The sequence below is a fragment of the Aquaspirillum sp. genome, from assembly GCF_055136605.1.
This window is the reverse complement of record NZ_JBSQVP010000012.1, coordinates 1-46,893: the sequence shown is the minus strand read 5'-3', so window position 1 is coordinate 46,893 and position 46,893 is coordinate 1. Positions and strand designations below refer to the sequence as shown.

At 49.9% G+C, this 46,893-nt stretch carries 47 protein-coding genes, 2 tRNA genes, 1 pseudogene and 1 riboswitch; of the genes and pseudogenes, 31 read left to right on the top strand and 19 right to left on the bottom strand.

Features of this window, described 5'->3' with window-relative positions; genetic code table 11:
* Window positions 1–7 precede the first annotated feature (7 nt).
* Together ACTBZS_RS03680 and ACTBZS_RS03675 are read left to right on the top strand one after the other, a co-directional pair.
* Window positions 8–226, top strand: a pseudogene (locus ACTBZS_RS03680) (IS200/IS605 family accessory protein TnpB-related protein); the annotation flags it as partial.
* Window positions 227–252: 26 nt separating this feature from the next.
* The gene (locus ACTBZS_RS03675; RefSeq protein WP_463043300.1) at window positions 253–885 is read left to right on the top strand and encodes a M48 family metallopeptidase; all 633 of its coding nucleotides are present in this window, start codon (window positions 253–255) and stop codon (window positions 883–885) included.
* Window positions 886–968: 83 nt separating this feature from the next.
* Here the strand turns inward: ACTBZS_RS03675 and ACTBZS_RS03670 are convergent, their stop codons facing one another.
* The 8 genes from ACTBZS_RS03670 to ACTBZS_RS03635 all read right to left on the bottom strand — a co-directional run bounded on the left by ACTBZS_RS03670 (window position 969) and on the right by ACTBZS_RS03635 (window position 8,265).
* Entirely contained in the window at window positions 969–2,654 is a 1,686-nt protein-coding gene (locus tag ACTBZS_RS03670) for a diguanylate cyclase (RefSeq protein ID WP_463043299.1), read from the bottom strand.
* Between the two features lie 222 nt (window positions 2,655–2,876).
* Complete coding sequence (gene murA / locus ACTBZS_RS03665; protein WP_460429307.1) at window positions 2,877–4,130, bottom strand: UDP-N-acetylglucosamine 1-carboxyvinyltransferase; 1,254 nt, start codon at window positions 4,128–4,130, stop codon at window positions 2,877–2,879.
* 1 nt (window position 4,131) lies between these two features.
* Window positions 4,132–4,368: a BolA family protein gene (locus tag ACTBZS_RS03660; protein WP_022652650.1), complete on the bottom strand. Its 237-nt coding sequence runs from the start codon at window positions 4,366–4,368 to the stop codon at window positions 4,132–4,134.
* Between the two features lie 32 nt (window positions 4,369–4,400).
* Window positions 4,401–5,156 carry an ABC transporter permease gene (locus tag ACTBZS_RS03655; protein ID WP_022652649.1) on the bottom strand — a complete coding sequence of 252 codons (756 nt, stop codon included), beginning with the start codon at window positions 5,154–5,156 and terminating at the stop codon, window positions 4,401–4,403.
* On the bottom strand, window positions 5,156–6,064 hold the full coding sequence (locus ACTBZS_RS03650; protein ID WP_460429308.1) for an ABC transporter ATP-binding protein: 909 nt from the start codon (window positions 6,062–6,064) through the stop codon (window positions 5,156–5,158). The genes ACTBZS_RS03655 and ACTBZS_RS03650 overlap by 1 nt, the downstream gene beginning before the upstream one ends.
* A 107-nt stretch (window positions 6,065–6,171) precedes the next feature.
* Complete coding sequence (locus ACTBZS_RS03645; protein WP_460429309.1) at window positions 6,172–6,636, bottom strand: SixA phosphatase family protein; 465 nt, start codon at window positions 6,634–6,636, stop codon at window positions 6,172–6,174.
* Between the two features lie 89 nt (window positions 6,637–6,725).
* Window positions 6,726–7,625: a cysteine synthase CysM gene (cysM, locus tag ACTBZS_RS03640; RefSeq protein WP_463043298.1), complete on the bottom strand. Its 900-nt coding sequence runs from the start codon at window positions 7,623–7,625 to the stop codon at window positions 6,726–6,728.
* Window positions 7,626–7,776: 151 nt separating this feature from the next.
* Entirely contained in the window at window positions 7,777–8,265 is a 489-nt protein-coding gene (locus tag ACTBZS_RS03635) for a winged helix-turn-helix transcriptional regulator (protein ID WP_022652644.1), read from the bottom strand.
* A 172-nt stretch (window positions 8,266–8,437) separates the two neighbouring features.
* On the opposite strand from ACTBZS_RS03635, the gene ACTBZS_RS03630 reads away from it, so the two are divergent.
* Together ACTBZS_RS03630 and alr are read left to right on the top strand one after the other, a co-directional pair.
* Window positions 8,438–9,742 carry a D-amino acid dehydrogenase gene (locus ACTBZS_RS03630; protein WP_463043297.1) on the top strand — a complete coding sequence of 435 codons (1,305 nt, stop codon included), beginning with the start codon at window positions 8,438–8,440 and terminating at the stop codon, window positions 9,740–9,742.
* Between the two features lie 24 nt (window positions 9,743–9,766).
* Window positions 9,767–10,840, top strand: coding sequence for an alanine racemase (alr, locus tag ACTBZS_RS03625; RefSeq protein ID WP_463043296.1), 1,074 nt, complete (start codon window positions 9,767–9,769; stop codon window positions 10,838–10,840).
* 85 nt (window positions 10,841–10,925) lie between these two features.
* Here alr and pth read toward each other — a convergent pair whose 3' ends face one another.
* The 7 genes from pth to ACTBZS_RS03590 form a co-directional block, all read right to left on the bottom strand.
* Window positions 10,926–11,498, bottom strand: a complete 573-nt coding sequence (gene pth, locus ACTBZS_RS03620; protein ID WP_460429313.1) for an aminoacyl-tRNA hydrolase — start codon at window positions 11,496–11,498, stop codon at window positions 10,926–10,928.
* 78 nt (window positions 11,499–11,576) lie between these two features.
* Window positions 11,577–12,155, bottom strand: a complete 579-nt coding sequence (locus ACTBZS_RS03615; RefSeq protein WP_463043295.1) for a 50S ribosomal protein L25/general stress protein Ctc — start codon at window positions 12,153–12,155, stop codon at window positions 11,577–11,579.
* Window positions 12,156–12,231: 76 nt separating this feature from the next.
* Window positions 12,232–13,185, bottom strand: a complete 954-nt coding sequence (locus ACTBZS_RS03610; protein WP_460429315.1) for a ribose-phosphate pyrophosphokinase — start codon at window positions 13,183–13,185, stop codon at window positions 12,232–12,234.
* 90 nt (window positions 13,186–13,275) lie between these two features.
* Window positions 13,276–13,350, bottom strand: a tRNA-Gln gene (locus ACTBZS_RS03605).
* A gap of 7 nt (window positions 13,351–13,357) precedes the next feature.
* Window positions 13,358–14,230, bottom strand: a complete 873-nt coding sequence (gene ispE, locus ACTBZS_RS03600) for a 4-(cytidine 5'-diphospho)-2-C-methyl-D-erythritol kinase (RefSeq protein WP_463043294.1) — start codon at window positions 14,228–14,230, stop codon at window positions 13,358–13,360.
* An 8-nt stretch (window positions 14,231–14,238) separates the two neighbouring features.
* Window positions 14,239–14,781, bottom strand: coding sequence for a lipoprotein insertase outer membrane protein LolB (gene lolB, locus ACTBZS_RS03595; RefSeq protein WP_463043293.1), 543 nt, complete (start codon window positions 14,779–14,781; stop codon window positions 14,239–14,241).
* On the bottom strand, window positions 14,778–16,490 hold the full coding sequence (locus ACTBZS_RS03590) for a tetratricopeptide repeat protein (RefSeq protein WP_463043292.1): 1,713 nt from the start codon (window positions 16,488–16,490) through the stop codon (window positions 14,778–14,780). Before ACTBZS_RS03590 ends, lolB begins: the two co-directional genes overlap by 4 nt.
* Window positions 16,491–16,579: 89 nt before the next feature.
* Between ACTBZS_RS03590 and mutM the strand changes: the two genes are divergently transcribed.
* Window positions 16,580–17,392 (top strand): bifunctional DNA-formamidopyrimidine glycosylase/DNA-(apurinic or apyrimidinic site) lyase, encoded by an 813-nt coding sequence (gene mutM, locus ACTBZS_RS03585; protein WP_460429319.1) that lies wholly within the window; start codon window positions 16,580–16,582, stop codon window positions 17,390–17,392.
* Window positions 17,393–17,410: 18 nt separating this feature from the next.
* A complete protein-coding gene (locus ACTBZS_RS03580) occupies window positions 17,411–18,241 on the top strand; it encodes a lysophospholipid acyltransferase family protein (protein ID WP_463043291.1) in 831 nt (276 codons plus the stop codon).
* Here ACTBZS_RS03580 and ACTBZS_RS03575 read toward each other — a convergent pair.
* A complete protein-coding gene (locus ACTBZS_RS03575) occupies window positions 18,171–18,989 on the bottom strand; it encodes a symmetrical bis(5'-nucleosyl)-tetraphosphatase (protein ID WP_460429321.1) in 819 nt (272 codons plus the stop codon). The genes ACTBZS_RS03580 and ACTBZS_RS03575 overlap by 71 nt on opposite strands.
* A gap of 98 nt (window positions 18,990–19,087) precedes the next feature.
* Here ACTBZS_RS03575 and ACTBZS_RS03570 point away from each other — a divergent pair, with 98 nt between their 5' ends.
* Window positions 19,088–21,085: a UvrD-helicase domain-containing protein gene (locus tag ACTBZS_RS03570; RefSeq protein WP_463043290.1), complete on the top strand. Its 1,998-nt coding sequence runs from the start codon at window positions 19,088–19,090 to the stop codon at window positions 21,083–21,085.
* A 66-nt stretch (window positions 21,086–21,151) separates the two neighbouring features.
* On the opposite strand, the gene ACTBZS_RS03565 is transcribed toward ACTBZS_RS03570, so the two are convergent.
* Window positions 21,152–21,907: a c-type cytochrome gene (locus ACTBZS_RS03565; RefSeq protein ID WP_463043289.1), complete on the bottom strand. Its 756-nt coding sequence runs from the start codon at window positions 21,905–21,907 to the stop codon at window positions 21,152–21,154.
* A 288-nt stretch (window positions 21,908–22,195) separates the two neighbouring features.
* On the opposite strand from ACTBZS_RS03565, the gene tpiA reads away from it, so the two are divergent.
* The 18 genes from tpiA to ACTBZS_RS03475 all read left to right on the top strand — a co-directional run bounded on the left by tpiA (window position 22,196) and on the right by ACTBZS_RS03475 (window position 38,257).
* Window positions 22,196–22,966: a triose-phosphate isomerase gene (gene tpiA / locus ACTBZS_RS03560; protein WP_463043288.1), complete on the top strand. Its 771-nt coding sequence runs from the start codon at window positions 22,196–22,198 to the stop codon at window positions 22,964–22,966.
* A 3-nt stretch (window positions 22,967–22,969) separates the two neighbouring features.
* Complete coding sequence (secG, locus tag ACTBZS_RS03555) at window positions 22,970–23,308, top strand: preprotein translocase subunit SecG (protein ID WP_022652629.1); 339 nt, start codon at window positions 22,970–22,972, stop codon at window positions 23,306–23,308.
* Window positions 23,309–23,319: 11 nt separating this feature from the next.
* Window positions 23,320–23,405, top strand: a tRNA-Leu gene (locus tag ACTBZS_RS03550).
* Between the two features lie 77 nt (window positions 23,406–23,482).
* Complete coding sequence (locus ACTBZS_RS03545; protein ID WP_022652628.1) at window positions 23,483–23,839, top strand: NADH-quinone oxidoreductase subunit A; 357 nt, start codon at window positions 23,483–23,485, stop codon at window positions 23,837–23,839.
* Window positions 23,830–24,306: a NuoB/complex I 20 kDa subunit family protein gene (locus tag ACTBZS_RS03540; protein WP_022652627.1), complete on the top strand. Its 477-nt coding sequence runs from the start codon at window positions 23,830–23,832 to the stop codon at window positions 24,304–24,306. Before ACTBZS_RS03545 ends, ACTBZS_RS03540 begins: the two co-directional genes overlap by 10 nt.
* Before the next feature lie 11 nt (window positions 24,307–24,317).
* Window positions 24,318–24,905, top strand: coding sequence for an NADH-quinone oxidoreductase subunit C (locus ACTBZS_RS03535; protein WP_460429325.1), 588 nt, complete (start codon window positions 24,318–24,320; stop codon window positions 24,903–24,905).
* Window positions 24,898–26,151, top strand: a complete 1,254-nt coding sequence (locus ACTBZS_RS03530) for an NADH-quinone oxidoreductase subunit D (RefSeq protein ID WP_022652625.1) — start codon at window positions 24,898–24,900, stop codon at window positions 26,149–26,151. Before ACTBZS_RS03535 ends, ACTBZS_RS03530 begins: the two co-directional genes overlap by 8 nt.
* On the top strand, window positions 26,151–26,624 hold the full coding sequence (gene nuoE / locus ACTBZS_RS03525) for an NADH-quinone oxidoreductase subunit NuoE (protein WP_460429326.1): 474 nt from the start codon (window positions 26,151–26,153) through the stop codon (window positions 26,622–26,624). The genes ACTBZS_RS03530 and nuoE overlap by 1 nt, the downstream gene beginning before the upstream one ends.
* Window positions 26,625–27,920: an NADH-quinone oxidoreductase subunit NuoF gene (gene nuoF / locus ACTBZS_RS03520; RefSeq protein ID WP_022652623.1), complete on the top strand. Its 1,296-nt coding sequence runs from the start codon at window positions 26,625–26,627 to the stop codon at window positions 27,918–27,920.
* 35 nt (window positions 27,921–27,955) lie between these two features.
* The gene (gene nuoG / locus ACTBZS_RS03515; protein ID WP_463043287.1) at window positions 27,956–30,304 is read left to right on the top strand and encodes an NADH-quinone oxidoreductase subunit NuoG; all 2,349 of its coding nucleotides are present in this window, start codon (window positions 27,956–27,958) and stop codon (window positions 30,302–30,304) included.
* Window positions 30,301–31,350, top strand: coding sequence for an NADH-quinone oxidoreductase subunit NuoH (gene nuoH, locus ACTBZS_RS03510; protein ID WP_460429537.1), 1,050 nt, complete (start codon window positions 30,301–30,303; stop codon window positions 31,348–31,350). The genes nuoG and nuoH overlap by 4 nt, the downstream gene beginning before the upstream one ends.
* Before the next feature lie 24 nt (window positions 31,351–31,374).
* Entirely contained in the window at window positions 31,375–31,854 is a 480-nt protein-coding gene (gene nuoI / locus ACTBZS_RS03505; protein ID WP_211213653.1) for an NADH-quinone oxidoreductase subunit NuoI, read from the top strand.
* 9 nt (window positions 31,855–31,863) lie between these two features.
* Window positions 31,864–32,502: an NADH-quinone oxidoreductase subunit J gene (locus ACTBZS_RS03500; RefSeq protein WP_460429328.1), complete on the top strand. Its 639-nt coding sequence runs from the start codon at window positions 31,864–31,866 to the stop codon at window positions 32,500–32,502.
* A 27-nt stretch (window positions 32,503–32,529) separates the two neighbouring features.
* Entirely contained in the window at window positions 32,530–32,835 is a 306-nt protein-coding gene (nuoK, locus tag ACTBZS_RS03495) for an NADH-quinone oxidoreductase subunit NuoK (protein ID WP_022652618.1), read from the top strand.
* Window positions 32,836–32,867: 32 nt separating this feature from the next.
* Window positions 32,868–34,901, top strand: coding sequence for an NADH-quinone oxidoreductase subunit L (gene nuoL / locus ACTBZS_RS03490; protein WP_460429329.1), 2,034 nt, complete (start codon window positions 32,868–32,870; stop codon window positions 34,899–34,901).
* Window positions 34,902–34,941: 40 nt separating this feature from the next.
* Window positions 34,942–36,435, top strand: coding sequence for an NADH-quinone oxidoreductase subunit M (locus ACTBZS_RS03485; protein WP_460429330.1), 1,494 nt, complete (start codon window positions 34,942–34,944; stop codon window positions 36,433–36,435).
* Between the two features lie 29 nt (window positions 36,436–36,464).
* Window positions 36,465–37,928 (top strand): NADH-quinone oxidoreductase subunit NuoN, encoded by a 1,464-nt coding sequence (gene nuoN, locus ACTBZS_RS03480; RefSeq protein WP_460429331.1) that lies wholly within the window; start codon window positions 36,465–36,467, stop codon window positions 37,926–37,928.
* An 11-nt stretch (window positions 37,929–37,939) separates the two neighbouring features.
* Window positions 37,940–38,257 carry a DUF2818 family protein gene (locus ACTBZS_RS03475; RefSeq protein ID WP_460429332.1) on the top strand — a complete coding sequence of 106 codons (318 nt, stop codon included), beginning with the start codon at window positions 37,940–37,942 and terminating at the stop codon, window positions 38,255–38,257.
* A 41-nt stretch (window positions 38,258–38,298) separates the two neighbouring features.
* On the opposite strand, the gene ACTBZS_RS03470 is transcribed toward ACTBZS_RS03475, so the two are convergent.
* Together ACTBZS_RS03470 and ACTBZS_RS03465 are read right to left on the bottom strand one after the other, a co-directional pair.
* Window positions 38,299–39,159 (bottom strand): lipid A biosynthesis lauroyl acyltransferase, encoded by an 861-nt coding sequence (locus ACTBZS_RS03470; RefSeq protein ID WP_463043286.1) that lies wholly within the window; start codon window positions 39,157–39,159, stop codon window positions 38,299–38,301.
* An 18-nt stretch (window positions 39,160–39,177) separates the two neighbouring features.
* Complete coding sequence (locus ACTBZS_RS03465; protein WP_463043285.1) at window positions 39,178–40,065, bottom strand: lysophospholipid acyltransferase family protein; 888 nt, start codon at window positions 40,063–40,065, stop codon at window positions 39,178–39,180.
* Between the two features lie 199 nt (window positions 40,066–40,264).
* On the opposite strand from ACTBZS_RS03465, the gene metK reads away from it, so the two are divergent.
* The 6 genes from metK (at window position 40,265) to ACTBZS_RS03435 (ending at window position 46,823) form a co-directional block, all read left to right on the top strand.
* Window positions 40,265–41,434, top strand: coding sequence for a methionine adenosyltransferase (gene metK, locus ACTBZS_RS03460; RefSeq protein ID WP_463043284.1), 1,170 nt, complete (start codon window positions 40,265–40,267; stop codon window positions 41,432–41,434).
* A gap of 57 nt (window positions 41,435–41,491) precedes the next feature.
* Window positions 41,492–41,560: riboswitch (S-adenosyl-L-homocysteine riboswitch) on the top strand.
* Window positions 41,561–41,625: 65 nt separating this feature from the next.
* The gene (gene ahcY / locus ACTBZS_RS03455; RefSeq protein ID WP_460429335.1) at window positions 41,626–43,032 is read left to right on the top strand and encodes an adenosylhomocysteinase; all 1,407 of its coding nucleotides are present in this window, start codon (window positions 41,626–41,628) and stop codon (window positions 43,030–43,032) included.
* 77 nt (window positions 43,033–43,109) lie between these two features.
* Complete coding sequence (metF, locus tag ACTBZS_RS03450) at window positions 43,110–43,946, top strand: methylenetetrahydrofolate reductase [NAD(P)H] (RefSeq protein ID WP_460429336.1); 837 nt, start codon at window positions 43,110–43,112, stop codon at window positions 43,944–43,946.
* Window positions 43,947–43,976: 30 nt separating this feature from the next.
* Entirely contained in the window at window positions 43,977–44,549 is a 573-nt protein-coding gene (locus tag ACTBZS_RS03445) for a TIGR00645 family protein (protein ID WP_463043283.1), read from the top strand.
* A 61-nt stretch (window positions 44,550–44,610) separates the two neighbouring features.
* On the top strand, window positions 44,611–45,360 hold the full coding sequence (gene rlmB, locus ACTBZS_RS03440; protein ID WP_463043282.1) for a 23S rRNA (guanosine(2251)-2'-O)-methyltransferase RlmB: 750 nt from the start codon (window positions 44,611–44,613) through the stop codon (window positions 45,358–45,360).
* An 83-nt stretch (window positions 45,361–45,443) separates the two neighbouring features.
* Complete coding sequence (locus tag ACTBZS_RS03435; RefSeq protein WP_027405051.1) at window positions 45,444–46,823, top strand: MFS transporter; 1,380 nt, start codon at window positions 45,444–45,446, stop codon at window positions 46,821–46,823.
* Window positions 46,824–46,893 lie beyond the last annotated feature (70 nt).

Here is a 46,893-nt window from a genome sequence, read left to right as displayed (position 1 = left end):
GAAGCACATCAACCACGAAACGAGCAAGGCCATTGTTCAGGCGGCGATCCAAACCGGTGTCGCCAAGATTACGATGGAAGACCTGACGCACATTCGCTCCCGCATCAAGGCGGGCAAACGCATGCGTGGCCGCCTGCACCGCTGGGCGTGGCGGCAGTTGCAAACCTTCGTCGAATACAAGGCCAAGGCAGCAGGTATCGCGGTCGAGTACGTCAACCCGGCCTACACCAGCCAGACCTGCTCGTGTTGTGCATGCAGATCACTGTGGAGCGTGATGGTCAACTGCTGCTGGTCGCCCCACCGGATGTCAGCGAAGCATCCCTGTACCAATTTGTGTTGGAAAAGCGTTTCTGGATCTACTCACGGTTGGCGGAGAAGGACCGTTTGCTACAGGTGGCGCCAACCAAGATGTTTGTTGATGGTGAGGGTTTCCTCTATTTGGGGCGAAGCTATCGGCTCAAGCTAGTCGATAATCAGGATGTACCGCTCAAGCTCACCGCTGGGCGTTTTTGCCTGCTGCGCAGTGAGCTGCCACAGGCCCGTGAACATTTCATCCGCTGGTACAGTGCTCATGGTAAGACGTGGTTGACACAACGAATGGCTAATTTCCGCAACCGGATGGCGGTCAATCCTCGTGGTGTCAAGGTGCAGGACCTTGGTTATCGCTGGGGTTCTTGTGGTAAGGGTGATTGGCTTTACTTCCATTGGAAAACAATCCTGCTACCTGCTCAAATCGTGGAGTACGTTGTGGTGCATGAAATGGCCCATCTATATGAGCCTCACCACACGCCTGAATTTTGGCTTCGCGTTGAGCGTGTGATGCCTGACTATATGCGACGACGAATTTGGCTGGCCGAACATGGTGTGACCGTTGAGTGTCTCTGACATCCTTCCCGTCCTAAATGACGTGGGCGGCCTCTCATGGCCGCCCCTACGGTGACGATATGCTGTGCAGGTGGTTCGGTGGCTTAGTCGTTAAACAAAGTCGCAATGCGGACTTGGTTACGGCCACCATGTTTGGCGCGATAGAGTGCGCGGTCGGCTTGGCGGATGATTTGGGTGGCATCGGTGGCGGCGGTGAGATCGGCAATGCCACAACTGAACGTCACATGAAACGCTTGTTGCTCTGCAGTCTGTTCCAACTGCGAAAAATCCTCACGCAGCGCATCCATCACTTTCGCTGCTTGTTCTGCATCAGCACCCGTCAACAACACCCCAAACTCCTCGCCCCCAAAGCGACCACAGACATCGGTACAACGCAAGCGACGCTCTAAAAAACGGCTTAACAAGCGCAACACGCGGTCACCGGCAGGATGGCCATAGGTGTCATTCACATGCTTAAAGTGATCGATGTCGATCATCGCCAAGCTTAACGGCTGTTGTAGACGGCGGGCGCGGGTGATTTCAATATTGATTTGCTCTTTAAAGCGCGTGTGATTGAGCAAGCCGGTGAGACCGTCACGCACAATATGTTGCCGAATGTGTTGGTGGCGCAAGGTGCGCGTGCGAACAGTGGAAATTAAAAAACTTGGGTCAACCGGTTTGCTGATGAAGTCATCACCTCCCAAACGCATGGCCTCTAGCTTAGCGGCAACATCGGTTTCTGCCGATAAATACACAATCGGTACACTGATAAATGCCTCTTGTTGCCGAATAATCTGTGCCAGTTCCGTGCCGCTGCAATAGGGCATATACATATCAATGAGCAGCAAATCGGGCTCGAATTCTTCTAAATTCTCCAATACCGTCATCGCATCTAATACTACCCGTACCTCAAACCCACCTTGCCGCAAAACCGAGGCATAAAAGCGGGCCATGTGTTCCTGATCTTCAACAATCATCACCCGCAACGGCGGTAAATCGGTTAAACGAGTCAGACGATCCACCGCATCAATCAACACCCCAACATCCACCGGCTTATTAAAAAAAGCACTGCCCCCTGCACGCAAAGCGGCAAGACGAGCATTGATATGGTTGTGGTTACACAGAAAAATAATCGGGGTTTCATCATCTGCCGCATGAGGCAGCCCAAGATTATTCAGATAGGCCTGATAGGAAATGGGTTCGCGGTCGTCGGTGTCGATCAGAATGGCGCGTGGCTTGTGGAAGATAAAATGCTCACAGTTATTCTGCTGTTGGCCGTGGGCAATACTCTCTACTTGGTAGCCGAGATAGCCAAATTGACTGCTTAAGTCGCGCCCACCGTGTGAGTTCTCTTCGATTAACAATAGAGCACGTTCAGGATTGCCATGCTCTGGTGTTAATAAAAAGGCGGTTGAGCGTTCATTGACTGGGCTGGGGGCGGGCTTGTGCACGGTGGCTTGTCGCAATACCTGTAGTGCATCAAAAGCAGGTTTCCATGCCGCTGATGTGTTTTGAACCAAACCTTGGTCTAACGCTAAACGCTCACACAGATATTGCTCAATCAAGCGTGCCCCACGCATTACCTCAGGAAAACCAAAGGTTTGTGCCGATGAAGCCAAAGAATGGGCCAGCTGTTTAGGAAGCTGTAGATCGTGGACTTGCCCACTGCGGCGAGCTTCTTCGAGCGTCACACCGAGAGCATCGATTTTGCTATTTAAATCTCGCACGTAGAGATTACGCAGTGCATGCAGCTTGACATCAAAGTTATCCGAATGGGAAGAGTCGCTCATGGGGAAGATTCCATGCGAAGAATAAAGGCCTGTTGCTGTTATCTGCGATTTTTTGATTTATGTCAAGTTTAATGGAAACGTCAAGAAACAACAAAAAAACGGCATGACTTCTTAATGAATGCTGGAAGCTACGGTGTGTCTACTATTTTTTGTATTTTTTATGGTAAATATAAAAACCGGAGCGTGGCTCCGGTTTCTCGATGAATCAGCTATTTGTCTTATTTAACGATTCAGCCGTTCAACTTTAGCGCCAACTGCACCAAGTTTCTGCTCAATATGTTCATAGCCACGATCAAGGTGATAGATGCGATCGACGATGGTTTCGCCTTCTGCCACCAACCCCGCAATCACCAAACTGGCCGAAGCGCGTAAATCGGTTGCCATCACGGTGGCACCTGACAGTTTTTCCACGCCACGCACAATCGCCGTGTTGCCTTGTACCTCGATATTTGCGCCCATCCGCGCCAGCTCGGAAACGTGCATAAAGCGGTTTTCGAAAATGGTTTCGGTAATGATGCCAGCGCCTTCAGCAATGGCATTCATAGCCATAAACTGTGCCTGCATATCCGTTGGGAAGGCGGGATAAGGCAAGGTGCGGACATCCACAGCTTTCGGACGGCGTTTCATGTCTAATGAAATCCAATCGTCGCCGGCTTCCACCACACAACCGGCTTCTACCAGCTTATCTAATACCACATCCATATCGCGTGCCCGCGCTTGGCGCAGCACAATATGGCCTTGAGTCATGGCGCCAGCAACAAGGAAAGTCCCCGCTTCAATCCGGTCAGGCATGATGGCATGTTCTGCACCATGTAAACGCTCAACCCCCTCAATTACCAACCGATCAGAGCCAATCCCAGAAATTTTTGCGCCCATTTTGACCAAACATTCGGCTAAGTCCGATACTTCTGGTTCGCGGGCAGCGTTTTCTAACACCGTGGTACCGTCGGCCAACACGGCTGCCATCAATAAATTTTCTGTCCCTGTGACGGTGACCATATCCATCACAATACGAGCGCCCTTGAGCTTGCCTTTGGCTTTGACATAGCCATGCTCAATGGCGATTTCTGCGCCCATCGCCGCGAGGCCTTTGATATGTTGATCGACAGGTCGTGAACCAATCGCACATCCGCCGGGGAGCGAAACCGAGGCTTCACCAAAACGAGCGAGGGTCGGGCCCAACACCAAAATAGAAGCGCGCATGGTTTTGACCAAATCATACGGCGCACAGGTGTCGTGGATATTGGCCGAGCACAACTCAAATTCATGCACATTGTCGGTCATCACCCGTGCGCCCATGCCTTGCAACAACTTTTGGGTGGTTCGCACATCGCGCAGCTGTGGCACATTGGTGAGGCGCAGGGTGTCGGCGGTTAAGAGGCTAGCGCATAAAATAGGCAGGGCAGCATTTTTTGCCCCTGATACTTTAATCTCGCCTTGTAGTGGCCCGTTGCCAGTGATTTTCAGTTGTTCCATATCAACGGGCTGCCCATTGTTCAGGAGAGAAAGTTTTCATCGACAGGGCGTGAATCTCTTCCCGCATCCGCTCACCCAACGCGGCATAGACCAATTGATGTTGTTGAATCCGGCTTTTACCGCTAAAGGCAGCTGCAACAATCACAGCTTCAAAATGAGCGCCATCACCGCTGACCTCGAGATGGTCGCAGGCGAGGCCGGCAGCGATGTAATCGCGAACTTGTTCTGGAGTCACCATAGATTGGACTTCCTTTAAAAATAGGTGGTCGGTTAGTGTCTGAGTTTATAGCCAGATTTCAGTAAGTGCAGTGTCAACCACGACAGCACCACGAAACACAGCGATACCACAGTGAAACTTTGCCAAGGGTCGGTATCCCCTACGCCAAAAAAGCCATAGCGGAAACCATCAATCATATAAAACACAGGGTTGAGGTGGGACACGGTATACCAAAATGGCGGCAGGGTATGCACCGAATAAAACACCCCAGATAAGAAAGTCAGCGGCATGATGAGGAAGTTTTGAAACGCAGCCAGTTGGTCGAATTTCTCGGCCCAAATCCCTGCCACAATCCCTAAGACGCCCAAAATACCCGAGCCCAACACCGCAAAGGTCAATACCCACAGTGGATGCTCTACCGGCGGCAAGGCCATCCAACCGGTGGCCAGCAACACCCCTGCCCCCACCACAACCCCACGCACGATGGCTGCTAATAAATAGGCAGCAAAAAACTCACGATGTGACAGCGGTGGCAACAGAATAAAAACAATATTACCGGTGATTTTTGATTGAATCAGGCTGGATGAACTGTTAGCGAAGGCATTTTGTACCATCGACATCATCACCAAACCCGGAATCAGAAAGGCGGTATAACTCACCCCAGCATAGACTTCGACATGGCGGGACAGTGCATGAGAAAACACCAACAGATAGAGCAGGGCGGTTAATACTGGCGCTGCCACCGTTTGAAAACCCACGCGCCAAAAGCGCAAAATTTCTTTTTTAAATAGCGTTTGAAAACCGTACATCACTGCATTTCCTTGTGCATCATGCTGACAAATACGTGTTCGAGGTCGGTTTCTCGCAAGCGCATATCACGCAAAATAAGCCCCTGCTGGCGCAAGGTTTGCAACAGGGGTTCGAGTGCTTGAATCGAAGGCAATTTCAACACCACGCCACCCTCTTCTTCGCGGACTTTCCATGCTTGATATGGCTCTGGCAAGGTTCCTGCGGGTTCGGTCTTAATCCACAACTCGCGTCCAGCATCGCGGCCCAAAAGGGTTGCTTTATCTTCGAGGGCAATGATTTGCCCTGCTTTTAACATGGCGATGCGTGAACACAGCATCTCTGCTTCTTCTAAATAGTGTGTGGTCAATACAATGGTGTGGCCAGCGTGATTGAGCTCTTGCACAAACGTCCACAAACTTTGCCGTAATTCAACATCCACCCCTGCCGTTGGTTCATCCAACACAATGACTGGTGGTTTATGAACGAGGGCTTGTGCCACCATCACGCGGCGTTTCATGCCGCCGGAGAGGGCTCGCATATTGCTGTCGGCTTTATTACTCAGTCCCAGCTTGTGCAAAATTTCGTCAATCCAAGCATCGTTGTGCCGTAAACCAAAATAACCGGATTGAAAACGCAGGGTTTCGCGCACGGTGAGAAAAGGGTCGAACACCAATTCCTGTGGTACCACGCCCAACGCGGCGCGGGCGGCGCGATAGTCACTGACCACATCGTGCCCCATCACGCGCAGCGCGCCTTGATCGGGACGTGACAAACCGGCCAAACAAGAAATCAATGTGGTTTTGCCGGCACCATTTGGCCCCAATAGGGCAAAAAATTCACCTTGTTGAACAGTAAAACTGACTTGGTTTAGTGCCGTGAACTGACCGAACCGTTTACTGACGCCCTGTACTTCAATGGCTGCACTCATATCTCGCTCTTTAATCGTTGCCCATGCGCGGCAAAAAAGTTGACCAGTATAACGCACACCGCCCAGCACTTAGGCTGGGCGGCGCGGGTTTTTGCTAGATGGGGGGGTTAACGGCGTGGTTCAAGCAGTCCAGCAGACATCACGCCTTTTAATACCGTTTGTGCTGAGCCATGCCGCACACGGTGTTGTAACCACCATACGGCATCTTTTTTCACCGGCCACATTTGTGCTTCACCACACAACAATTGTGCTACGACTTGCCCAATATAAGGTTGATGCCCGACTAACAGCACTGGTCGTTCCGATTCTGGCCACCCAATCGCAGAGAGCACCGCTTCTGGTGTGGCATCAGGGTTAATCGCTGGCAAAATTTCATAGCTTTTTGAGAGTAAAGCGGCGGTTTGTTGTGAACGCTTGGCTTGACTGACCAAAATGCGGCAATTTTCTGGTAGCCGAGGTCGTAACCATGCGGCCATTTGTCCTGCTTGTTGCTGTCCTCGGCGGGTTAACACCCGAGCCAAATCATTTGAACCTTCTTCTGCCTCTGCATGCCGCCATAAAATCAGCTCCATTCAGTGCCTCCCTTGTTATTTGTCAAATCATTAAGCCTAGCAATAGTACATGACCGCAATAAGTCGATCTTCAAGCACTGGCCACAACTTTAATCTGGAAACAAACCGGTCGACAAATAGCGATCACCTCGGTCGCACACGATGGACACAATCACTGCATTGCGCACCTCATGTGCCAAACGCAGGGCAACACACAACGCACCACCGGATGATGGGCCTGCAAGGATGCCTTCTTCACGGGTAAGACGACGCGCCATCTCTTCTGCCTCCGCTTGGCTGACATACGCCATGTGATCAATGCGCGAGTAATCGCAGATTTTGGGTAGATATTCATCTTCCCACTTGCGAATGCCGGGGATTTGGCTACCGGGTTCGGGTTGCACCCCTACAATTTGAATGGCTGGGTTTTGTTGCTTGAGATAGGTGCTAGTACCCATGATGGTGCCGGTGGTGCCCATGCTAGAAACAAAGTGGGTTACCGTACCGGCAGTGTCGCGCCAAATTTCTGGGCCGGTACCCTCGATATGGGCTAAAGGGTTATCGGGGTTAGCGAATTGGTCGAGAATCACCCCTTTGCCCGCATCGCGTAATCGCCGCGCTTCATCAATCGCCCCTGGCATTGACAATGCTGCGGGGGTTAACACCACTTCTGCCCCATAGGCTTTCATGGTTAAAACACGTTCACGACTGGAGTTTTCCGGCATCACCAATACCATACGGTAACCCATCATGGCCGCCGCCATTGCTAAGGCAATGCCAGTATTGCCGGAGGTGGGTTCAATCAGTGTATCACCAGGGCGAATATCACCCCGCGCTTCAGCATGGTGAATCATCGAGAGCGCCGGTCTATCTTTGACCGAACCAGCCGGATTATTCCCTTCTAGCTTCACCAATACGACATTACTTGGGTCGCCAGTCAGTCGTTTTAATTTTACTAAGGGAGTATTGCCAACAAAGTCTTCAAGCACAGGGAACATCGGACGCGACATAATCAACTCTATTCAAAAACAAGTAACAGATAGTGTACCTGAGCCTTGCTGTGGGCTGGCGGCGAGAAGGTTATTTGTTTATGCCGTTTTTAATGTGGCCGAATCACTTTTTGTTATCAATCTTGGTCATCTGGGAGGTATTTTCATTAAATCAAAGGCATATCGGTAGCTCTAGAGTCTCTTTCACTTCTTCCATCACGATATAACTGCGAGACTCTTCTGCTTGTGGCAGTTTCAATAAAATATCGCCAAGCAACTCACGATACTGTGACATATCTGGAATCCGTGCTTTTATCAGATAGTCAAAATCCCCACTAACCAAGTGACAATCCAAAATCTGCGGCAGCTTTAACACTTCGCGACGGAAGGCTTCAAAAATGTCGCCCGACTTCGAGGCCAGTTTAATCTCAACAAAGACCAACAACGGTAAACCCAACGCCTTGGGATTGACCCGAGCGCTATAGCCCTCGATTACCCCCTCTCGTTCCAAGCGCCGCACCCTTTCGGTGCATGGTGTGGTGGAAAGCCCAACCTGTTCGGCCAATTCCGTCATTGAAATTCGGCCCTGTTGTTGTAATACCTTAAGGATACGGCGGTCGAGTTTATCGAGCTCTTTAAAACTATGGTGCTTGGTTCTCATGTTTTTTCTAAAAATCCAAAAAAATTGCTTAGAAGTGTGATGCAGCTAATAAATAAATGGTGAAAATCACTGCTTTATCCTTCTTATACTACTGCAAATCACTACTGGGCGATAGGGCGTAAAAATCACGCTGGCTTGGTAGATGTCCCCTTTTTGTGCAGGAGTCAGAATCATGAAAGTGCTAGTGCTCGGTGGTGGTGTGGTAGGGATTTCAAGTGCTTATTACTTGGCCAAAGCCGGCTGTGACGTGACGGTGATTGAACGTCAACCCGGCCCCGCTTTGGAAACCAGTTTTGCCAACGCAGGACAAATTTCCCCCGGCTATTCAGCACCGTGGGCGGCACCCGGCATTCCATTAAAAGCGATGAAGTGGTTATTTCAACGCCATGCACCTCTCGCGATTCGTCCTGATGGCTCTTTAGGCCAACTGAAATGGATGTGGCAAATGTTGATGAACTGCAATGCCAAATCCTATGCGGTCAACAAAGGCCGCATGATGCGGTTGGCAGAATATAGCCGTGATTGTATTAAGGCTTTGCGTGCCGAAACAGGTATTGCCTACGAAGGTCGGCAATTAGGTACCTTGCAAGTGTTCCGCACCCAAGCCCAGCTTGATGCCATGCAAAAAGATATCGCTGTCTTGCAAGAATGCGGTGTGCCGTTTCGCGTGGTGAAACAGCAAGAAATTCCGATGATTGAACCAGCGTTAGCGCGGGTCAACGACAAGTTATTAGGCGCTTTGCAACTGCCAAATGATGAAACCGGCGATTGCCAATTGTTTACCACTGAGCTGGCGAAATTAGCAGAAAAACTCGGGGTGAAATTCCGCTGGAACACCTCAGTAAAACGTATGTTGAGTGATGGTAAGAAAATTCGGGGTGCCGAATTGGCCTCGGGTGAGGTGTTTGAGGCCGATCATTATGTGGTGGCGTTCGGTAGCTATTCGACCGATTTCTTGAAGTCTTTGGGCATTAATATCCCTGTTTATCCATTAAAGGGGTATTCCTTAACTTTGCCTGTTACCGATAGCAGTGCAGCGCCGGTTTCTACCGTGATGGATGAGACCTATAAAATTGCGATTACTCGTTTTGACCAACGTATTCGTGTTGGTGGCATGGCAGAAATTGCTGGCTTCGATCTGAGCTTGAATCCACGCCGTCGTGAAACCTTAGAAATGGTGGTGACCGATCTCTTCCCTGAAGGTGGTGATGTGTCGCAATCGGTTTTCTGGACAGGTTTGCGGCCAATGACACCCGATGGCACACCGATTATTGGTGCCACACCACTGGCTAATTTGTCGTTAAATACCGGTCATGGCACGCTGGGATGGACGATGTCGGCAGGCTCTGGTCGTGTGTTGGCTGATTTGGTGACGGGGCGCCGTCCTGATATTCAGATTGAAGGGTTATCGATGGCACGTTATGGTCAACACGGTGCCGCCGGCATGGGCAAGCAACCACAGACTGCTTTATCCTAAGCATTTTTTGAAGGTCAATCGATCATGGCACGTCCTTTAGTTGCCCATATCAATTTATCGGCCTTGCGCCATAACTACCGTTTGGCTCGCCAACTGCATGGTGGGCGGGCCTTGGCGGTGGTGAAAGCCAATGCTTATGGTCATGGTGCGGTGCCGTGTGCACAAGCTTTATCCGCTGAGGCTGATGGCTTTGCGGTGGCTTGTATAGAAGAAGCACTACAACTGCGTCAGGCCGGCATCACGGCCCCGATTCTATTATTAGAAGGCATTTTTAGTGCTGATGAATTGCCATTGGTGGTTGCCCATGATTTATGGTTGGTGGTGCATCACGAACTGCAATATCAATGGTTAGCTGCTTATCACACCGACTATCGTTTTACGGTGTGGTTGAAAATGAACTCTGGTATGAATCGGGTTGGCTTTTTTCCTGCGGATTACGCCGAAAAATACCATCAGCTGACCGCCTTGCCGCAAGTAAAAAAAGTGGTGTTAATGACCCACTTTGCTCGTGCTGATGAACCTGATTCTTCGGCCAGTGCCGAACAGTTGGCACGGTTTCATCATATTTGCGCAGAATTACCCGCCGAACGCAGTGCATGTAATTCTGCGGCAGTATTGGGTGTTCCTGCTGCACATGGTGATTGGGCACGTCCCGGCATTATGTTGTACGGCAGCAATCCATTTGAACAGGCATTGGAAACTACTGCAGCGTTACAGCCGGTGATGTCATTGCGTAGTGAAGTGATTGCAGTGCGTGAGTTGCCAGCGGGTGAGCCGATTGGCTATGGCGCTCGTTTTGTCACAGAGGCGCCAACCCGTGTTGGTGTCGTCGCTTGTGGTTATGCCGACGGTTATCCTCGCGTGGTGCCGACAGGGACGCCGGTTTGGGTGGCAGGACAACGTGGCCGCATTATCGGTCGCGTGTCGATGGATATGTTGACGATTGATCTGACTGCCGTGCCGCAAGCTCAAGTTGGCAGTGCCGTTGAGCTGTGGGGTGAACAGATCAATATCAATGAAATTGCTGCCGCTGCAGGGACCATTTCTTATGAGCTGTTGTGTAATGTGAAGCGTGCGCGTTTTGTGTGGCAAGCGTAAGGTGGTATGGCTTTTGCTTGATTGTTGTTGAGACTTCTCCTCGTTTTTTCTCCATTGCTGCCCGTACTTCGGTACGGGCATTTTTTTAGTTTTGGCGGTGTAATTGCTGCATGGCCTGATTCATCTGGCCTTTGAGAGCTTGGGGTAAGACATCTAAGGCTTGGCCAATCGCAATATCAATCAGCGTTTGTTCTTCTTGCCGTGGCGGTTTAAGAACCCACTGCACGACCAGTTTACGGTCACCCGGATGGCCAATGCCCAACCGCAAACGCCAAAATGCCGCACTATCAAGCGCGGCTTGAATATCTTTCAGCCCGTTGTGTCCTCCATGCCCCCCGCCTTGTTTGAAGCGGGCAACACCAGGGGCTAAATCCAGCTCATCATGAATGACCAAAACGGCTTCCGGTGGGATTTTATAAAACTGGCAAGCCGCTGCCACCGCCCGTCCGGACGCATTCATATAGGTTTGTGGGAATAACAGATGATAGCCACCTGCTTTCGCGTATAAGCTGAAAAACTTGGCTTCAGTGCGTAAGGCTGTGCCGTGTTGTTGGGCAAATTTTTCTAATAGCCATACCCCCGCGTTGTGGCGGGTTGCGGCATATTCGGCACCCGGGTTGCCTAAGCCGACAATCAGTTGAATTTCTGAGTTTGACATCTTGATTCACTCGTAGCCACAGTGAAAAGAAAAACGGCCTGTCGTGATGACAGGCCGTTAGCAAAACAGGTGCTGAAATTAGCTAGCAGCGCGTTTGCCTGCGGAAGCTTGAGCCACCACACCATCATGGCCGCGCAACACTTCAACCAATTCCACGCCTTCTGGCAGTTTCAATTCGGACAAGTGAATCGACTGACCACCTTTGAGCTCAGACAAGTCAACCTCGATAAAGGCTGGCAAGTTGCCTGGCAATGCGCGGATGGTCACTTCGTTTTGCACGTGAGAGATCACCGATGCGTTCAGTTTCACCGCTGGGGAGTTTTCTGCGCCAACGAAGTGCAGGCTCACTTTAGCTGAGATAGGGGCATTGACGTCAACACGTTGGAAGTCAACGTGCAACACTTGTGGTTTGAATGGGTGCATTTGCGCATCACGCAACAACACTGGCTCTGTTTGGCCGTCGATCACCAAGTTCAACACTGCGCCGTGGAAAGCTTCGTCTTTCAGTGCGTAGAAAATGGTGTTGTGATCGAGAGTGATCGACACAGCGTCTTTAACGCCGTAGACCACTGCAGGCAATTTACCGGCACGACGCAGGCGGCGGCTCGCACCCGTTCCCTGTTCGGTACGTGCTTGGGCGATGATTTCGATAGTCATGAGTTAAGCTCCAAAAAAGCAGTCTGCCGCGACCAGCAGACAGTAAAAACCCGCTGCACAGGCAGCGGGTGAAAAATCATTCCATAAAGAGGTAGCTGACCGATTCTTCGTTATTGATGCGGCGCAGCGTTTCCCCCATCAGACCGGCGATAGTGACCACACGGATTTTTGGACAGGCACGGGCTTCTGCTGACAAAGGAATGGTGTCAGTCACAACCACTTCGTCCATCGCCGAATGTGCAATACGATCAACCGCCTGACCTGAGAACACAGGGTGTGTGGCATACGCGACAACACGGGCTGCCCCTTTTTCTTTCAGGGCATTAGCGGCTTTGCAGAGCGTGTTGGCCGTATCGATCATATCATCGACGATTAAACAGGTGCGGCCTTCCACATCACCGATGATGTTCATCACTTCTGCCACATTGGCTTTAGGACGACGCTTATCAATGATGGCCAAATCCGCGTTCAGTGGTTTGGCGGTTGCGCGTGCACGCAGCACCCCACCAATATCTGGGCTGACCACAGTGAGGTTTTGGAAGTTTTGCGCTTGGATATCGCGCAGTAACACCGGTGTGGCGTAGACGTTATCCACTGGGATATCGAAGAAGCCTTGAATTTGGTCTGCGTGTAAGTCCACGGTCAGCACACGGTTCACCCCTGCTGATGTCAACATATTTGCAACCAGTTTGGCCGAAATAGGAACACGAGCAGAACGTGGGCGACGATCTTGACGGGCATAGCCAAAATAAGGAATGGCAGCGGTAATCCGACCGGCGGACGCGCGACGCAGCGCATCAACCATCGTCAGAATTTCCATCAGATTGTCGTTTGTCGGGGCACAGGTGGACTGCAGTACGAAAACGTCGCGTCCGCGCACGTTTTCCAGCAATTCAATGGCGACTTCACCATCGCTGAAACGCCCGACATCGGCGCGTCCCAAAGAAATATCGAGGTGTTTCACCACACTTTGAGCGAGTTCCGGATTGGCGGTTCCGGTGAAGACCATTAAGCTATCGTAAGCAGCCATGTCGCAATCCCGCGCAAATAAAAAGCGTGTAAGTGAAAAATCATCTTACACGCGCTTAATTTGCTTTTGATTTTAAACATTAAGAGAAACTGGCTGGGGAGGTAGGGATCGAACCTACGAATGCCGGAATCAAAATCCGGTGCCTTACCACTTGGCGACTCCCCAGTAACTTTTACCTTGACAGACTGTAGAACGGATGTTCTTTCAACCCCTCGGCGATAAAGCCTTGGTATTCATCTGCCAAAGAACAGTAAACCTGTTCTGCTTCCTTTTGAGATTCACACTCTAGGAAAACACAAGCGCCCGATCCGGTCATCATTGCGTCTCCGTAGTGAGATATGCTGTCGTAACAGTTTTTAACCTCAGGAAACATCTCAAAAACAACGTTTTGCAGAGTGTTCTGTCGTTGCGTTGTTTCGAGAGCACGCATTATGCTCTTAGGCGAATTACGTGTCAACCCCTCTGATGCAAAAATTTTTGCAGTGGCGACTTCAACACCCGGATGTAACACCACATACCATGCCGACGGCACCGCGCAAGTGGTTAATTCTTCACCAATTCCGCTAGCAAAAGCCGCTTCACCAAAGATAAAAACAGGGACATCCGCACCCAATTTTACCGCGATATTTTGTAAGGCTTCCCGCGATAGTCCCAATTCCCACAGCTGATTGAGCGCCATTAAAGTCGTGGCAGCATCAGAACTGCCACCGCCTAGCCCTCCCCCCATCGGCAGTCGTTTATCGACTCGGATGCGCACGCCTGCTTGGCAGGCTGTCGCCTGTTGTAAGGTGCGTGCCGCACGGACAGTCAGGTCATGTTCAGGTGCGACATTCGGTAAAGGGGTTTCTAATACAATTTGGCCGCTGTTATCCGGTGCCAGCCAGATGGTGTCACCGTAATCAATAAAACGAAACACAGTTTCTAATAAGTGATAGCCATCGGCACGCCGTCCAACGATTTTGAGCATCAAATTTAATTTGGCCGGTGCCGGAAATCCATAAAAAGCGGGATCAGCAGGGGGCGTTTGTAACCAAGGGAAAGCCATAGTTGTCGTTAATTCCAACGGTGGATAGCAAAACGAATATCGAGTTGTGGGTGTTGTAGGATGACGCGCTGCGGGTGTGTGCTGCCTTGTGGTTCGCTTTCGATTAACCAGCCTTGTTGGCGAAAACCACTGGCGGTGGCTTGATAATCGGTGTTGGGTGCGGGTTGGCCGTGAATCCAAAAGCGCAGATTGTCCAGCGGTAATCCCCAACCCAATGTTTGTTGAGTCAGTGCTTCAGCGGAGGTGGCCTCATATATCCGCTCCCCTTGTTGTAAACGAACACCGCTTTGATCCGCGGATAAGCGGGCAACGGTTTGGCCCAGTGGTGACAAGATATCCAGTTGATCGTTGCCACTGTGATGTTGCCAATCGAAGTTGCCATAGTGCCCTTTGTTTTCCAGCTTGACACCAATCCGCCCTGCGAGCGAAAACTGGTTCGGCAGGACGAATTGTTGCTGTGTTTGATGTGGGACAGGGGGCTGTAATTGGCTACAAGCACTTAAACTGGATACCACAACGATAGCCAGCCAAACCTGACGTGATCGCATCATGGTTTCAGTCGCCGTAACGTGTCTTGCAACACTTTATGTTCTGGGTCGCGCTGTTTGGCCTCTTCCCAAATTTGCCGCGCAGCATCGCGTTGCCCTAAACGCCACAACACCTCGCCGAGGTGGGCGGCAATTTCAGCATCTTTCATTTGCTCGTAAGCTTGTTCGAGATAGGACAGCGCGTCTTTTAATTTACCTTGGCGGAACAATACCCAACCCATGCTATCGAGAATCATCGGATTGGTTGGTTGTTGTTGCAGGGCTGCTTCGATTAAACGGCGGGCTTCTGCAAGCCGTTGCCCTCGATTGGCCAAGGTGTAGCCCAAGGCATTCATGCCTTGCGCGTCGTTGGGTTTCATCCGTAGAAAGCGGCGGAGGTCACGTTCTGCATCGTGGCTGCGGTTCAGTCTGTCGGCTAACAGGGCTCGTTCGTAATACAAGGTTGCTGCCGCAGGGAACTGTTTAATGCCTCGGCTGAGGAGTTGGTAGGCTTTGGCATTGGCGCCTGCTTCGCGTGCAAGTTGTGATTGCAATAACAGCAGCTCAATCGGATCGGCAACATCGTTTTCCAATCCTTCGATGCGGGTGAGCGCGGCTTCTAACTTGCCTTCTTTGACTTCAATCGCTGCCAATCGTGCTTGTGCTTGATTGTAATGGCGTCCTTTACCAATCGCTTGATACCACGTTTTGGCTTCTTCGAGCTGTTTACGCTCTTCTGCTAATTGGCCTAGTGTGAGTCGGACAAAAGGTGCATCGACATAGCCAGCTTCAAGCGCTGCCCGTAAATGTTGATCCGCTTCATCATATTGTTTGAGCTGGAAAGCCAGAATACCCAGCGCATAACGGGCATCAGGATGATGTGGGAACTGTTTTAAAACTGCGGCAAATCCTTCGCGTGCTGCTTCGTATTGCCGTAAGCCGACTAATAAGCGTGGGCGAGCCAGTTGTAATTCGGCACCAGCATGGGGTCGCCGTTTGAGTTCTTTTTCTAAAAAAGCCAGCGCAAGGTCGGGGCTTTGTTTGCGTACGGCATCAAGTCGCCATAACACTGGCAAATCCCAGCGCGGTGCTAAATCGGCAAGGGTGTCGAGACTGCGTTCAACAGAAGCATCCTCTTTCAAGGTTGCTGCTGCAACAGCTTGCGCGAAATGGGCTTCGGGCAACCGAGGGAAAATTTGACTTAAGCGTTCAATCGCTGCCGCCGCCGCTTGTGGATCTGCCTGACGGGGTAATAACGGGGTGACATGCATAAAGAGACTGGCTGCGCGGCTGATGTCCGCACCTTGCAGTTGTGTTGCCATGCGCTGTTCTGCTTCAGCAATGCGACCTTCGCGCCACAACACCATGACTCGCTGTTGTTTGGCCAACACGGAGTCTGGCATTTGTTGTTCCCACAAAGCCAGTGCTTCATCTGCCACATTAAGATTGCCACTACTCAATGCCAATTCAGCTGCGCGTCTTGCCAAGCGGGGGTCGGCCGTTTCTTTTGCCAACTCCAGATAGGCAGGGGCGGCAGCCAGTGCACCACCACGCTGCACCGCCAATTCACTTACCAAAATGCCGTAGAGTAAACCTGCGCTGAGTTCACGATTGGGGGCTGCGCTTTCTTCTGGGCGTTGAGTGGGCGTGACTTTGATTGGCGTTGGCGTCGTGTTAGCACAGGCGCTGAGCAAAAGGGCTGAGAGAAGTGCGGTAGTGGCGATAACATTCATGTTGGGAAGATTCAATCTGAAGAGGGCCAAATCAGCCGATAGTTTCGCTTAGAATACCACGTCCCAGCCTGAATAAAGCGGATTGTGCCATGCCGGAATTACCAGAAGTCGAAACCGTTAAACGGGGGCTTGCCCCCCACCTTGAACAACATACTGTGCACAATGTGGTGGTGAGACAACCACGGCTGCGATGGCCTATTGATCCACAATTGCCACAGAAACTGTCGGGGTTAACCTTACAGCACATCACGCGGCGTGCTAAATATCTGTTGTTCGATTTTGGTCATGGCGTGTTACTGATTCATCTGGGGATGTCGGGCAGTTTACGTTTGGTGGATCCTGAGACACCCGTGGCAAAGCATGATCATGTCGATTTTGATTTTGGCGATCAGCTATTGCGTTACCATGATCCACGTCGTTTTGGTGCCATTGTATGGCAACCAGGGCCAGCAGAAGTTCATCCCTTGTTGCAACAGCTTGGGCCCGAACCCCTCTCCCCAGATTTTACTGCCGAGGCGTTGCAAAATGCCCTGTCCTCACGTCGTAGCGCGATTAAACTGTGTTTGATGGATAACCATGTGGTTGTTGGTGTGGGCAATATTTATGCAAATGAAGCCTTGTTTTTAGCGGGTATTCATCCCCAACGTCCTGCTAACACTTTAACTTTGGCCGAATGTCGTCACCTCATCACAACGGTGCAACACGTATTGCAACGCGCCATTGCCGCTGGTGGGAGTACCTTGCGTGATTTTGTGGATGCAGTTGGAAAACCGGGGTATTTCCAACAAAACTATACCGTGTATGGACGTACCGGTTTGCCTTGTCACCATTGTCACGCCCCGATAGAAATGGTGCGTCTAGGACAACGCGGTACATTCTTTTGCCCAATGTGTCAGCACTGATTGGTGAGAACAAAGACGATGAGCGCAACCCTGACTGCTTTACCTCAAGTGGGTTTTCCCGTACGGGTACACCGTTGGTTAAAACTATTGGCCCATCTGGGCCGTGGCTTGGCCACGGTCAGTTTTCGTTTTCCGGCATGGGATATGGCACAGCGAGCTGCTGTCAGTCAGCAATGGTCTGCCCAACTGTTGACCATTATGGGGATTGAAGTGAAGTTGCTTGGCCAGCCGCCGGGCTTATATCCAGCAAATACGTTTCTGATTGCCAACCATGTTTCGTGGCTGGATATTTTTGCGCTCAATAGTGTGACGGTATCGCGCTTTGTTGCCAAAAGAGAAATTCGACAATGGCCGGTGATTGGTATGTTGGTGGCGCGGGCAGGGACTTTATTTATTGATCGGTCTAATCGCCGTGACGCTTTGCGAGTGAACGAAATTTTGGCTTCCTCACTGCGTGAAGGCGATTGTATGGCGGTGTTTCCCGAGGGAACTACCTCAGATGGTACGTCGGTATTGCCGTTTAAGGCTTCGCTGTTTGACTCGGCTGTTCAAGCAGGCAGCACAGTGCAACCTGTTGGGCTACGTTATTGCCGTCGTGATGGCACTGTGGTGCCCGAAGCTGCCTATGTCGGTGAGGTGACTTTTTTACAGTCGGTGCGGCAGATGATTGCCTCAGAAGGCTTATGTATCGAGATTCGCTTTAGTGAGCCGATTTGTGGTGTGGGTCACACCCGCTTTACGCTGGCACAAAGCGCAGAGCGGGCGGTGCGCCGTGCGCTTAACCTATCTTGCGAAATGCCTGACACGGCAGTTGGAATACCTGACGGTCGGCAAGACGCAGGGCGGTAAGGCTGCCACCCCATAAACAACCGGTATCGATGGCTAAGATGCTGTCACTCAGGTGAAGCCCCAAGGCCGACCAATGACCACAGATGACGGGGGTATCTGCCCACCGTCGCTGTGGGGCTTCAAACCACGGTATGAGATGCGCTGGGGCATCGGGTAATTCGCCTTTGAAACTGAGGTCGAGTTCACCGTCACGGGTCAATAAGCGCATCCGGGTCATCACATTCACAATCATCCGCAAGCGGTCGATGCCTCGTAAATCATCACTCCAGCGAGTGGGTTTATTGCCATACAGGCGGGACAGAAACTGGCGATAGTTTGGGCCGCTTAACTCATTTTCGACTTCTTCTGCTAGCCGTAGTGCCTTATTGATACTCCACTCGGGTAACAGCCCAGCATGCACTAAGGCATAGCCTTCGCCAGCTAACATCAACGGCTGCATCCGCAGCCAATCAAGCAATAATTTGCCATCGGCAGCATTCAAAATATCCCACAGTGTGTCGCCACTGCTGAGTTTGCCGAAACCTTCGGCGACAGCTAACAGGTGTAAGTCGTGGTTGCCCAACACCAAGCTAATGCTGTCTTGATGCTTAAATGCCCAGCGTAAAACGTGAATGGAATCGGGGCCACGGTTGACTAAATCACCGACTAGCCACAGGTGATCGCGTGAGGGGGAAAAGTCGATGGTGCGCAATAAATCCATCAACGGGGTATAACAGCCTTGGATGTCTCCAATTGCATACGTTGCCATAGTATTGACTCTATTCGGTTACGATTAGCGAGAAACGTCATCTTACCGTCTGTGGATTGATAGAATGCCAAGCTTTTCTGAATAAATTGTTTCTTTCCATGCTTAATCCACAACAGCGTGCCGCGATTCGCCACCTTGACGGGCCGCTTTTGGTTCTTGCCGGTGCGGGCAGTGGCAAAACACGGGTCATTACGCAAAAAATTGCTTATTTGGTACAAGAGGCCGGTATCAGCGCACAGCATATTGCTGCCATCACTTTTACCAATAAAGCAGCCCGTGAAATGCTAGAGCGGGTGGGGAAATTGCTAGAGCCTGCACAACTGCGCGGCCTCACCGTCTCGACTTTCCACTCGCTTGGTTTGCACATCATGCGACAAGAAGCGCGGTTATTAGGCTATAAACCGCAGTTTTCCATTTTAGATGCGGCTGATGCCGCTAAAATTTTGGCTGATCGTTTGGCCTCGACCGATAAAGCTGAGATTCGCCGTCTGCAAAGCCAAATCTCTCGTTGGAAAAATGATCTTATCTCACCCGACGCGGCCCTATTGTTGGCACAGGATGAATTTAGCCGCGTAGCGGCCAAACTGTATCTTGATTACCAAGACACATTATTTGCCTATCAAGCGGTTGATTTTGATGATCTGATCCGCCTCCCCGTCCATGTATTACAACAACACCCCGAAGCCTTGGCGCGTTGGCAAGCCAAACTTCGTTATCTGCTAGTCGATGAGTATCAAGATACCAATAGCTGTCAATATCTTTTGTTAAGGCTATTGGCCGGAGAGCGCGCCATGTTCACCGCTGTCGGGGACGACGATCAGTCTATTTACGGCTGGCGCGGTGCCAACATGGAAAATCTCAGCTTGTTGCAACAAGATTTTCCCCGTTTGCGGGTGATTAAATTAGAACAAAACTATCGCTCCACAGCACGGATTCTGCGCGCGGCTAACAGTGTGATCGCCAACAACCCAAAGTTATTCCAAAAAAGCTTATGGAGTGAGTTCGGGTTAGGTGATCCGATTACCGTGGTGTCGTGTAAGGATGATGAACACGAGGCAGAAAGTGTTGCACAGCGTTTACTGGCGCATAAGTTCGAACATCGAACGACGTTTGCAGATTATGCGGTGTTGTACCGTGGTAACCACCAAGCACGTTTAATTGAACAAGCTTTCCGCCAACATCGCATTCCCTACTTGATTTCAGGTGGGCAATCGTTTTTTGAACGCAGCGAAATCAAAGATGTTTTGGCCTATCTACGACTGTTAGCCAATGAAGATGACGATCCTGCTTTTATCCGCGCCATCACCACGCCTAAACGCGGTGTGGGTAATACCAGTTTGGCCAAATTGGGTGAACATGCGGCACAACGCCATGTTTCCTTATTTGCCGCTGCCTGTGAGTTAGGCTTTCAACAAACTTTGGCTGCCGCACAACAGCAGGCGTTGGAGACCTTTTGCCAATTTATTAACCGGATGCAATACCGTGTGCAACGAGAACCCGCTGGCGCATTGTTGCAAGAGTTGTTATTGACCATTGGGTTTGAGACATGGTTATTCGATAGTGAAGAAACGCGTACTGCGGAAACCAAGTGGAAAAATGTCCAAGAGTTTGTGACGTGGATCGGTAAAAAAGGGGAAGAAGATGGCAAAAATCTGGTTGAGTTGGCTCAAACGATTGCGTTGATGACCTTGTTAGAAGGACGAGAAAAAGACAAGCAGCAAGAGGCGGTTCAACTGTCAACGCTGCATGCTGCCAAAGGATTGGAATACCCACATGTGTTCTTGATCGGCTGCGAAGAGGGGATTTTGCCGCACAATGAATCGATTGATCAGGGCACTGTCGAGGAGGAACGCCGCTTAATGTATGTCGGTATTACCCGTGCCCAGCGAAGTTTAACGCTAATGCACTGCTTAAAACGACGGCGTGGTGGCGAGTGGCTGTTCTGTGAGCCTTCGCGTTTTATTGCTGAAATTGACAGTGAAGACTTGCGCTGTGTTGGTCAAAAAAGTGATAAACCTGCCGTGGTAAGCCGCAGCGAGGGACAAGCCCGTTTAGCCAATTTGCGTGCCATGTTGGCAAACAAAAATAAGCCCTAGCGTGTGCTGGTGGCAATAAAAAACGGCCCTGTGAGAACAAGGCCGTTTTTTGTCTCAAGCAAATGCTTACTTCGATGCATTCACCATGTACTCCACCGCTGCGCGGAATTCTTCGTCACTGCCCGAATAGCCGCCTTTAGCTGGCATTGCATTCAAACCTTTGATACCAGAAGCCACCAAGGCATCTAAGCCTTTCGATACACGGGGTGCCCAAGCGGCTTTGTCACCAAACTTAGGTGCACCTGCTGCGCCTGTGTCATGGCAAGCCATACAAACCGAAGCGTAAATTTCTTTACCTTTGACATTAGGATCGATAGCCGCTGCTGCGCCACCGCCTTCTGCACCTGCAACCGCAGGTTCAGTAAATTTTGCCCCAGCTGCATTGCCCATGTAGGCCACTGCACGAGCAACTTCTTCATTGGTCAGATCGGTTGCACCGCCTTTAGCTGGCATGCCACGAATCCCTTCGATTGCATGTTTGACTAAGGTGTCGTAACCCTGTGCCAAACGCGCACTCCATGCGCCGGTGTCAGCAAATTTTGGTGCACCTGCCAAACCGTCATTGTGACAGGAGGCACAAATCGCTTTGTAAACCCCTTCACCAGTCCGACTGCCCGGTGCACCACCTTCGCTGGCTTTTGATTCGCCAACCGGTTTAATGCGCGAAGCGATTGCCTCTTTCGACATCACACTAGCGTCAATAGAAAAACCGCTGGTGGCCAGTTTTGCTAACAACCAGACCCCCGCTACCAGAATCACGATTGCGCCTAGGATGATGGTGATCGCACCACCAGACGGCACCGCTTTATTTTCGCTACCCATTTAGCTGCCTCGCCAGTAAGTAATGACAATTAAAATTCAGCGCGGATTATACGGAAAGCCCCTTGCTAAGCAAAGTTTGAAACAGCTTTGTTTTGTGTTTATGCAAGAAAAGCCGTGCGCGTTGGAAAATTGCGCCTATTTTGTTGGCAGATTTTAGCCATCATTTGCTGACTTCGGTTTTCCGCTAAATCCTGTAAACATCGGATGTTAGCGCGAAATCGACAACAACAGCTGTGCAACATCAAGGCCACAGGTATAATCCGCGCTCTTTTTTTGGAAAGGGTCGCTATGTCCTCCCCTTTTTCTGCGGGTAAGTTGGTGATTGCTAACTGGAAAATGCATGGCAGCGTAACGCAAGTGCGCGCTGCTTTGTCAGTGCTATCCCAAGATTCGGCCTGCAATCAGTCTCATATTATGATTGCCTTGCCTACGCCTTATCTTTTGTTGGCAAACGAGTGGCAACAACAGCAGCAAGCTGGCTGGCAGATTGCTGCACAAGATGTCAGTTCCTTTGCTGAAGACGGGGCTTTTACAGGGGAAGTGTCGGCGCGGATGTTGGCGGATGTGGGCTGTCGTGCCGTCTTGGTCGGGCATTCTGAGCGCCGCCAATATTTCGCTGAAGGCCAACAGGTGTTATCAAAAAAATTGAAAGCACTGGCGCAACACCATTTATTACCGATCTTGTGTGTGGGTGAATCATTTGCACAACGTGAGGCCGGGTTGGCTTGGCAAACGGTTGAGCAACAGCTGGATGAAGTGATGCCACTATTAAAAGAACTGCCACAGGTGGTGGTGGCGTATGAACCCGTGTGGGCGATTGGGACAGGAAAAGTCGCTAGCTTGGCCGACGTGGAAGAAATGCATACACAGCTGCAAAAAAAGCTGCTGCATTCTTTGCCGGCTTGTGCTACTATGCGCGTCCTTTACGGGGGGAGCGTTAAAGCTGACAATGCAGAAGCCATCTTGGCTTTACCTCAGGTCGATGGTGTATTAGTTGGTGGCGCATCTCTAGATCTTGGCCAGTTTAAAAAGATTTGCCAAGCGTCGGAAAAAAGATAAAATATGGAAATCATCAAAACACTGATTTGGATTCTTAATATTGTTTCTGCTATCGCAGTGATCGTGCTGGTGCTAATGCAGCATGGTAAAGGCGCAGACGCAGGAGCAGCTTTCGGATCTGGGGCAGGTTCGGCTGGTAGTCTCTTTGGGTCTTCTGGTTCCGCAAACTTCTTAAGTCGTATGACAGCGCTGTGTGCAGTTGTGTTTTTCTCCAGCTGTCTCGGTTTGGTGATGATGTCCAACCAATCTACTCAAGCACTGGGCGTGATGTCCAATGTGCCGCCAGTAGAATCCGGTACAGGCTCTGTTCCTGCACCAAAAACTGGGGTCATCCCAGACTGATGTTCTGAAACGCCGACATGGTGGAATTGGTAGACACGCTATCTTGAGGGGGTAGTGGCCGTAGGCTGTGTGAGTTCGAGTCTCACTGTCGGCACCATTTACAGAAACAAGTTTTTAGCTTGTTTTTCAAACAAAAAGAGGCGTTTGCCTCTTTTTTTTGGGGTGAAACGGGAAATGCTATCGAATTATTTTCCGATCCTTCTTTTTGTGATCGTTGGCCTGTTAGTTGGTGTGGTTCCGATTCTGTTAGGGCGACTTATTTCTCCCAATCGGCCAGATCCCGAAAAACTTTCTCCATATGAGTGTGGTTTTGAGGCATTTGAAGATGCACGTATGAAGTTCGACGTGCGCTACTACCTCGTCGCCATCTTGTTTATCCTGTTTGACCTCGAAATTGCTTTCCTTTTCCCGTGGGCAGTCGTTCTGAAAGAAATCGGTATGTTCGGTTTCGGCGCCATGGTTGTGTTTCTTGCAATTCTCGTGGTCGGCTTTGTCTATGAGTGGAAAAAGGGAGCGCTGGAATGGGAATAGAAGGCGTTTTGGAAAAGGGCTTTGTCACCACAACGGCGGATAAAGTCATTAACTGGACCCGTACCGGTTCTCTGTGGCCAATGACTTTTGGCTTGGCCTGTTGTGCGGTGGAAATGATGCAAGCAGGTGCTTCGCGTTATGACCTCGACCGCTTCGGTATTGTGTTTCGCCCCAGTCCGCGTCAATCTGACTTGATGATTGTTGCGGGTACGCTGTGTAATAAGATGGCTCCTGCGCTGCGTAAGGTGTATGACCAGATGGCTGAGCCACGCTGGGTCATTTCTATGGGTTCCTGTGCGAATGGTGGCGGTTACTATCACTACTCTTACTCGGTAGTGCGTGGCTGTGATCGTGTAGTGCCTGTCGATGTCTACGTGCCTGGCTGTCCTCCAACAGCAGAAGCGCTGTTGTATGGCATTATTCAGCTGCAGAACAAGATTAAACGAACCTATACCATTGCCCGTTGAGGACTGAGACTATGGCATCCAAACTGGAAGCACTCAAAACCTCACTTGAGGCAACTTTGGGTGGTGAATTAAAACTGGCCGTATTAGACCGTGGTGAGCTCACTATCGTCTTGCGTGCGGCCAATGCAGTACAATCCTGTACCACCTTGCGCGATCAATTCGGTTTTGAAGAATGTATTGATCTGTGCGGTGTCGACTACAGTGCATACAAAGATGGCCAATACGATGGCTTACGCTTCGCTGTTGTTTGCCATCTGCTGTCAGTTAAAAACAACATTCGCCTACGTGTACGCTTCTTTGCTGAAGAAGACGATTTCCCCGTGGTGCCGTCGTTAGTCAACGTATGGCCGGGGGTAAACTGGTTTGAACGTGAAGCGTTCGATCTATACGGTATCGTCTTCGAAGGCCATCCTGATTTACGTCGTATTTTGACTGACTACGGTTTTGTCGGTCATCCATTCCGTAAAGATTTCCCGCTGTCTGGTCACGTTGAAATGCGCTACGACCCAGTTCAAGGGCGTGTGATTTACCAGCCAGTCACAATCGAGCCGCGCGAAATTACCCCGCGCATCCTTCGCGAGGAGAACTACGGTGGCTGAGATCCGCAACTTCACCCTTAACTTTGGTCCTCAGCACCCGGCTGCTCACGGCGTGTTGCGTCTGGTGTTAGAGATGGACGGCGAAGTGATCGTTCGTGCTGACCCGCACATTGGGCTACTGCATCGCGGCACAGAAAAACTAGCCGAGTACAAAACCTTTATTCAATCTGTACCGTACATGGACCGTCTCGACTATGTGTCGATGATGTGTAATGAACATGCTTACTGTATGGCGATTGAAAAGCTGCTTGGTATCGATGTTCCATTGCGAGCACAATACATTCGTGTGATGTTTGATGAAATCACACGGATTCTGAACCACTTAATGTGGATCGGTGCGCACGCATTAGATATTGGCGCGATGACCGTGTTCTTGTATGCCTTCCGTGAACGCGAAGACCTGATGGACTGCTACGAAGCAGTGTCTGGGGCGCGGATGCACGCGGCCTACTATCGTCCTGGTGGCGTGTATCGTGATTTGCCCGATTCAATGCCACAGTACGAATTCTCAAAAATCAAAAATGCACGCGAACTGGCGAAGTTAAACGAAAATCGTCAAGGTTCGCTGCTTGATTTCATTGAAGATTTCACCAATCGCTTCCCAACTTGTGTTGATGAGTACGAAACGCTGTTGACTGACAACCGGATTTGGAAACAGCGTACTGTTGGTATTGGCGTGGTGACCCCTGAGCGCGCATTGGCGTTGGGTTTCTCCGGTCCAATGGTGCGTGGTTCGGGTATTGCATGGGACTTGCGTAAAAAACAGCCTTACGAAGTCTACGACCGCATGGATTTTGATATTCCTGTTGGGGTAAACGGCGATTGCTACGACCGCTATTTGGTTCGTATCGAAGAAATGCGTCAATCCAACCGCATCATCAAACAATGTATACAATGGTTGCGTGCTAACCAAGGCCCTGTCATCACCGACAACCACAAAGTTGCACCACCAAAACGTGTGGACATGAAGTCCAACATGGAAGAATTGATTCACCACTTCAAACTGTTCACTGAAGGGATGCATGTCCCTGAAGGCGAGGCTTACTCTGCTGTTGAACATCCAAAAGGTGAATTTGGTATCTATTTGGTCTCGGATGGGGCAAACAAACCCTATCGCCTGAAGATTCGTGCGCCGGGTTACGCGCATTTGGCTGCTATGGATGAAATGGCAAAAGGTCATATGCTGGCTGACGTGGTGGCCATTATTGGTACTCAGGATATTGTGTTCGGGGAGATTGACCGCTGATGTTGTCCCAAGAATCTATCGAAAAAATCGATCGCGAACTGGCAAAGTATCCTGCTGACCAACGCCGCTCGGCAGTGATGGGTGCCTTGCGTATTGCTCAAACAGAAAAGGGTTGGTTGGCAACAGAAACCATCGAGTTCGTTGCTAACTACATTGGTATTTCGCCTGTGGCGGCTTACGAAGTCGCGACTTTCTACAACATGTATGATCTTTCCCCTGTTGGGAAACATAAGATCACGGTATGTACCAACCTACCCTGTGCCTTATCTGGTGGCTATGATGCCGCTGAATACCTTAAGCAAAAATTAGGGATTGATTTTGGCGAGACCACTGCCGACGGAAAATTCACTCTCTGTGAAGGTGAATGTATGGGAGCCTGTGGTGATGCGCCGGTTTTGTTGGTGAACAATCACACCATGTGCAGCTTCATGTCTCGTGAAGCCATCGATAAAAAACTCGCGGAGCTGAAATAAATGGCGATTTATGCTTCGGGCGTGATCTTTGAAGGTGTTGACACCAGCGACGCTGGTTGTTGGCATTTGGATGCCTACCTCAAGCGTGGTGGCTATCAGGCACTGAAAAAAATCCTGGAAAACAAGATTCCCCAAGACGAAGTCATTGCTGAAGTAAAAGGCTCTGGTTTGCGTGGTCGGGGTGGTGCTGGTTTCCCAACAGGTTTGAAATGGTCTTTCATGCCTCGTAGTTTTCCTGGTGAAAAATACGTTGTATGTAATACCGACGAAGGTGAACCTGGCACTTTTAAAGACCGCGATATTCTGCGCTACAACCCTCACTCCTTGATCGAAGGTATGATCATTGCGGGTTATGCCATGGGTTCTCGCTGTGGGTATAACTACATCCACGGCGAGATCTTTGAGATGTATGAACGTTTCGAAGAGGCGCTCGAAGAAGCGCGCCAAGCCGGTCTATTGGGACAAAATATCTGTGGTTCGGGCTTTAACTTCGAACTGTATGCTCACCACGGCTATGGTGCTTATATCTGTGGTGAAGAAACTGCCTTGCTAGAATCATTAGAAGGCAAAAAAGGTCAGCCTCGTTTCAAACCACCGTTCCCAGCGTCTTTCGGTTTGTACGGTAAGCCCACCACGATTAACAATACTGAATCGTTTGCTTCGGTACCTTTTATTATCCGTGATGGTGGCACTCGGTTCTTAGAACAAGGTAAGCCAAACAACGGTGGTACGAAGCTGTTCTCGGTATCAGGCCATGTCAACCGTCCAGGTAACTATGAAATTCCGCTTGGAACACCATTCTCAACCTTGCTTGAGATGTGCGGTGGTATGCGCGACGGTAAAAAATTGAAAGCCGTGATTCCCGGTGGGTCTTCTGCGCCTGTTCTACCTGGCGACATCATGATGGACGTCACGATGGACTACGACAGCATCGCTAAAGCAGGTTCGATGTTGGGTTCTGGTGCCGTGATTGTGATGAATGAAGATATCTGTATGGTGAAAGCGCTAGAACGCCTTGCCTATTTTTATCACGAAGAATCCTGTGGTCAATGTACGCCATGCCGTGAGGGTACCGGTTGGTTATACCGTGTTATCCATCGCATCGAACATGGCTTAGGTCGTCCTGAAGATCTAGATTTATTGACATCGGTAGGCAATAACATGGCCGGACGTACCATCTGCGCCTTGGCTGATGCTGCGGTCTTCCCTGTCCGTAGCTTTACGAAACACTTCCGCAACGAGTTCGAGTATCACATCGAACATAAGAAGTGTCTGGTCAACCACAAATGGTGTTAACCGGCTCGACCGGTGAGTAGAGGTAGCATATCGCTATGGCATTGGAAATTGAAATCGACGGCAAAAAGCTGACTGTGCCGGACGGCTCCACAATCATGGATGCTGCTCATCAGGTCGGGACCTATATTCCGCATTTTTGCTATCACAAAAAACTGTCTATCGCGGCGAACTGCCGTATGTGTTTGGTTGAGGTTGAGAAAGCACCAAAACCATTACCTGCCTGTGCGACACCCGTGACAGATGGAATGAAGGTATTTACCCATTCTGATCTGGCGGTGAAAGCACAGAAAGGGGTGATGGAGTTCTTGCTCATTAATCATCCTTTAGACTGTCCAATTTGTGACCAAGGGGGCGAGTGTCAATTACAAGACCTCGCTGTTGGTTATGGTGGTGGCGATTCGCGCTATCAAGAGGAAAAACGGTCGGTCCCTGAAAAAAATATGGGCCCGCTGGTTTCCGCTGAAGAAATGGCGCGTTGTATTCACTGCACCCGTTGCGTGCGTTTTACCGAGGAAATCGGTGGCTTCCAAGAAATTGGTATGGCACATCGTGGCGAATTCTCTGAAATTTTGCCTTTCTTAGGTAAGACAGTGGATTCCGAGATTTCAGGTAACGTGATCGACTTGTGCCCTGTGGGTGCGTTGACCTCGAAACCTTTCCGCTATTCTGCCCGGACTTGGGAACTGTCACGCCGTAAATCTGTTAGCCCACATGATGGTTTGGGTAGCAATATGGTGCTGCAAGTCAAACACAATCGTGTTTATCGTGCATTGCCATTAGAAAACGAAAACATCAACGAATGCTGGCTGGCCGACCGTGATCGCTTCTCTTACGAAGCATTAAACAGCGATTTGCGCTTGACCAAGCCGATGGTCAAACAAGATGGTCGTTGGATTGAAACCGACTGGGCAGCGGCGCTTGACTATGTTTCTCACGGTTTAAAAGACATCATCACTCGTGACGGTGCCGATCGTGTTGCCTTCTTAGCTTCTCCCCACTCCACTACAGAAGAGTTATTTGCTCTTAAGAAATTGGCACGTGCTTTAGGGGTGAAGAATACAGATTACCGGACTCGTCGCGCCGACTTCCGCGCTGATGGTCTGCAGCATGGTGCTCTGTGGCTGGGCTGCGATATCGTTGAATTGGCTGCAGCCAAATCCGTGCTGGTGATTGGCTCAACGCTACGCAAAGAGCAACCTCTGCTTGCTGCACGCCTGCGTCAATCAGTCAAAAAAGGTACCCAACTGAATTTGGTGGCTTTGGCTGATGATGACTTGCGCACTGACACGCATGCCAAATTAGTGGTTGCCCCCGCAGCATTGGTGAACACCTTGGCACAGGTAGTGGCGGCTGCAGCTGAACTGAAACAAGAATCCTGTCAGTTGTCGTTGGATGGTGTGTCAATCGGTGATGAAGCACGTCGTATGGCGACTTCTTTGTCTGAAGCAGAAACCGGCGCGATTGTTTTGGGTCATTTGGCTCAACATCACCCAGCGTTTAGCGAGTTGTTATTGCTGGTGCAAGAACTGTCCCGCTTAACGGGTGCCCGTTTTGGTGTGTTCGGTGAAGCGGCTAACAGCGTTGGCGCTGAGCTGTTCTTCCGTCCTGATCAGGGTGGATTGAATGCAGCACAAATGCTGGCACAACCTCAAGCCGCTTATGTCTTGCTCAATACCGAACCCGATTTTGATGCACATAACCCTCAAGTCGCAAAAGCCACTTTAGGTCAAGCCAAGATGGTGGCTGCACTGACAGCCTTCCGCTCGCCTGAACTGTTGGCTTGTGCTGATGTGTTGCTGCCAATTGCGCCGTTTACAGAAACAGCCGGCAGTTTTGTCAACATGGAAGGCCGTTTGCAAACCTTTAATGGTGTGGTTAAGCCCTTGGGTGAAACACGTCCTGCATGGAAAGTACTGCGCGTGCTGGGTAACTTGGCCCAAGCCAGTGGTTTTGACTTCTCCTCTGTAGAAGAAATTCGTACTGAGTTTGCAAAACAGCTGAATGCCGATCGTGTGACAGGTTTAGATAACACCCTGAAAACGGATGCAGCGACAGTGAATACTGCTGTTGTGACCGACGGGTTACAGCGTCTTGGTGAAGTCCCTATCTATCAGGCCGATGCCTTATGCCGTCGTGCGGTCAGTCTGCAACAGACTGCTGATGCGCGTGCGCCAATCTTGGGTTTACATCCAGAGACCTTGCGCGAACAACAATTGCAAGCTGGCCAAACTGTGACTGTGCGTCAAGGTGAGGCTGAGGTGAGTTTAACCGTTGGCGAAGATGCGACTTTGCCAGTTGGTGTGGCTCGTGTTCCAACTGCTCATCCATTGACAGCCAGTTTGGGTGCGATGTTTGGCCGAATTGACATTGTGCGGGGTAAATAATGGAGTTCTTCCAAGCGTTGTTAGGAAATGATCTTGGCCTCGCTGCCTGGACATTGTTGAAAATCGTGGCCATTGTTTTGCCTTTGTTGGGTTGTGTTGCCTACCTGACGCTGGCAGAACGTAAAGTCATTGGTTATATGCAAATCCGTATCGGCCCAAACCGTGTTGGGCCGAAGGGTTTGTTACAGCCTATCGCTGATGCGTTAAAGCTGTTGACCAAAGAAATCATCATGCCCACCAAGTCGAGCAAATTTTTGTTCATCTTGGCGCCAGTGTTATCGATTTTGCCAGCACTGGCGGCATGGGCGGTGATGCCTTTCACGCCCAATTTGGTTCTAGCCAACATTGATGCCTCTCTGCTCTATATCATGGCGATCACCTCGATGGGGGTGTATGGCGTGATCGTGGCAGGCTGGGCTGCAAACTCAAAATACTCTTTCTTAGGCGCAATGCGTTCTGCAGCGCAAATCGTGTCGTACGAAATTGCGATGGGCTTTGCTCTGGTCGGCGTGTTGATGGTGTCTGGCAGCCTAAACTTGGTTGAGATTGTGAACCAACAAGCTGTTGGTTTGGCTGGTGGTTCTATCTTGTCTTGGAACTGGTTGCCACTGTTCCCCATGTTCGTGGTTTACCTGATCTCCGGCGTTGCTGAAACCAACCGTGCACCTTTTGACGTGGCTGAAGGTGAATCTGAGATTGTGGCGGGTTTCCACGTTGAATATTCCGGTATGGCTTTCGCGATCTTCTTCTTGGCTGAATACGCCAACATGATTTTGATTGCTGCCTTGACTGCGCTGATGTTCTTGGGTGGCTGGTTATCTCCATTCCCTGCTTCGATTCCGGTATTGGGTGCTGCAGGTATTCACTGGCTGTTGTTGAAAGCAGCTTTGGTGTTGTTCTGCTTCCTGTGGTTCCGCGCCACTTTCCCACGTTATCGTTATGACCAAATCATGCGTTTGGGTTGGAAAGTGTTTATTCCGGTCACTTTGGTGTGGGTGGTGGTAGTTGGTGCGTGGATGATGAGTCCGCTGTCGCTGTGGAACTAACGGGACAAGAAGGCTAACGCAATGTTGAAAAATTTCTTCAAGACCTTCCTGCTGGTCGAATTGCTGAAAGGGATGGCGCTGACTGGGCGTCACTTCTTCCAGCGTAAAATTACCGTGCAATACCCCGACGAGCGCACCCCTTACAGTCCGCGCTTCCGTGGTTTGCATGCGCAGCGTCGCTATCCAAACGGTGAAGAACGCTGTATTGCATGTAAGTTGTGCGAGGCCGTGTGTCCTGCGATGGCAATCTCCATCGAATCGGAAAAACGTGATGATGGCTCTCGCCGTACCACACGCTACGAAATTGACCTGACAAAATGCATCTTCTGTGGTTTTTGTGAAGAATCCTGTCCTGTCGATGCCATTGTGGAAACTCACATTTATGAGTATCACGGTGAGAAACGTGGTGATCTGTACTACACCAAACCGATGTTGTTAGCGGTGGGTGATAAGTACGAAGCCGAAATTGCCAAAGCGCGTGAAGCTGACGCCAAATACCGTTAAGGGGGGAACATGTCGTTTCAAGAAGTTGTGTTCTATGTGTTGTCAGCCATCGTGCTCTACTCTGGTTTGCGGGTGGTGACAGCCAAAAACCCAGTCCATGCTGCGTTGTTCTTGGTGCTGGCTTTTTTCTCTGCCGCTGGCCATTGGCTGCTGATGCAAGCTGAGTTTTTGGCAATCGCCTTAGTGCTGGTTTATGTCGGTGCGGTGATGGTGTTGTTCTTGTTCGTGGTGATGATGTTGGATATCAACTTCGAAAAACTCCACGAAGGCTTTTGGCGACATTTGCCGCTAGCAGGAACGGTTGCAGTGATCATGGTCGTTGAAATGGTGATGGTGTTGTTAAGTCCATCAGCAGATTTGTCGAGCATGAACGAAATTGCCCCGCTGGCCGAAGGCATGAGCAATGTGCGTGAGTTAGGTTTACAAATCTACACCACCTATTTGCTGCCGTTTGAGTTGGCTGCTGTACTGCTGTTGCTGGCGATTGTCGCAGCGATTGCATTAACCATGCGTAAACGCAAAGACACCAAGTATATCGACCCTGCTGTTCAGGTTCGTGTACAACGTGCTGATCGTGTTCGTGTGCTCAAGATGGATGCCGAGCCACGTGCCAACGCTGATACTGACAACAACGAATCCGCGGCCTGAGCTGCGTATTGAACTCAGGGAGATGCCGTGCTGACTTTGACTCATTACTTAGTGCTTGGGGCGATTTTGTTTGCCATTAGCGTGCTGGGTATTTTGCTTAACCGTAAAAATGTAATTGTGTTGCTGATGGCAATTGAATTGATGCTGTTGGCGGTGAATTACAACTTTATCGCGTTTTCTAAATACCTCTCCGATACGGGTGGGCAGATTTTTGTCTTCTTTATCCTGACCGTGGCAGCCGCTGAATCAGCGATTGGTTTGGCTATTATGGTTGGCCTGTTCCGTAACCTGCGTACCATCAGTGTCGAAGACCTGGGCAGCCTCAAAGGCTGACGCGAACCGAACGAAAGAGAAGCACAGAAATCATGGAGATGAAGAGCTTATATCTGCTAATCGCGCTAGCGCCTTTGCTCGGCTCGGCTTTAGCAGGCTTATTTGGTTGGGCGATTGGTCGTCGTGCGGCGCACGTCGCGACCATTGCAGGGGTGATGGTGTCTGCCATCGGTTCTGCATACACCCTAAACTATCTGTTGAATGGTGGTGAGCCATTCAACGGTAACATTTACACTTGGTTAACCGTCAACGGCATCGAATATTCGGTCGGGTTTTTGGTCGATAATTTAACTGCCATGATGATGGTCGTCGTGACTTCGGTGTCGCTGATGGTGCATATCTACACCATCGGTTACATGTCGGAAGATCCTGGCTATCAGCGTTTCTTCAGTTACATCTCACTGTTCACCTTCTCGATGTTGATGTTGGTGATGTCTAACAACTTCGTACAGCTGTTCTTCGGCTGGGAAGCTGTTGGTTTGGTGTCGTATCTGTTGATTGGTTTCTGGTTTAAAAAACCAACAGCCATTTTTGCCAACTTAAAAGCGTTCTTGGTTAACCGTGTTGGTGACTTTGGTTTTGCGTTAGGGATTGGTATGGTGTTGTATCACTTCGGTGGTTCGTTGAACTACACCGATGTGTTCGCTGCTGCACCTGCACTAAAAGACGCCACCATTGAACTGATTCCGGGTTCAACTTGGTCGTTGATGACCGTCACCTGTATTCTTCTGTTTATTGGTGCCATGGGTAAGTCGGCGCAGTTCCCTCTGCATGTGTGGTTACCCGACTCGATGGAAGGTCCAACACCGATTTCCGCGCTGATTCACGCTGCTACGATGGTGACCGCTGGTATCTTTATGGTATCTCGTATGTCACCACTGTTCGAATTGTCTGATACTGCCTTGTCGGTGGTGTTGGTGGCAGGTTCGATCACCGCGTTGTTCATGGGTTTCTTGGGCATCGTACAAAATGACATCAAGCGCGTCGTGGCTTATTCCACTCTGTCTCAGCTCGGTTATATGACTGTGGCTCTGGGTGTGTCGGCCTACAATGTGGCAGTGTTCCACCTGATGACTCATGCATTCTTCAAAGCGTTGCTGTTCTTAGCGGCAGGCTCGGTCATCATTGGTATGCACCACGACCAAGATATGCGTAATATGGGTGGTCTGCGCAAATACATGCCGATTACTTGGATCACGAGCTTGATTGGTTCTTTGGCACTGATTGGTACCCCATTCTTTGCTGGTTTCTACTCGAAAGACTCGATTATTGAAGCTGTCCATGCATCCAACTTGGCAGGTAGCGGTTTTGCTTACTTCGCGGTGGTTGCAGGCGTCTTCATTACTGCTTTCTATAGCTTCCGTCTTTACTTCTTGGTGTTCCATGGTGAAGAGCGTTGGATGAAAGTACAACATGATGACCATCATCATGATGCACACGATGACCACGACCATCATCACGGTTTAGGCCCGAATGACAAACCACACGAAAGCCCATGGGTGGTAACGCTGCCACTGGTCTTGTTGGCGATTCCTTCGGTTGTTATTGGTTACATCGCAATTGAGCCGATGCTCTACGGTGATTTCTTCAAAGGTATCATCTACATCGATCATGAAGCTCACCCAGCGATGGCAACCATGGCAGAGCATTTCCACGGTGCGGCAGCAATGACCGCTCATGCCTTGCAAACTTTACCATTCTGGTTAGCGTTGGCAGGTGTGGTAACGGCATGGTTCTTCTATATGAAGGCACCACAGATTCCTGCTGCGATCAAGAGAATGTCTGGCCCAATCTATACGCTGTTGGAAAACAAATACTATCTTGATGACATTTACTTTGCTCTCTTTGCCAAAGGTTCACGCCTGTTAGGGACTGGCTTCTGGAAAGTGGGTGATCAAGCGCTGATTGATGGCTTGGTAGTGAATGGTTCGGCAAAGCTGGTAGGGCTGTTCTCCCGCGTGACCCGCAAGCTGCAATCCGGCTTCATCTACAGTTACGCAACAGCAATGATTATTGGAGTTCTCGGTTTGATGACCCTTTGGCTCTCTGGTGTCATTGCACGCTGAACAACGACAACAAATATCTCGAAACTGTTAGGTTGGGCTTATGGTTGAAAATCTGTTAAGTCTGGCAATCTGGACACCTATTGTGGCCGGATTGCTGGTGATAGCGACGGGTGGGGACAAGAATGCCAATATGGCACGTCTCCTCGCGTTGGCGGGGGCTGCCTTGGGCTTCCTTGTCACGCTGCCCCTTTATACTCAATTTGATACGCTACATGGCGGGATGCAATTCGAAGAGAAGTTTTCTTGGATTGCTAGCTTAAACATCAATTATCACCTTGGTGTTGACGGCATTTCGATGCTGTTTGTGATCCTCAACAGCTTTACCACCTTATTAGTGGTATTAGCTGGATGGCAGGTGATCGAAAAGCGTGTCGCCCAGTATATGGCTGCTTTCTTAGTGATGTCTGGCCTGATCAATGGTGCTTTTGCTGCCCTTGATGCTGTGCTGTTCTACGTCTTCTTCGAAGCCATGCTGATCCCGATGTATCTGATCATCGGTGTCTGGGGCGGCCCACGTCGTGTGTATGCATCGATTAAATTCTTCCTCTACACGCTGTTGGGCTCGTTGTTAATGTTGGTGGCGTTCATTTACTTGTACTTCCAAGCTGGCTATAGCTTTGAAATTCTCAAGTATCACACCCTGCCACTGCCATTAACTGCACAAATCCTGATCTTCATTGCCTTCTTTATGTCTTTTGCAGTGAAGGTACCAATGTGGCCTGTGCACACTTGGTTGCCCGATGCTCACGTTGAAGCACCGACAGGTGGCTCGATGGTGCTGGCGGCAATCACGCTGAAAATTGGTGCTTATGGCTTCTTACGTTTTGTGTTGCCGATTGTGCCTGATGCGTCGCGTGAATTAGCGTGGTTGATGGTAGCCTTGTCGTTGGTGGCGGTGGTTTACATCGGTCTGGTTGCGTTGGTGCAAACCGATATGAAGAAATTGGTGGCTTACTCCTCCATTTCTCACATGGGTTTTGTCACGTTAGGTTTGTTCTTGTTTGCTGGTAATGAGCTCAACCCATGGGCGATCGAAGGCGCGATTGTGCAGATGGTCTCTCACGGTTTTGTCTCGGCTGCCATGTTTATGTGTATCGGCGTGATGTACGACCGTCTGCATACACGGAACATTGCTGACTATGGCGGTGTTGTAAACCGGATGCCAATCTTTGCCGCATTCTTCCTGTTGTTTGCGATGGCGAACTCGGGTTTACCTGCAACCTCTGGTTTCGTCGGTGAGTTCATGGTGATCATGGGCGCATTACAAGTGAACTTCTGGGCAGCCTTCGCTGCGGCCACTACCCTGATCTTCGGCGCTGCTTACACCTTATGGATGTATAAGCGAGTGGTGTTTGGTGATGTGGCGAACAGTCATGTTGCTGAAATGGAAGATGTGAACAAGCGTGAGTTCCTGATCTTGGCTATCTTGGCTGTGATGGTGCTTGGCATGGGCTTGTATCCCGAGATGTTCGTCAAGGTTATGCATGTATCGGTTAATGACCTGATCGCGCATGTTGCTCAATCTAAGCTGTAAGGCAGTGCTGTTCATAAGGAAAGAATTAGATGAGTTGGGCTGATTTGAATCTGATGCCGGCATTGCCCGAGATTTTTCTCCTCACGGCTTTATCCGTCATCTTGGTACTGGACTTGTTTCTGTCTGATGCCAAGCGGGGAATTACCTACGGGTTGACATTGCTCACCCTGTTGGGCTGTGCTGTGCTGACTTTGACTACTTGGGTACCTTATCCAGAAACGACCTTCAGCGGCATGTTTGTTGATGATCCGGTTTCTGATCTTGCCAAAATTGGTTTGTATATTGCGGTGGCCGTGACTTTGGTTTACACCCGTCAATATGCAGCTAACCACGGCATCTTTAAGGGTGAATACTACACGCTGACCTTGTTTAGTCTGTTGGGCATGATGGTGATGGTGTCGTCCAGCCATTTCCTCACGCTGTACATTGGCTTGGAACTGTTGTCTTTGGCCTTGTACGCGCTGATTGCGCTGAAACGTGACTCCACCCCAGCACTAGAAGCCGCGATGAAGTATTTCGTGTTGGGTGCTTTGGCCTCCGGCATGTTGCTGTACGGCATGTCGATGCTCTACGGCGCAACTGGCAGCTTGTTCTTGGTTGAAGTGGCAAATGACATTGCTTCTGGCCAAGCGAACAGTATGTTGGTGGTGTTTGGGATTGTGTTTGTGGTGGCAGGCTTGGCCTTTAAATTGGGTGCAGTGCCGTTCCACATGTGGGTGCCTGACGTTTACCACGGCTCGCCAACGGCGATCACCTTGATGATTGGTGCTGCCCCTAAAATCGCTGCGATGGTGTTTGTGTGGCGTATTTTGGCCCAAGGCTTGGGTGCTGCAGTGGCCGATTGGCAAATGATGTTGGTGGTGTTGGCTGTGTTGTCGATGGCGCTGGGTAATATTACTGCTATTGCTCAAACCAATCTGAAACGTATGTTTGCGTACTCAACTGTTTCGCACATGGGTTTCCTGTTGGTTGGTATTTTGGCTGGTACAGAAGCAGGTTACACCGCAGCACTGTTCTACATCTTGGTTTATGTCTTAATGTCGCTGGCTGGCTTCGGTATTTTGTTATTGCTGTCGCGCGCTGGTTTCGATTGTGAAACTTTAGACGACCTCAAAGGTCTGAACCAAAAGAACAGTTGGTACGCGCTGTTAATGTTGTTCACCATGTTCTCGATGGCTGGTATCCCGCCTCTGGCAGGTTTCTACGCCAAGTTTGCAGTTTTAAAAGCGGCGGTTGACGTAGGTTTAGTTTGGTTAGCAGTGGTTGGTGTGGTGTTCTCGTTGGTGGGTGCGTTCTACTACTTGCGTGTTGTGAAATGCATGTATTTTGATGAGCCTAACGATGAACCTGTTCCTGCTGCACGCCCAGAAATGAAACTGGTGTTGAGTCTGAATGCGGTGGCTCTGCTGGTGTTGGGTGTGGTGCCAGACAGCCTGTTGACCTTGTGTGTTGATGCAATGAAACAATCCCTGTCAGTGGTTGCTGGGGCATAAGGATCTGAAGTATGGAATGGCAAGTCTTGGCGCTATTATTGGTTGCATTGGTAACGGCTAACTTGCCATTTGTCTCAGAGCGTGTGTTCTTGCTGATACCTGTGCCACTGCAAAAAGGTAAGAAACATTTTGCGTGGCAACTGCTGGAGTTGTTGTTGTGGTATGGGGTGGTGGGGGCTTTCGCGTTGTGGTTAGAGTCGAAAACAGCGCCTATCCATCCGCAAAAATGGCAATTCTATGCCACAACTTTATCTCTGTTTTTGGTTTTAGCCTTCCCCGGATTTGTTGTTCGTTATTTTTGGCGGTGGCGTAAACCTGCTTGGCAATAAAACAGTCTGAAATAAAAAGCCCCACGATAGTGGGGCTTTTTTTAGTTGTAGAACCGTGCTTGACCTTCAGGTCGGGTTTTAAAGCGTTTGTGTAGCCAGAAATATTGCTCGGGCTGCTCTAAAATTCGCTCTTCAATAAAAGCATTCATGCGACGAGTATCAGCTGTAATGTCTTCTGTTGGAAAATTCTCCCACGCAGGGTAGAACGTTAACTCGTAGTGATTGCCTACTCGAGTGGGAATGGCTGGAATCACTTTGGCTTTAGATAACTTTGCAATACGAGATAACCCAGTGATCGTGGCTGCTTCAACACCAAAGAATGGAACAAAAATAGAGTCTTTTGGGCCAAAGTCCTGATCAGGCAAATAAACAAATGGAGTATGGTCTTTCATGGCTTTAATAATTGAACGTAGCCCTTCTTGCCGAGAGACAATTTTAGCATTATCAAAACGCATTCTTCCCTGATAAATCTGTTGATTGAGTATTGGGTTTTTTTGGTTTGAATAGACACTGACTAAGGCTTTTTCTAAATTCAAACGATATACACACATTTCAAATCCAACAAAGTGTGGGTATAAAATAATCACATTTTCTTGTTCATATTGTTTTAGATAATCTAGGTTGTGAATTTTAACTAGGCGTTGTAAGCGCTGTGGTGTGGCATACCACATAATCCCATACTCAAGTAACATTCTCGCCATTGCATGAAAATGTTGCCGGATAATGTCGCGCCGTTTGGTTTCGCTCCAGTCAGGAAAACACAAGCGTAAATTGATTAAACCGACCTGCCTTCTTTCTTTGGCCAGTAAATAAGCCAGTTTGCCAATTGGCCATGCAAATAAATTTAATACACTGAGTGGCAAATGATGTAGCAGCCATAACAAAAAAATGGCAAAACGCATAAAAGAGTCTCTTAATAATTAACAAGCAGAGGAGGGTGGTTGGACGCCAGCGGGTTTTTTGTAACGGTTGTAACTCCATAAATATTGTTCTGGCGCTTCGCAAATGACACTTTCCACCATTTGATTCATCAAAGCGACATCATGTTCTTTATCGCCGGTGAAAGGTGTTTGCAAGGGACGGATTTTAATGATAAATCCTTGCCCTTTTGGCAAGCGGTGGCCATAGAAAAACAGGGTAGTCACACCCTTCATGGTGGCTAGGCGTGGCACCAGTGTCATGGTGTAGGCTGGCCGACCAAAAAATGGTGCCCAAACACCATCACCTTGACTGGGCACTTGATCCGGTAGAATCACGGTTGCTTCGCCTGCGCGCAGAGCCTTCATAATTTGCCGTACCCCTGCTGGGGTGGCCGGGGCTGTTTTTCCCTTGTCCCGTACACGGCCTTGATTCATGACGGGTTCTAACCACGCTAACTTTGGCGGACGGTACATCGCGGTTAATGGGCAGGACAGGCGCTGTGAAACATAACGCCCAGCAATGTCATAATTACCAAGATGAGGTGTCACCAATAACAAACCTTCACCACGGGCTTGTGCAGCCTCAATATGTTCCCAACCTTCACAAGCTTGTACTAGGCGCATAATGTCGTCTGGTGTACGGCACCACGCGATGCTGAGTTCTGCTGCACCCATCCCGATGTGGTCAATACTTTGTTTGACCAATTTGGCTTCAGACTGATAACTTGCGGCGATTTTGCTGTGGTGAAGATTGTCTTGAATGCGTTGCCGAAAACGTGGGGAGAATCCCGCAGCAAGACGAGCCAAACAACGACCGATGACTTGCACCTGTGGCAACGGAAGATAAGACAAAGCAGTAATCAGAAATTGGGCAAGGCGAGCACGCACAGTTGGCCTTTCGGCGAGGGATCAACAGTGCCGCGCATTTTAGCGGTTTTTTAGGTCTGGCCTAGTGTCAGTTGGTTGCCATCTGCGATAGGTCAGGTTTTAGGGTAGCGTTTTTCAGAAAGGAGTCTGCGAGCACGGAGCGTCATCCACGCTAAGCTATCCCCCCTTGTTCTTGTAACAGGGTGTCTCGCAAAAACACATGAGTGAATACCTGTTTACTTCGGAATCCGTGTCCGAAGGCCATCCGGATAAGGTGGCAGATCAAATTTCAGATGCGATCTTGGATGCCATTTTGAGCCAAGACAAGTATGCCCGCGTGGCAGCTGAAACGTTGGTCAACACCGGTTTGGTGGTGTTAGCGGGTGAGATTACCACCCACGCGAATGTCGATTACATCCAAGTGGCTCGCGATACCATCAAACGCATTGGTTATGACCGTTCGGATTTAGGCTTTGACTATCGTGGTTGTGCGGTGTTGGTTGCCTATGACAAACAATCTCCAGATATTGCCCAGGGGGTGAACGAAGGGCAGGGGCTGGATTTGGAACAAGGTGCTGGCGACCAAGGTTTGATGTTTGGTTATGCTTGCGATGAAACGCCAAGCCTAATGCCCTTCCCAATCTACTATGCACACCGTTTAGTACAACGTCAGGCCGAGTTGCGTAAAGATGGCCGTCTGCCGTGGTTGCGTCCTGATGCCAAGTCGCAAATTACTTGCGTGTACGATAGTGCAACTGGTTTGCCAAAGCGGATTGATACTGTGGTGTTGTCAACGCAACATGCCCCTGAGATCACACAAGAAACGCTGACTGAAGCGGTGATTGAAGAGATTATCAAGCCGGTTTTGCCGGCTCATATGTTGACTGCCGAAACCAAATACTTGATTAACCCGACTGGCCGTTTTGTGATTGGTGGCCCGATGGGGGATTGTGGTTTGACTGGCCGCAAAATTATTGTGGATACCTATGGTGGTGCAGCGCCACATGGTGGTGGCGCCTTCTCTGGTAAAGATCCGTCAAAAGTGGATCGTTCTGCTGCTTATGCAGGTCGTTATGTGGCTAAAAACATTGTTGCCGCAGGTTTAGCGCGTCAGTGCCAAATTCAAGTTTCTTACGCGATTGGTGTGGCGAAGCCAACTTCGATCTCGGTGGATACGTTTGGAACCAATGTAGTACCAAATGAATTGATTGTGGAATTAGTGAAAAAACATTTTGATTTACGGCCAAAAGGCATTGTGCAGATGTTGGACTTACTGCGTCCGATTTATGGCAAGACTGCTGCTTATGGTCACTTCGGTCGTGAAGAGCCTGAATTCTCTTGGGAAGCGACCGACAAAGCCGCTGCTTTGCGCGCTGATGCAGGTTTGTAATTGACGGTTGCACGGTGTGAGTTGGCTGATGTTTAACGTATAATTGGCTTTCTTCCCTTCGCCGGGGAGCGCTGCGAGAGGACAGTTTCCTCCCAGGCCCGGCATCTTTAACGGCGCTCACCCATCAATCCGTGCCGGTACGGGTTGCGGGTGAACCGCATCCCTCCGGCCACCGCCTCTATGGAGTGTTCATGAACGCTGTGGCTGATAAAGATTATGTTGTTGCTGATATGTCCTTGGCTGATTGGGGTCGTAAAGAACTCAATATTGCCGAAACCGAAATGCCAGGTTTGATGGCGGTGCGTGAAGAATACCGTCACCAACAACCCCTGCGTGGTGCGCGTATCGCCGGTTCTTTGCACATGACAGTGCAGACCGCTGTTTTGATTGAAACCTTAACTGCCTTGGGTGCGGAAGTGCGCTGGGCATCATGCAATATCTTTTCCACCCAAGATCATGCGGCTGCTGCGATTGCTGCCTCTGGTGTACCTGTCTTTGCCGTCAAGGGTGAGACTTTAGACGAGTACTGGGAATATTCCCACCGCATTTTTGAATGGCCAGAAAACCAACCCGCCAATATGATTTTGGATGATGGTGGTGATGCAACGCTGTTGTTGATTTTGGGCAGCAAGGCCGAACACGACCGCAGCGTGATTTCGCATCCCACCAACGAAGAAGAAACCGCGCTGTTTGCCGCGATTGCCCGCCATTTAGATCAAGATCCACATTGGTACTCTAAGCGTCTGCAACATATTCAAGGCGTGACCGAAGAAACCACCACCGGCGTACATCGTCTCTACCAGATGGCCGAGCGTGGCGAATTGCCATTCCCAGCGATTAACGTCAATGACTCAGTGACCAAGACAAAATTCGACAACTTATATGGTTGCCGTGAATCGTTGGTTGATGGCATTAAACGTGCAACCGATGTGATGATTGCCGGTAAGGTTGCCGTGGTATTAGGCTACGGTGATGTGGGTAAAGGATGTGCTCAATCGCTGCGTGGCTTGGGTGCTACGGTGTGGGTGACAGAGATTGATCCTATTTGCGCGTTGCAAGCAGCGATGGAAGGCTATCGTGTGGTGCGGATGGATGATGTCTGCGACAAGGCCGATATTTTTGTGACTGCCACCGGTAATGTGTCGGTGATTACGCACGATCACATGAAAAACATGCGTCACAACGCTATTGTTTGCAACATCGGCCACTTTGACAGCGAAATTGAAGTCGCCTCGTTGCGTCAATATCAGTGGGAAAACATTAAGCCGCAGGTCGATCACATCATCTTCCCAGATGGCAAACGTGTGATTTTGTTGGCTGAGGGCCGCTTGGTTAATCTAGGATGTGCCACGGGTCACCCTTCGTTTGTGATGTCCAATAGCTTTACCAACCAAGTGTTGGCACAAGTCGAGTTGTTTACCAATGGTCAACAATACGCCAATCAAGTGTATATCCTGCCAAAACACTTGGATGAAAAAGTCGCCCGCTTACATCTGGAACGAATCGGTGCCGAATTGACCGAATTGTCAGATGAACAAGCGCGTTATATCGGCGTAGAAAAACAAGGCCCATACAAAGCAGCGCACTACCGCTACTAAACCATGAGCTGCATCTAACAGAGACAGCGCCTCGGCGCTGTCTTTTTTTAATCAAATCGCTGTCGGGGGATATATTGATGAGCCAAACCAAACCAACTATCAGTTTTGAATTTTTTCCGCCCAAAACCCCTGAGGGGATGACCAAACTTCGCACCACACGGCAACAGCTGGCACAGTTTCAACCGGCTTTTTTCTCTGTCACCTTTGGTGCGGGTGGTACTACGCGTGATGGGACCTTGGCTGCTGTGTTAGATATTCGTAGCGAAGGTTTGGCTGCCGCGCCCCATTTGTCTTGTATTGGTTCCACGCGTGAAAATATCAGTGCCATCTTGCAAGAGTATCGTCAGCATGGCATCCGCCATATTGTGGCATTGCGGGGTGATATTCCCTCAGGAATGGGGACGTTTGGCGAGTTTCGCTATGCAAATGAATTAGTCAGTTTTATTCGTGAACAGCATGGTGCCCACTTCCATATTGAAGTGGCGGCTTATCCTGAATATCACCCGCAAGCAACCACCGCCCATGCCGATATTCGCAATTTTGTGCGTAAAGTCGAGGCTGGGGCGGATTCTGCGATTACCCAATACTTTTTTAATGCCGATGCTTACTTTGCCTTTGTTGATGAAGTGCAAGCGCTGGGTGTGAATATCCCGATTGTGCCGGGGATTATGCCAATCAATAACTTCAGTCAATTAGCTCGCTTCTCCGACACCTGCGGGGCAGAGATTCCGCGTTGGCTGCGCTTGAAATTGCAATCGTATGCCGATGATACGGCTTCGATTCGTGCTTTAGGCTTGGATGTCATCAGCGCACTGTGTGATCGTTTACTCAGCCAAGGGGCACCGGGTTTGCATTTTTATACCTTGAATCAGGCAGGCACTGTCTCTACTATCTGCCAGCGATTAGGCTTGTAATCGATTTTGTTTCATCATCAGGAATTCAGCATGACACCATCCGAAGGACAACATACCGCTTCCGCTATCCCCGTGTACCGGCAAGAAGGGGTGAAAGGGAAAGTCGCCGCTCTGATTTTTTGGAGTCGTTGGTTACAACTGCCAATTTATTTGGGTTTGATTGTGGTGCAAGGGGTATACGCTTGGAAATTTCTCAGCCAGCTTTATCACCTGTTAACACAGCTTAACGTACTCACTGAAACTGAAATCATGCTAACCGTATTAGCATTGATTGATGTGGTGATGATTGCCAATCTGTTGTTGATGGTTACCGTGGGGGGCTATGAAACCTTTGTGTCACGGTTGAGGGTGGATAACCATCCCGATCAACCAGAATGGTTAGATCATGTGAACGCCTCGGTATTAAAAGTCAAATTGTCGATGGCGATTATTTCAATCTCTTCCATTCACTTATTGCAAACCTTTATCAATGCTTCTCGCTTGGATGAGCATACGATAAAATGGCAGCTGTTCTTGCATTTAGCTTTCTTACTCTCGGCGGCAGCCATTGCCTACACCGATAAGCTATTGCATTCCACTGTTGTTGCTCATCATCCGCACTAATCCTGTGCTGGCGCGAGTTTGGGGACAATGCCCACTCGCGCATATCAAAGAAAGTTGCTCTGTGTCTCGTCCCACTCAACTGATTCACGGCTTTCATGCAGTGAATGCCCGTTTATTTCAAAACCCAGACAGTATTATTGAACTCTATTGTGCCAATGGTCGTCACGATAGCCGAATGCAGGAAACAATTGCACAAGCGGAACGGGCTGGGGTGCGGTTGCATTACCTCGATAATGCGCGTTTAGATGGCATGACTGGCCATGCACGTCATCAAGGTGTTGTCGCACAGATTGATCCTCGTCGCCATTACTTGACTTTGGACGATGTGTTGGAAAACTTGCAAGAAGCGCCGTTGTTATTGGTATTAGATGGGGTGACCGATCCTCATAATCTGGGGGCGTGTTTGCGTGTTGCCGATGCAATGGGCGCTCATGCCGTGATTGCGCCAAAAGATCGTTCAGCTGGGCTGAATGCCACGGTGAGTAAGGTGGCATGTGGCGCAGCGGAAGTCGTGCCATATATCACAGTGACCAACTTGGCGCGTACTTTGCGCGAGCTAAAAGAGGCTGGCGTGTGGATTGCTGGTACAGCAATGGAAGCGAACACCGATTTATTCCATTTCCAACATACCGGCCCATTGGCTTGGGTGATGGGGGCTGAAGGCGAAGGAATGCGCCGGCTGACGCGTGAAACCTGTGATGTACTGGTATCGATTCCGATGTTTGGCTCTGTTGAAAGTCTAAATGTCTCGGTGGCCAGCGGCATGGTGTTGGCTGAAAGCCGCCGTCAACGGGTATTAGCTGTGTCGTAAGCCACAAGGAAACGGTGATAACCCACCACGAAAGCACACCACCTTTGGTGGTGGCTTTCTCTTTTTATGGAACGATCAATCGCATGACCGCACTTGAACTGCGCGCCAGTCTAGGACTCGCAGGCTTATACGCCCTGCGTATGTTAGGGATGTTTTTGATTTTGCCGGTGTTTGCCTTATATGCCCACACCCTTCCGGGCGGTGATGAACCGCTGTGGATCGGGCTGGCATTAGGCAGCTATGGCCTGACCCAAGCTTTGTTGCAATTGCCCTTTGGGATGTGGTCGGATCATATTGGCCGCAAACCGCTGATTTATCTCGGTTTAATCCTGTTTGCCATCGGCAGCTTAATTGCTGCATGGGCGCCGGATGTGGTGTGGTTGACAGTGGGGCGCGTGATTCAAGGGGCAGGGGCGATTTCAGCCGTGATTACTGCGTTATTGGCTGATCTGACCCGTGAAGAAAACCGTACCCGCGCTATGGCAATGATTGGGATGACGATTGGCCTGACGTTTGCCTTTAGTTTGGTATTGGGCCCGTTGCTCACCCGCTATATTGGCGTCCCCGGTATTTTTCTGCTGACAGCGGTGTTGTGTGTGTTTGCGCTGCTTGGGGTGTATTGGATTATTCCTAATCCAGTGGCGACCCGTTTTCATTCTGATGCCGAAGCCTCTCCTGCACGCTTACCTGCTGTGTTGCGCAATCGTGAGTTGTTGCGTCTGAACTTTGGAATTTTTGCGCTACATGCGGCACAAATGGCGATGTTTGTAGTGATTCCGTTTTTGTTAACGAAAACCGGTGGTTTAGATCATGACCATCATTGGCAAGTCTATTTGCCTGTGGTGGTGTTGGGTTTTGTGTTGATGGTGCCGGCAATTATCTACGGTGAAAAAAAGCACCGTTTGAAACAGGTTTTTGTGTTTGCCATTAGTTTGATGTGTATTGCACAAATCAGTATGGCGTTGTGGTTAGATAGCTTTGCGGCGATTGTGGCGGCGTTGGCATTATATTTTATTGCTTTCAATATCTTAGAAGCGACTTTACCCTCTTTGGTGTCTAAAATTGCCCCTGCCGAGGCAAAGGGAACGGCGATTGGTGTATATAACACGGGTCAATCGTTGGGCTTGTTTGTCGGGGCCAGTGTCGGGGGGGCGTTATATGGTTGGTATGGCAGCAGTGGGACGTTTGCGTTTTGTGCGGTATTGATGGTGATTTGGTTGTTACTTGCTATCCGTATGACGCCGCCGCCTGCAGTGCGAACTCAGTTGTATCATATCGATCCTGATTTTATTGCGCGTCATTGGCAAGGGAATGCGGCGGCTTTGTCAGCGCAGTTGGCGCGTTTTGAGGGGGTGTGTGAGGCGGTGGTGATTGCGGCTGAAGACGTGGCGTATCTTAAAGTCCGGCAGGGGACGTGGGATCAAGCAGGGGTTGAGGCCTTGTTACAAATTAAAGCGTCTTGATGAGAGAGATGTTGGATGGGAAAAGTGGCCGGATTTACGGCCACTTTTTTTGTTGTTGCATCGTTTGGTG

What these genes read in the sequence shown, in the direction of transcription:
- pth (WP_460429313.1), bottom strand. Translation starts at nt 11,498, where the DNA reads ATGTCAAACTCAGAAATTCAACTGATTGTCGGCTTAGGCAACCCGGGT.
- nuoG (WP_463043287.1), top strand. Translation starts at nt 27,956, where the DNA reads ATGGCATTGGAAATTGAAATCGACGGCAAAAAGCTGACTGTGCCGGAC.
- secG (WP_022652629.1), top strand. Translation starts at nt 22,970, where the DNA reads ATGGAAATCATCAAAACACTGATTTGGATTCTTAATATTGTTTCTGCT.
- ACTBZS_RS03660 (WP_022652650.1), bottom strand. Translation starts at nt 4,368, where the DNA reads ATGGTGACTCCAGAACAAGTTCGCGATTACATCGCTGCCGGCCTCGCC.
- nuoN (WP_460429331.1), top strand. Translation starts at nt 36,465, where the DNA reads ATGAGTTGGGCTGATTTGAATCTGATGCCGGCATTGCCCGAGATTTTT.
- metF (WP_460429336.1), top strand. Translation starts at nt 43,110, where the DNA reads ATGAGCCAAACCAAACCAACTATCAGTTTTGAATTTTTTCCGCCCAAA.
- ACTBZS_RS03445 (WP_463043283.1), top strand. Translation starts at nt 43,977, where the DNA reads ATGACACCATCCGAAGGACAACATACCGCTTCCGCTATCCCCGTGTAC.
- ACTBZS_RS03630 (WP_463043297.1), top strand. Translation starts at nt 8,438, where the DNA reads ATGAAAGTGCTAGTGCTCGGTGGTGGTGTGGTAGGGATTTCAAGTGCT.
- metK (WP_463043284.1), top strand. Translation starts at nt 40,265, where the DNA reads ATGAGTGAATACCTGTTTACTTCGGAATCCGTGTCCGAAGGCCATCCG.
- nuoE (WP_460429326.1), top strand. Translation starts at nt 26,151, where the DNA reads ATGTTGTCCCAAGAATCTATCGAAAAAATCGATCGCGAACTGGCAAAG.
- mutM (WP_460429319.1), top strand. Translation starts at nt 16,580, where the DNA reads ATGCCGGAATTACCAGAAGTCGAAACCGTTAAACGGGGGCTTGCCCCC.
- nuoF (WP_022652623.1), top strand. Translation starts at nt 26,625, where the DNA reads ATGGCGATTTATGCTTCGGGCGTGATCTTTGAAGGTGTTGACACCAGC.
- ACTBZS_RS03645 (WP_460429309.1), bottom strand. Translation starts at nt 6,636, where the DNA reads ATGGAGCTGATTTTATGGCGGCATGCAGAGGCAGAAGAAGGTTCAAAT.
- ACTBZS_RS03545 (WP_022652628.1), top strand. Translation starts at nt 23,483, where the DNA reads ATGCTATCGAATTATTTTCCGATCCTTCTTTTTGTGATCGTTGGCCTG.
- ACTBZS_RS03590 (WP_463043292.1), bottom strand. Translation starts at nt 16,490, where the DNA reads ATGAATGTTATCGCCACTACCGCACTTCTCTCAGCCCTTTTGCTCAGC.
- alr (WP_463043296.1), top strand. Translation starts at nt 9,767, where the DNA reads ATGGCACGTCCTTTAGTTGCCCATATCAATTTATCGGCCTTGCGCCAT.
- cysM (WP_463043298.1), bottom strand. Translation starts at nt 7,625, where the DNA reads ATGTCGCGTCCGATGTTCCCTGTGCTTGAAGACTTTGTTGGCAATACT.
- ACTBZS_RS03580 (WP_463043291.1), top strand. Translation starts at nt 17,411, where the DNA reads ATGAGCGCAACCCTGACTGCTTTACCTCAAGTGGGTTTTCCCGTACGG.
- ACTBZS_RS03610 (WP_460429315.1), bottom strand. Translation starts at nt 13,185, where the DNA reads ATGGCTGCTTACGATAGCTTAATGGTCTTCACCGGAACCGCCAATCCG.
- ACTBZS_RS03575 (WP_460429321.1), bottom strand. Translation starts at nt 18,989, where the DNA reads ATGGCAACGTATGCAATTGGAGACATCCAAGGCTGTTATACCCCGTTG.
- murA (WP_460429307.1), bottom strand. Translation starts at nt 4,130, where the DNA reads ATGGAACAACTGAAAATCACTGGCAACGGGCCACTACAAGGCGAGATT.
- ACTBZS_RS03535 (WP_460429325.1), top strand. Translation starts at nt 24,318, where the DNA reads ATGGCATCCAAACTGGAAGCACTCAAAACCTCACTTGAGGCAACTTTG.
- ACTBZS_RS03500 (WP_460429328.1), top strand. Translation starts at nt 31,864, where the DNA reads ATGTCGTTTCAAGAAGTTGTGTTCTATGTGTTGTCAGCCATCGTGCTC.
- ACTBZS_RS03615 (WP_463043295.1), bottom strand. Translation starts at nt 12,155, where the DNA reads ATGACTATCGAAATCATCGCCCAAGCACGTACCGAACAGGGAACGGGT.
- tpiA (WP_463043288.1), top strand. Translation starts at nt 22,196, where the DNA reads ATGTCCTCCCCTTTTTCTGCGGGTAAGTTGGTGATTGCTAACTGGAAA.
- ahcY (WP_460429335.1), top strand. Translation starts at nt 41,626, where the DNA reads ATGAACGCTGTGGCTGATAAAGATTATGTTGTTGCTGATATGTCCTTG.
- ACTBZS_RS03540 (WP_022652627.1), top strand. Translation starts at nt 23,830, where the DNA reads ATGGGAATAGAAGGCGTTTTGGAAAAGGGCTTTGTCACCACAACGGCG.
- ACTBZS_RS03565 (WP_463043289.1), bottom strand. Translation starts at nt 21,907, where the DNA reads ATGGGTAGCGAAAATAAAGCGGTGCCGTCTGGTGGTGCGATCACCATC.
- ACTBZS_RS03650 (WP_460429308.1), bottom strand. Translation starts at nt 6,064, where the DNA reads ATGAGTGCAGCCATTGAAGTACAGGGCGTCAGTAAACGGTTCGGTCAG.
- ispE (WP_463043294.1), bottom strand. Translation starts at nt 14,230, where the DNA reads ATGGCTTTCCCTTGGTTACAAACGCCCCCTGCTGATCCCGCTTTTTAT.
- ACTBZS_RS03570 (WP_463043290.1), top strand. Translation starts at nt 19,088, where the DNA reads ATGCTTAATCCACAACAGCGTGCCGCGATTCGCCACCTTGACGGGCCG.
- ACTBZS_RS03475 (WP_460429332.1), top strand. Translation starts at nt 37,940, where the DNA reads ATGGAATGGCAAGTCTTGGCGCTATTATTGGTTGCATTGGTAACGGCT.
- ACTBZS_RS03470 (WP_463043286.1), bottom strand. Translation starts at nt 39,159, where the DNA reads ATGCGTTTTGCCATTTTTTTGTTATGGCTGCTACATCATTTGCCACTC.
- ACTBZS_RS03675 (WP_463043300.1), top strand. Translation starts at nt 253, where the DNA reads ATGCAGATCACTGTGGAGCGTGATGGTCAACTGCTGCTGGTCGCCCCA.
- ACTBZS_RS03655 (WP_022652649.1), bottom strand. Translation starts at nt 5,156, where the DNA reads ATGTACGGTTTTCAAACGCTATTTAAAAAAGAAATTTTGCGCTTTTGG.
- ACTBZS_RS03635 (WP_022652644.1), bottom strand. Translation starts at nt 8,265, where the DNA reads ATGAGAACCAAGCACCATAGTTTTAAAGAGCTCGATAAACTCGACCGC.
- ACTBZS_RS03670 (WP_463043299.1), bottom strand. Translation starts at nt 2,654, where the DNA reads ATGAGCGACTCTTCCCATTCGGATAACTTTGATGTCAAGCTGCATGCA.
- nuoL (WP_460429329.1), top strand. Translation starts at nt 32,868, where the DNA reads ATGGAGATGAAGAGCTTATATCTGCTAATCGCGCTAGCGCCTTTGCTC.
- lolB (WP_463043293.1), bottom strand. Translation starts at nt 14,781, where the DNA reads ATGATGCGATCACGTCAGGTTTGGCTGGCTATCGTTGTGGTATCCAGT.
- ACTBZS_RS03485 (WP_460429330.1), top strand. Translation starts at nt 34,942, where the DNA reads ATGGTTGAAAATCTGTTAAGTCTGGCAATCTGGACACCTATTGTGGCC.
- ACTBZS_RS03435 (WP_027405051.1), top strand. Translation starts at nt 45,444, where the DNA reads ATGACCGCACTTGAACTGCGCGCCAGTCTAGGACTCGCAGGCTTATAC.